General features: G+C 68.3%; 47 protein-coding genes and 1 pseudogene. 18 read left to right on the plus strand and 30 right to left on the minus strand.

What is annotated here, in order from left to right; translation table 11 throughout:
* Together NNI01S_RS36230 and NNI01S_RS30495 are read right to left on the minus strand one after the other, a co-directional pair.
* A partial coding sequence (locus NNI01S_RS36230) for a recombinase family protein (RefSeq protein WP_245676429.1) occupies positions 1 to 215 on the minus strand: 215 nt, incomplete at its 3' end.
* Positions 173 to 778 (minus strand): TetR/AcrR family transcriptional regulator, encoded by a 606-nt coding sequence (locus NNI01S_RS30495; protein WP_063024592.1) that lies wholly within the window; start codon positions 776 to 778, stop codon positions 173 to 175. The genes NNI01S_RS30495 and NNI01S_RS36230, both read right to left, overlap by 43 nt.
* A 42-nt stretch (positions 779 to 820) precedes the next feature.
* Here NNI01S_RS30495 and NNI01S_RS30500 point away from each other — a divergent pair, with 42 nt between their 5' ends.
* Complete coding sequence (locus NNI01S_RS30500) at positions 821 to 2230, plus strand: amidase (RefSeq protein ID WP_063024678.1); 1410 nt, start codon at positions 821 to 823, stop codon at positions 2228 to 2230.
* Between the two features lie 1091 nt (positions 2231 to 3321).
* Positions 3322 to 4440: a transaldolase gene (tal, locus tag NNI01S_RS30505; protein WP_063024594.1), complete on the plus strand. Its 1119-nt coding sequence runs from the start codon at positions 3322 to 3324 to the stop codon at positions 4438 to 4440.
* A gap of 106 nt (positions 4441 to 4546) precedes the next feature.
* Here the strand turns inward: tal and NNI01S_RS30510 are convergent, their stop codons facing one another.
* Both NNI01S_RS30510 and NNI01S_RS30515 read right to left on the minus strand, forming a co-directional pair.
* The gene (locus NNI01S_RS30510) at positions 4547 to 4858 is read right to left on the minus strand and encodes an EthD family reductase (protein ID WP_063024596.1); all 312 of its coding nucleotides are present in this window, start codon (positions 4856 to 4858) and stop codon (positions 4547 to 4549) included.
* A gap of 301 nt (positions 4859 to 5159) precedes the next feature.
* Positions 5160 to 5813 (minus strand): hypothetical protein, encoded by a 654-nt coding sequence (locus NNI01S_RS30515; protein ID WP_063024598.1) that lies wholly within the window; start codon positions 5811 to 5813, stop codon positions 5160 to 5162.
* 560 nt (positions 5814 to 6373) lie between these two features.
* On the opposite strand from NNI01S_RS30515, the gene NNI01S_RS30520 reads away from it, so the two are divergent.
* Positions 6374 to 7528, plus strand: coding sequence for a transcription termination factor Rho, short form (locus NNI01S_RS30520; RefSeq protein ID WP_063024600.1), 1155 nt, complete (start codon positions 6374 to 6376; stop codon positions 7526 to 7528).
* 105 nt (positions 7529 to 7633) lie between these two features.
* On the opposite strand, the gene NNI01S_RS30525 is transcribed toward NNI01S_RS30520, so the two are convergent.
* Genes NNI01S_RS30525 through NNI01S_RS30535 form a run of 3 tightly spaced genes read right to left on the minus strand, consistent with a single transcriptional unit; the run spans position 7634 to position 12472 of the window.
* The gene (locus NNI01S_RS30525; RefSeq protein WP_063024602.1) at positions 7634 to 9331 is read right to left on the minus strand and encodes a tetratricopeptide repeat protein; all 1698 of its coding nucleotides are present in this window, start codon (positions 9329 to 9331) and stop codon (positions 7634 to 7636) included.
* A 37-nt stretch (positions 9332 to 9368) separates the two neighbouring features.
* On the minus strand, positions 9369 to 11183 hold the full coding sequence (locus NNI01S_RS30530; RefSeq protein WP_063024604.1) for an ABC transporter permease family protein: 1815 nt from the start codon (positions 11181 to 11183) through the stop codon (positions 9369 to 9371).
* Positions 11180 to 12472, minus strand: coding sequence for an ABC transporter substrate-binding protein (locus NNI01S_RS30535; protein WP_063024606.1), 1293 nt, complete (start codon positions 12470 to 12472; stop codon positions 11180 to 11182). Before NNI01S_RS30535 ends, NNI01S_RS30530 begins: the two co-directional genes overlap by 4 nt.
* A gap of 198 nt (positions 12473 to 12670) precedes the next feature.
* On the opposite strand from NNI01S_RS30535, the gene NNI01S_RS30540 reads away from it, so the two are divergent.
* From NNI01S_RS30540 to NNI01S_RS30555, 4 genes are all read left to right on the plus strand, one after another.
* The gene (locus tag NNI01S_RS30540) at positions 12671 to 14014 is read left to right on the plus strand and encodes a cytochrome P450 (RefSeq protein ID WP_063024608.1); all 1344 of its coding nucleotides are present in this window, start codon (positions 12671 to 12673) and stop codon (positions 14012 to 14014) included.
* A gap of 48 nt (positions 14015 to 14062) precedes the next feature.
* A complete protein-coding gene (locus NNI01S_RS30545; protein ID WP_063024609.1) occupies positions 14063 to 14920 on the plus strand; it encodes an SDR family NAD(P)-dependent oxidoreductase in 858 nt (285 codons plus the stop codon).
* Positions 14917 to 16425 (plus strand): flavin-containing monooxygenase, encoded by a 1509-nt coding sequence (locus NNI01S_RS30550; RefSeq protein WP_063024611.1) that lies wholly within the window; start codon positions 14917 to 14919, stop codon positions 16423 to 16425. The genes NNI01S_RS30545 and NNI01S_RS30550 overlap by 4 nt, the downstream gene beginning before the upstream one ends.
* An 81-nt stretch (positions 16426 to 16506) precedes the next feature.
* Positions 16507 to 17124 carry a TetR/AcrR family transcriptional regulator gene (locus NNI01S_RS30555; protein WP_245676430.1) on the plus strand — a complete coding sequence of 206 codons (618 nt, stop codon included), beginning with the start codon at positions 16507 to 16509 and terminating at the stop codon, positions 17122 to 17124.
* 43 nt (positions 17125 to 17167) lie between these two features.
* Here the strand turns inward: NNI01S_RS30555 and NNI01S_RS30560 are convergent, their stop codons facing one another.
* The 12 genes from NNI01S_RS30560 to NNI01S_RS30615 form a co-directional block, all read right to left on the minus strand.
* Positions 17168 to 17509, minus strand: a complete 342-nt coding sequence (locus NNI01S_RS30560) for a hypothetical protein (RefSeq protein WP_063024613.1) — start codon at positions 17507 to 17509, stop codon at positions 17168 to 17170.
* Between the two features lie 69 nt (positions 17510 to 17578).
* A complete protein-coding gene (locus tag NNI01S_RS30565) occupies positions 17579 to 17920 on the minus strand; it encodes a 4Fe-4S dicluster domain-containing protein (RefSeq protein ID WP_063024682.1) in 342 nt (113 codons plus the stop codon).
* On the minus strand, positions 17920 to 19509 hold the full coding sequence (locus NNI01S_RS30570) for an FAD-dependent oxidoreductase (protein WP_063024615.1): 1590 nt from the start codon (positions 19507 to 19509) through the stop codon (positions 17920 to 17922). The genes NNI01S_RS30565 and NNI01S_RS30570 overlap by 1 nt, the downstream gene beginning before the upstream one ends.
* Positions 19506 to 19751, minus strand: a complete 246-nt coding sequence (locus tag NNI01S_RS30575) for a hypothetical protein (protein ID WP_063024617.1) — start codon at positions 19749 to 19751, stop codon at positions 19506 to 19508. The genes NNI01S_RS30570 and NNI01S_RS30575 overlap by 4 nt, the downstream gene beginning before the upstream one ends.
* Before the next feature lie 272 nt (positions 19752 to 20023).
* Positions 20024 to 20272 (minus strand): NAD(P)H-binding protein, encoded by a 249-nt coding sequence (locus NNI01S_RS30580; protein WP_063024619.1) that lies wholly within the window; start codon positions 20270 to 20272, stop codon positions 20024 to 20026.
* Positions 20273 to 20323: 51 nt separating this feature from the next.
* Positions 20324 to 21427, minus strand: coding sequence for a glutamate--cysteine ligase 2 (locus tag NNI01S_RS30585; RefSeq protein ID WP_063024621.1), 1104 nt, complete (start codon positions 21425 to 21427; stop codon positions 20324 to 20326).
* A 252-nt stretch (positions 21428 to 21679) separates the two neighbouring features.
* Positions 21680 to 22327 carry a VldE C-terminal domain-containing protein gene (locus tag NNI01S_RS36620; protein WP_063024623.1) on the minus strand — a complete coding sequence of 216 codons (648 nt, stop codon included), beginning with the start codon at positions 22325 to 22327 and terminating at the stop codon, positions 21680 to 21682.
* Between the two features lie 133 nt (positions 22328 to 22460).
* The gene (locus tag NNI01S_RS30595; RefSeq protein WP_063024625.1) at positions 22461 to 23324 is read right to left on the minus strand and encodes a Sir2 family NAD-dependent protein deacetylase; all 864 of its coding nucleotides are present in this window, start codon (positions 23322 to 23324) and stop codon (positions 22461 to 22463) included.
* Between the two features lie 72 nt (positions 23325 to 23396).
* Positions 23397 to 24059 carry a transcriptional repressor LexA gene (gene lexA / locus NNI01S_RS30600; protein WP_063024627.1) on the minus strand — a complete coding sequence of 221 codons (663 nt, stop codon included), beginning with the start codon at positions 24057 to 24059 and terminating at the stop codon, positions 23397 to 23399.
* A 29-nt stretch (positions 24060 to 24088) separates the two neighbouring features.
* Positions 24089 to 25060: a LysR family transcriptional regulator gene (locus NNI01S_RS30605; RefSeq protein ID WP_245676431.1), complete on the minus strand. Its 972-nt coding sequence runs from the start codon at positions 25058 to 25060 to the stop codon at positions 24089 to 24091.
* A 34-nt stretch (positions 25061 to 25094) separates the two neighbouring features.
* Complete coding sequence (locus NNI01S_RS30610; protein ID WP_063024631.1) at positions 25095 to 27389, minus strand: molybdopterin-dependent oxidoreductase; 2295 nt, start codon at positions 27387 to 27389, stop codon at positions 25095 to 25097.
* 52 nt (positions 27390 to 27441) lie between these two features.
* Positions 27442 to 27924, minus strand: coding sequence for a nitroreductase family deazaflavin-dependent oxidoreductase (locus tag NNI01S_RS30615; RefSeq protein ID WP_063024633.1), 483 nt, complete (start codon positions 27922 to 27924; stop codon positions 27442 to 27444).
* A 375-nt stretch (positions 27925 to 28299) separates the two neighbouring features.
* Here NNI01S_RS30615 and NNI01S_RS30620 point away from each other — a divergent pair, with 375 nt between their 5' ends.
* The gene (locus NNI01S_RS30620; protein WP_063024635.1) at positions 28300 to 29619 is read left to right on the plus strand and encodes a glycoside hydrolase family 1 protein; all 1320 of its coding nucleotides are present in this window, start codon (positions 28300 to 28302) and stop codon (positions 29617 to 29619) included.
* Between the two features lie 40 nt (positions 29620 to 29659).
* Complete coding sequence (locus tag NNI01S_RS30625; protein ID WP_063024637.1) at positions 29660 to 29854, plus strand: hypothetical protein; 195 nt, start codon at positions 29660 to 29662, stop codon at positions 29852 to 29854.
* 5 nt (positions 29855 to 29859) lie between these two features.
* Here the strand turns inward: NNI01S_RS30625 and NNI01S_RS30630 are convergent, their stop codons facing one another.
* Together NNI01S_RS30630 and NNI01S_RS30635 are read right to left on the minus strand one after the other, a co-directional pair.
* On the minus strand, positions 29860 to 30831 hold the full coding sequence (locus NNI01S_RS30630; protein ID WP_435825040.1) for an NAD(P)H-dependent flavin oxidoreductase: 972 nt from the start codon (positions 30829 to 30831) through the stop codon (positions 29860 to 29862).
* A gap of 58 nt (positions 30832 to 30889) precedes the next feature.
* Positions 30890 to 31588, minus strand: a complete 699-nt coding sequence (locus NNI01S_RS30635; protein WP_063024641.1) for a TetR/AcrR family transcriptional regulator — start codon at positions 31586 to 31588, stop codon at positions 30890 to 30892.
* 185 nt (positions 31589 to 31773) lie between these two features.
* On the opposite strand from NNI01S_RS30635, the gene NNI01S_RS30640 reads away from it, so the two are divergent.
* The 3 genes from NNI01S_RS30640 to NNI01S_RS30650 all read left to right on the plus strand — a co-directional run bounded on the left by NNI01S_RS30640 (position 31774) and on the right by NNI01S_RS30650 (position 35779).
* Positions 31774 to 33495, plus strand: coding sequence for an FAD-dependent oxidoreductase (locus NNI01S_RS30640; protein WP_063024643.1), 1722 nt, complete (start codon positions 31774 to 31776; stop codon positions 33493 to 33495).
* Between the two features lie 172 nt (positions 33496 to 33667).
* Positions 33668 to 35227 carry a serine hydrolase gene (locus NNI01S_RS30645; RefSeq protein ID WP_063024650.1) on the plus strand — a complete coding sequence of 520 codons (1560 nt, stop codon included), beginning with the start codon at positions 33668 to 33670 and terminating at the stop codon, positions 35225 to 35227.
* 114 nt (positions 35228 to 35341) lie between these two features.
* Complete coding sequence (locus NNI01S_RS30650; protein WP_063024652.1) at positions 35342 to 35779, plus strand: hypothetical protein; 438 nt, start codon at positions 35342 to 35344, stop codon at positions 35777 to 35779.
* A gap of 376 nt (positions 35780 to 36155) precedes the next feature.
* On the opposite strand, the gene NNI01S_RS30655 is transcribed toward NNI01S_RS30650, so the two are convergent.
* The 4 genes from NNI01S_RS30655 to NNI01S_RS30670 all read right to left on the minus strand — a co-directional run bounded on the left by NNI01S_RS30655 (position 36156) and on the right by NNI01S_RS30670 (position 41519).
* A complete protein-coding gene (locus NNI01S_RS30655) occupies positions 36156 to 37166 on the minus strand; it encodes a DUF4231 domain-containing protein (RefSeq protein ID WP_357803527.1) in 1011 nt (336 codons plus the stop codon).
* Positions 37163 to 38596, minus strand: a complete 1434-nt coding sequence (locus tag NNI01S_RS30660; RefSeq protein WP_063024655.1) for a hypothetical protein — start codon at positions 38594 to 38596, stop codon at positions 37163 to 37165. Before NNI01S_RS30660 ends, NNI01S_RS30655 begins: the two co-directional genes overlap by 4 nt.
* A gap of 175 nt (positions 38597 to 38771) precedes the next feature.
* Positions 38772 to 40043 carry a cytochrome P450 family protein gene (locus NNI01S_RS30665; RefSeq protein ID WP_063024657.1) on the minus strand — a complete coding sequence of 424 codons (1272 nt, stop codon included), beginning with the start codon at positions 40041 to 40043 and terminating at the stop codon, positions 38772 to 38774.
* 360 nt (positions 40044 to 40403) lie between these two features.
* Positions 40404 to 41519 (minus strand): hypothetical protein, encoded by a 1116-nt coding sequence (locus tag NNI01S_RS30670; RefSeq protein WP_063024659.1) that lies wholly within the window; start codon positions 41517 to 41519, stop codon positions 40404 to 40406.
* A gap of 602 nt (positions 41520 to 42121) precedes the next feature.
* On the opposite strand from NNI01S_RS30670, the gene NNI01S_RS30675 reads away from it, so the two are divergent.
* Both NNI01S_RS30675 and NNI01S_RS30680 read left to right on the plus strand, forming a co-directional pair.
* Entirely contained in the window at positions 42122 to 42883 is a 762-nt protein-coding gene (locus NNI01S_RS30675) for a bestrophin-like domain (protein ID WP_063024661.1), read from the plus strand.
* Between the two features lie 108 nt (positions 42884 to 42991).
* Positions 42992 to 43909 carry a hypothetical protein gene (locus NNI01S_RS30680; protein ID WP_157115107.1) on the plus strand — a complete coding sequence of 306 codons (918 nt, stop codon included), beginning with the start codon at positions 42992 to 42994 and terminating at the stop codon, positions 43907 to 43909.
* A 431-nt stretch (positions 43910 to 44340) separates the two neighbouring features.
* Here the strand turns inward: NNI01S_RS30680 and NNI01S_RS30685 are convergent, their stop codons facing one another.
* Entirely contained in the window at positions 44341 to 45102 is a 762-nt protein-coding gene (locus NNI01S_RS30685) for a 3-hydroxyacyl-CoA dehydrogenase (protein ID WP_063024664.1), read from the minus strand.
* Positions 45103 to 45340: 238 nt separating this feature from the next.
* Between NNI01S_RS30685 and NNI01S_RS30690 the strand changes: the two genes are divergently transcribed.
* Complete coding sequence (locus NNI01S_RS30690; protein WP_063024666.1) at positions 45341 to 46192, plus strand: crotonase/enoyl-CoA hydratase family protein; 852 nt, start codon at positions 45341 to 45343, stop codon at positions 46190 to 46192.
* A gap of 160 nt (positions 46193 to 46352) precedes the next feature.
* On the opposite strand, the gene NNI01S_RS30695 is transcribed toward NNI01S_RS30690, so the two are convergent.
* The gene (locus NNI01S_RS30695) at positions 46353 to 47027 is read right to left on the minus strand and encodes a cyclase family protein (protein WP_063024668.1); all 675 of its coding nucleotides are present in this window, start codon (positions 47025 to 47027) and stop codon (positions 46353 to 46355) included.
* Positions 47028 to 47159: 132 nt separating this feature from the next.
* On the opposite strand from NNI01S_RS30695, the gene NNI01S_RS30700 reads away from it, so the two are divergent.
* Positions 47160 to 47366 carry a hypothetical protein gene (locus NNI01S_RS30700; protein WP_063024670.1) on the plus strand — a complete coding sequence of 69 codons (207 nt, stop codon included), beginning with the start codon at positions 47160 to 47162 and terminating at the stop codon, positions 47364 to 47366.
* A gap of 13 nt (positions 47367 to 47379) precedes the next feature.
* On the opposite strand, the gene NNI01S_RS30705 is transcribed toward NNI01S_RS30700, so the two are convergent.
* Positions 47380 to 48264 carry an alpha/beta fold hydrolase gene (locus tag NNI01S_RS30705; protein WP_063024672.1) on the minus strand — a complete coding sequence of 295 codons (885 nt, stop codon included), beginning with the start codon at positions 48262 to 48264 and terminating at the stop codon, positions 47380 to 47382.
* A gap of 245 nt (positions 48265 to 48509) precedes the next feature.
* Complete coding sequence (locus NNI01S_RS30710; protein ID WP_063917740.1) at positions 48510 to 48746, minus strand: hypothetical protein; 237 nt, start codon at positions 48744 to 48746, stop codon at positions 48510 to 48512.
* A gap of 256 nt (positions 48747 to 49002) precedes the next feature.
* On the opposite strand from NNI01S_RS30710, the gene NNI01S_RS30715 reads away from it, so the two are divergent.
* Both NNI01S_RS30715 and NNI01S_RS30720 read left to right on the plus strand, forming a co-directional pair.
* The gene (locus NNI01S_RS30715) at positions 49003 to 50538 is read left to right on the plus strand and encodes a hypothetical protein (protein WP_157115108.1); all 1536 of its coding nucleotides are present in this window, start codon (positions 49003 to 49005) and stop codon (positions 50536 to 50538) included.
* Between the two features lie 321 nt (positions 50539 to 50859).
* Complete coding sequence (locus tag NNI01S_RS30720) at positions 50860 to 51345, plus strand: DUF2505 domain-containing protein (protein WP_063024676.1); 486 nt, start codon at positions 50860 to 50862, stop codon at positions 51343 to 51345.
* 28 nt (positions 51346 to 51373) lie between these two features.
* Here NNI01S_RS30720 and NNI01S_RS35535 read toward each other — a convergent pair.
* Positions 51374 to 51598: pseudogene (locus NNI01S_RS35535) on the minus strand (esterase family protein); the annotation flags it as partial.

Genomic DNA, 51598 nt, shown 5'->3' on the forward strand with positions numbered 1-51598 from the left:
GGTTCGAGCGCCGACGTGGGTGCGGGGTTCAGGCCTTCGAGGGTTCCTTCGCTGATGAGGTCGGCGGTCATCTCGTCCATGGCGACGATGACGTGGAACAGGAACCGCCCGGCGGGGGTGGTGGTGTCGATGCCTTGTTCGAGCACGATGAGGTCGGGTGCCGCGTTCGTCGCTATTGCGCCGCCCCCCGGTCCTTCTCGGCCAGTGCCGCCCATGCGGTGATCAACAAGTCGTAGGCGTCGACGACGATGTCGTCGGGGATCCCGTCGGGGGTCAGTAGCTTCTGAACCAGAAGGCCATCTTCGAGGGCGTGCACTATCAGCGCCAGGAAGGCGGGATCTGCTGGAGGATGCGGCAATTCGTGGGTGATTCCGGTGGCGATGGCGTTGCGGGCGGTGAGTTCGCGTTCGGCCAAGCGTGATCGCAGTTGGGGATTGCGCAGGATGTGGAGTACGAGTTCGAGCCGTAGCGCCAGCCATTCGTCGAGATGACGAGCACGGGCGCGATTGAACTCGCGCAACGGTTCTCGGTTGGCGTGGTCGAGTCCGGCGACTTCTACGAGTTCGCGCTGCGTTCGCCGGGTGAGCAGTTCGAGGGTGAGTTCATGCTTGTCCGCGAAGTTGCCGTAAAAGGCTCCTCTGGAGTATCCGGCGCGTTCGGCTATCTGCTCTACCGAGGTGCCGTTGACGCCGCGTTCGGCGAACAACTTCGCGGCGGAGTCGAGCAGCCGGTCGCGGGTCTGTCGTCGGCTTTCCTCGCGGCTGAGTCGCTGATTCATATTCGATAGTGTATCTAAATACAGCTATGTATATTGCGTCGCGTGGAGCATCTGTATGAGGCGAGTGCGGCGCAGGTCGCTGTGGCCGTGGCGGCGGGCGAGATCAGCGCAGTCGAGGTGGTCGAAGCGCATCTGGCGAGGATCGGTGCGGTCAACCCGGCAGTGAACGCGGTAACGAATGTGCTGGCCGACGGCGCCCTCGCCGCCGCACGCACGATCGACCGGCGGCGCGCGGCGGGCGAAGCGGTGGGTCCGCTGGCCGGAGTCCCGTTCACGGTGAAGGAGAACATCCATGTCAGGGGATCGGCCACGACGATGGGTGTGCCGGGCCTGAGGAACCTGGTGGCTACGGCCGATGCGCCACCGGTGCGTCGGCTGCGCGCGGCTGGGGCGATCCCGATCGGCCGAACCAACCTGCCTGATCTGACGATCGCCGGTCTGCACACAACAAGCACGCTGTACGGCGATACGCGCAACCCATGGGATCCGCATGCCCGGACACCTGGTGGGACCAGTGGCGGCGACGGTGTCGCGGTAGCCACCGGCATGGCGCCGCTGGGACTGGGCAACGATTCTGGTGGCTCCTTACGCAATCCGGCGACATTCAATGGGATCACCGCACTCAAACCCACCTACGGCCGATTCGCCGCGGACCATCGGATCAGCGGTCACGAACCGACACTGGCGTCACAACTGTTCCCGGTCGATGGTCCACTCGCCCGGTCGGTGGCGGATCTGCGGCTGGCTTTCGAAGTACTGGCCGGCACCGACGCGCAAGATCCCCGGGCCGTTCCCGCACCGCCGGACGGTCCGCCATTGAGCGGCCCCGTCACGGTCGGGCTGGTGACCGATCTCGATGGTGACCGAACGCATCCCGACGTGCGCGCCGGTTTGGCCGATGCGGCAGACGCGTTGGCCGACGCCGGCTACCGGATCGAAGAAGTGCAGGTACCCGCACTGGCCGAAGCGCTGGCAGTCTATTCCGGATTGATCAGCACCGAATTCTCTCTGGCCTGGCCCACACTGCGGCCACTGCTGAGCGAAACCAGTCGCCTGCACATGGAGTTGATGATGCGTCGGCACCCACCATCAGATCTGCCCGGCTATATCCAGCTGACCGCCGCCAGGCTGGGTGTGCAGCGCGCCTGGACGCAGTTCCTCGACCGGTATCCGCTCCTACTCGGCCCGGTATACACCGAATTGCCGCCACCACCAACTGTTCCGCGCGACGCGGACGAGCAGGAGCGGATGATGAGCCCACTGCGCTTGTGCACCGCCACCACCCTGGTGGGAGTCCCAGCGGTAGCCGTTCCGGCCGGTGTGATCGGCGGGCTGCCTCAGGGCGCTCAGGTCATCGGCCGGATGTATCGGGAAGACCTGTGCCTGACCGCGGCGGGCGCCATCGAGCAACGCTTGGGAGTGCTGACCCCGATCAACCCGATCGCGGCCTGACAGCGCAGCGCGCACATCGACACAGGATGCCTCAGACACGTAGATGATCAGAACAGCGTGTCGCGGACCCGTAGGGGCCGGTACCCGGTCGGGCCGAGTGCGGCAAGTGGTCGCCGAACGTAGACCAGCGGGGATAGGTTGTGGCCTGAAACGAGACTCGGGTCTCGGCACGTCTGCCTCGCAGCTGGAGTCGTCCCACAGCCCCGGGCATCGCGGTCCGCGCATATCGCCGCCGCAGCGCCCACCGCGCTGATAGGCCCGACTCGACCGCAAGTGTCGGTTGACCGCAATCGCCTTGCTGCTTCCACTGGTTTGCTGTCGACGGTGTGCCTCGAGGATACGAGTGGAGGAATCGGACAAATGGCGCACCCGCATTTGTCGCGGACGGACAAGCGCAGCCGTTACGGCGTGAACGATCCTGGGGTTGTCAGCCAATTTTTCGATTGCGTGGAGGTGGTCATACAGAGGGCATCGATGAAACCCTCACCCTTATCACCACCGGCCGGTACGGCCGGTGCCGCGGCTGCCGCACCGAGATTCCGCTCCGCCTACTGCAAACCATTCCCACTACGCAGTGGTGTCTGAAGTGCCGGCGGCATCTGCCCGCCTTCGACGGTTCCCGCCCGATGCGCGGACACCTTACTCGAACAGCTCTCCAAGGAAATCGACGTGACCTGCGGCGCACAGGAAACCCCTCGCATTGGCGTGAGCGTGCCTTCCGCGGCGACGACAGCCCCCATCTCGGCCGCCTACCGTGCCTCCGATACCGCTCGAGCGGATGGCTGGTCAGCCACTACGACCCGCTGGAGAACCCGGGATGCGACCAGGCGACCAGGCCATTGAGAGGCTGTGAGACTCGGAAGCCAGGCGATCTCCAGCCCATCGTCGACGGTCCCGCACCCTCGTCGTGCTCGGCAAACCGATTGCAACGGCCCGTATGGGGGCATCCCCACGACAACCAACTGTGACCGATGGTCATCCCGCTGGACACACCGTTACCACCGAGAACCCCGCCCCGAAAGGCGGCCCCGGCTCCGTTGTCGGAATTCGACCCGAGCCGGAATCCGCACCGAGTGGGAGGAGGACATGAGATGCCTAACCCGTTGACTGCGCTGACCCAGGCCGGGGTGTCGATCTGGCTCGACGACCTCAGCCGCGAACGCCTCACCGACGGCAGCCTCGCCGATCTGGTTCGGGACCGGCATGTGGTCGGTGTGACTACCAACCCGACCATCTTCGCCAAAGCAATCACCGGCAGCGACTGCTACGCCGAGCAAATCCGTGATCTCGCTCTGCGCCAGCTGGACACCGACACGGCCCTGCGGGAGCTGACCACCTACGACGTGCGCTGGGCCTGCGATGTGCTGCGCCCGGTATATGAGGATACCGGCCAGGTGGACGGGCGGGTCTCGATCGAGGTCGACCCGCGGATCGCCCACGACACCGACCGCACGGTGGCCGATGCTCGCGCCCTATGGTGGCTGGTCGACCGGCCCAACCTGTTCGTGAAGATCCCCGCCGCCAAACAAGGGCTGCCGGCGATCACCGCCTGCCTTGCCGACGGCATCGACATCAACGTCACCCTCATGTTCTCCCTGCACCGATACCGCGAGGTGATCGAAGCGTTCTGGTCCGGGCTCGAACAAGCCCACGCACGCGGGAAAGACATCACCGCCATCCACTCCGTGGCGTCTTTCTTCGTTTCCCGTGTCGACACCGAGGTCGACCAGCGTCTCGACGAACTCGGCACCGATCAGGCCGCCGCCCTGCGCGGTCAGGCCGCGATCGCCAACGCGCGGCTGGCCTATCAGCTCTATGAGCAGAGTCTCGACAGCGACCGGTGGCGGGCGCTGGCGCGGGCCGGTGCCCGTCCGCAGCGTCCGCTGTGGGCGTCGACCGGGGTGAAAGACCCCCGCTACGACGACACCCGCTACGTGGTCGAACTTGTCGGGCCCGGAGTGGTGAACACCATGCCGGAAGCGACCCTGCACGCTGTCGCCGACCACGGCCTGGTCCCCGCCGACAGCATCCACGGCAGCTACCCTCACGCTCGGCAGGTCCTCGACGAGCTCGCCGGGTTCGGCGTCGACTACGACGACGTCGTCGCCACCCTGGAAGCCAATGGTGTCGCCACATTCGACGCCAGCTGGGACCGGCTCGGCACCGACCTCGCCCACGCCCTCACCGGCACACCCTCCCGGCAGCGGTGACACCGATGACCGCACCCTCGGCGACCGCAATCGCCGGTGCCGGGCCGGGCGGGCTGAACGCCGCACAGGCATTGCGCGACAACAGATAGGTGCCTCGGGGCCGGGCTCAGCAGGTGCCGTCGTGCACCGGATAGTGGATGACGACCGCACCACCGGTGGCGTAGTTGGCGACATCGGCAGCCACCTGCCGGCCCTGCGGAGACGTCCTCGCCGCGGTCATTGCCGCAGCGTCAGCGAACTCGGCCTCGAAGACCGCGAAGTACGGCGTCTGTCCCTGCGTCGCTGCCACCTCGAAGCTGTAGCGCCACGCGAGCAGGCCGGGCATGCGCGTGACCAGCGGGAGGTGGTTGTTCACGTAGTAGGCGCGGAAGTGGTCGGGATCGGCGGGCTCGGGATACAGGACCATCAGCTTGTGCATAGCAACCTCCGTTCAGCGGCGAGCGACCACAACACCCGGAGATCTCGGGCCGTCGCCGTACCGGCACCACCCTAAAGAGACACGAGCAGCAGCACGAGCGAATATCCGCCTCCGGCTCGGCCCAGCTCTCGTGGTGATAGCGGGGCGAAGTCGGGGGTCGGGCCGATTCGACACGGAAAGTATGCCGCCGGGCGGCGGAATAATCGGGTTCTGGCGCACGTTCGGTGATCGCTGTGGTTGATGCCGCTTTCCCCAACGCCGGCACGTGAATCCCGAACCTGCACGGCATCGCTGGGAGGGCTCACCGATGATTCGTGCCGTCGCCGAACGCGGTCAGGAATTGTTCATCGACGCAGTTGTCCCAGTCGTCGAGCGACCACCAGCCCCAGGGTGCTTCGGGCTCCGTCACCAACCTTGTCGGCCGACCGGTCGCCATGTGTTCGATCCGCTCGGCGGCCGCTACCGGTCGACCCTTCCACGTCAGCTCCACTCCACTGAGCTGGGGCTCCGCGTCGGCGAGTGCGTCGATCAACCGGCTCGGCAACTTCGTGGTGGATCGCCAGTCGTCCAGCCACTCCTCGCTGGGGAGCCCCCAGTATGCGATTTCGGGAGTACTGGGGGTTTCGCGTGAGGCGGTGGTCTCGTCGGCGAACCACGATTTGCGCTCGTTCTGCCCATACCGCCAACCGGCGATCGGAGCCTGCCACCAACCATGGTGCACCTGCCACTTCAAATCCGTCAGCGCGTCGGGGATCCGGTCCGCTGTGCTGGGAAGCAGCCGGACGCGAATGCTGTCGTAGCCGAATCGGCACCAGCGCGGCTGCCCGAGATCCTCGGTCGCAGTCCTATGAGTGCGGTGCTCGATAACATCAGGGTCGTCACTGCCGTCTTCGCCGTGGCGCACCCATGCGGAGTCGAGCTGCTCCCCGAATGACTCCCAAACCAAGTCCAGCACGCGCGTTCCAGTCCAGCGTGTACCGAGCTGGACGTCCAACAGCGACCCTGTGCGGCGATGCCAGAAAGGAATGTTGTAGGTCCCTCTCCGCCATGTAGCGGCATCAAGGATGTCCTCCGCGGTAACCACAGTGCCCGACTGTTGGTCGACGCGGACGAACACGGTCGCGATATTGGCCACGACGCAGTGTGACGTGCAGGATCGGCCAGCGCAATTTCTTTGCGGTCAGAATCTCGCCCAATCCACTGTCTACCAGCACTATCGGTGAGCCCAAGAGCATCGAAAGTGCGCCAGAACCAATAATTGGGCGCCCTTGCATGTTGTGGGTGGTGCCGCTAACGTAGGAGCGGTCTTCATCTTGTGGATGTAGGTGACCACTCCCTCCCACAAGAGTCCACATTCACCGCCACGGTCTCGTATGCCGTGCAATCGGCATCCCGCAGGTCGAACGACTCTCTGCCACACGTCATCTCGGCGGGTGCGGCAGGCGTCGTCTCGCGTAGGCGGCATTCACGGCGGCCACCCGCCGGCATTCACTGACAATTCCGGGAGAAGAAACCATGCACAACAACGCTGTTCACAGACAAGACGGCGAACTCGAGGATGACCGGGCGACGGCGGTCACCGGCATCCTCGACCTCACCCACACCCACGCTCGGCTGCGTGTCGACGGCTATCTGCCCGGGCCACGCGACGCCCATGTGCCGGCGCGGCTGGTCCGCGAGCACGGACTCCGTCGCGGCGACACCGTCACCGGCGCCGTGGGCCCCAGACGTGCGGGCGCCGAGCGCGCACCGCTGATCCGAGTCGACCGCGTCAACGGCCTGCCACCCGCCAATGCCACGGCGCGTCCGCAGTTCGCCGACTTGGTTCCCCTCTATCCACAGGAGCGTTTGCGGCTCGAGACCGAGCCGCACGAGCTGATCACCCGCGCCACCGATCTGGTCATGCCGCTCGGCAAAGGACAGCGCGCTTTGGTGGTGGCCCCGCCCAAGGCGGGCAAAACCTCTGTGCTGCAATCCATTGCCCACGGCATCGCCAAGAACCATCCCGAATGCCAGCTGATTCTGGTACTGGTCGGGGAACGCCCGGAGGAGGTGACCGACCTGTCACGCGCCGTCCCGGCCGAGGTAGCTGCCGCGACCTTCGACCAGCCGGCCCACGAACACATCGCGCTCGCCGAGTTGGCCATCGAACGCGCCAAACGGCTCGTGGAAACGGGCCACGACGTCGTCGTACTGCTGGACTCGCTGACCCGCCTGGCCCGCGCCTACAACCTGGCGGCCGCCGGGTCCGGCCGCATCCTTTCCGGCGGCGTCGACGCGGGCGCACTCGCGCCGCCGAAGAAGTTTCTCGGCGCCGCGCGCAATATCGAGAACGGCGGCTCACTCACCATCATCGCCACAGCTCTGGTCGAGACCGGCTCGCTCGCCGACACCGTGATCTTCGAGGAGTACAAGGGCACCGGAAACGCCGAACTGAAGCTCGATCGCCACCTCGCCGACCGCCGCCTGTTCCCCGCGATCGACATCGACCGATCCAGCACACGCAAAGAGGAATTGCTGCTGTCCACCGACGAGCTCGCCGCCACTCGATCCTTGCGAAACACTTTGTCGGGCCGTCCCCCGCAGCAATCGCTGGAACTGCTGCTGACCGGCCTGCGGCAAACCGGAACCAACCAGGAATTCCTGACCCAGATCCGCACCGCGGGGTGAGAAAGTAACCCCGAACGTCGCCCGACGATGTGCTGTAGGAACCAGCGGATGAAAGGGGGTGCCCTGGCGGCATTCGGTCCGCACGAGCAGGGCGCGGGCAGTTGATCAGCGTGGCCGGTGGGCGTGGTCTTCGACGGAGGCGGGCCACTGATCGATGCGTGCGAGTGGGGCGCGGCGGCGGGACGACAGGAGGCCCCGCACACCGCGGTCCGCGCGCAAGGTCGAACGGGCCTGTGCCGCATAGTGTTCGGTGTGACGGGCGGCGGGGTGTCGGCGGCGGGCCTCGGCCAGCCATCCGGTGGCTTGGCGCAGGGCTTCGGTGCGGGTGAGGGGTGGATCGGCGGGCAGCAGCAGGGTGGCGTGGTCGGGGTCGGCGACGACCGCGGAGCCGAGGTGTTGCAGGCAGCGGCCGATGCCGGGGTCGTCGTCCAGGACACGGTAGGCGGTCAGGGCGAGCTGCCAGCAGCGCAGGGCTCGGCGGGCTTCGCCGCGGGCCCACCACAGTGCGCCCATCGTCTCGTGGGTCTGCGCGCGCCCGTCGGGATCGAGGCCGGTGCGGGTGAGGGATTCGGCGAGTTCGAGACGGTCTTGCGCGGCCTCGAGCCGTCCTTGGCGGATGTGGACGACGGCGAGGTTGATCAGGGCGCACACTTCACCGGCCACGTCCTCGCGCGGCAGTAGCCACCACGCGGTCTCCAGCTGGTCGGCGACCTTGTCCAGATTCACCGGGGCGGTGTCCAGCCGCCGCAACGCCGTCTGATGTTCCCAGCGGGCGGCCAAGCTCGTCGACAGCCGCCGCGGGCGGTAGCCGCGCGGCCGCTTGTCCAGCCGTCCCGCCCGCAGGAACACCAGGTTACGGTCCATCTCGTCTATCCCGGGAAGCGAGCGCAGATCATCGGCCACCCCGAGCACGTTCTCCCCCAGCCCGATTCGCGCGTACCACACGTCCAGAGCGTTGCCGAGGCGAATGAGGTGCGCGACCGCGGCCGGGGGGAACTCCCGGCCGGGATGCGCGCAGGCGGCCACCAGGGCCCGCAGGTAGGGCTCCTCGGTCTCGAACCAGCGGCGAGCTCCCACGGCGAAGCGCCGTGATTCCAGCGCGATCGCCCAGCGGCCCGCGCGGTCGGCGTAGTGGTGCAGCAGCGCGGTGAGCGCCGCGGCCCACTGCGGTCCGGCGGTCACCATGGCTCGGTCCGGCAGTATCGGCACCCGATGGACGCGGAATCGCTGGGCGCCGTCCTCGGCGAGAATCTCCCGGCGGTGAAGACCTTCCAGCAGTTTCGCCGCGGTGCGCGCGGAGGGTTCGCGTGCCAGCGGCAATCGCCCCGGTGTGTCGCGGATGGCGTTGAGCACGGCCAGCAGCGCGATGGTTTCGTAGTCGTGCACCGGCAGGTCCCGCAGCACCGCGGCGATGAGATGCCCGTCGAGCGCCGCGACCCTGCGTGGGGGCGGCGCGGCGGCGCGTGGCCTGCGGTCGGCCAGCGCGGGGCCCGGCTCGACCAGACCGGCGATCAGGTCCATTTCCCGGGCGGTGCGCACCTTGGTGCGATATCCGCGGGCGAACCGGGACAGCGCATACACCGCGGCCGCGACGATGAGAAGCACCGACAACCAGCGCAGCGGCCCGTTGAAGAACTGGACGACGGCGTTCTCACCGAAGGAGTTGACCACCAGGGTGCGCACCAGCTCGAACAGCACCGTGTAGGCGACCAGCGATGCGGTGCCGAGAAACCCGATCCAGATCGAGGATCGCGGCGTCGCGGTCTGCCCGACCGGTTCGGTGGGTTCGGTCGATGTACTCACCGGCCCCCTTCCTCGCCGTACCCCGACGCGGCGGGTCTCATCGCAGCACCCCACCGGTCAGGCCGGGCACCACCCAGCGACGCCAGGTGACCAGCAGCAACGCCACCGGCAGCACGGCCGACACCAGCGATCCGGCGGCCAGTTGCGCGGTGTTCTCACCGAATTGCCGTGCCTCGCCCCACAGCAGCAGCGACCACGGGCTCGCGCCCGCGCCGCTGACCACGAGCCCGAGGAAGAAGTCGTTCCACACCTGGACGAATTCCAGCACCGCCACCGCCCCCAGCGCGGGCCCGGACGAGGCCAGCACGCGCTGGGCGATGGTGCCCGGGCTGGCCAGGCCGTGCAGGGCGTCCGCCGCGGCACTGCCCGGCGGGGCGAGCATCGCACCGCGCAACACGAGAATGGCGATCGGCAATCCGGCGGCGGCGTGCACGAGGATCAGCGGGATCCGCGTGCCCGACAACTCGTGGGCATCGACGAGACCGTCGATCGGCCCGAGGTAGGTCTGCGCCGGGATCACCGCGAGCACGACCAGCGCCACCACGGCCAGCCGGGCGGCGGTGCCGTCAGGTCGCAGCGCCGCCAGCCGGTAGGCCACCGGCGCGGCCGCGGTCACCACGACCACGGTCACGATCCCCGCGACCCAGGCGGTGGTCTGCAGCGAGCGCCACAGTCCGTCGTCGCCCCACAGCAGACCGATGGCCGAGAATCCGAATCCGTCGTGCCCGTGCAACCCGGTGTAGGCCAGCACGCCGATCGGGTACAGCACCAGCACCGAGACCAGCACGATGCCCGCCGCGCGCACCGGACCGATGCGCCGCCGGCCCGCCACCGACATCGCGCGCACCGCCGACCAGCTGGCGCGGTGGCGGCGTACATCCACTTGCAGCAGCCAGGCGACCGCGCCAACGAGCACCGCAAGCGGCAGTGCGTAGGCGGCCGCGACACCGGGCTCGGCGTCGGCCGACAGCCGCCACCAATGCACGGTCGCGCTGTCGACCTGGTACTCGAGCGCCCCGGGCACCCCGATCAGCACCACGTCGAATACGCGCGCGGCCGCGACGCCGACGGCCAGCCCGGCGATCAGCAGCACCGGCCGCAGCAATTCGTACAGCCGGACTGCCAGCGGCCTGCCGTCGTCGCGGTAGAGGTATCCGGCGCGCGCCGGATCGGCTTCTATCGCATGGATTCCGGCACGGAACAGCGCGGTGAGGAAACCCAGCCAGGTCCACAGGAACGCCGAGCCGAGCATCGCCGCGAGCCACCATCGGTAGAGCCCGACGTCCTCGATGTCCAGCCAGCGCGCGCCGCTGCCGAAGATCACCCGGAACGCGACGCCCGACACGAATGCCGACACTCCGAACGGAACGATCAGCGGCAACCACAGCCAGCGCGCCGCGCGCCCCCACCAGGCGATCGCCAGCGCGAGGAGCAACAGCCCGATCGCGAACGCCACCCACAGCAGTGTGCGCAGGTAGGCGCCACGGCCGTCGGGGGTCATCGTCCCGCCCAGCAACCACAATCCGGTGATCGTGCCACCGATGGCCGACGGCCACACCAGGATTCGTATCCAGGGCACGCCCAGCCGCCGGCGTAGGACGGCGGGCAGTAGCGCACCGGCCGCGGTGAGGGCGCAGGCGAGCACGCCGAGCGGCTCGGCCCGGGTGGCGATGAGGACGGTCCACGCGGCGGGCAGGGCCAGGAGCGTGACCGTCAGCACCGTCGCGGGCAGGCCCGCCGCCCACCCCAGCCACCGCCGTGGCCTGCCGCCGGGCACCAGGGGTCCGCGCATGCGCCGGGTGGCCAGCTCGATGCGCAGACCGTTGACGTCGAAATCCGTCGGTGAGGTCATCGACGCCGCCGCTCGACGTCGTCCAGTGCCGCGATCGCGTGGTCGGTGGCCTCGTCAACCCGTCGCTGGGCGCCGTCGCCGATCGCGATGAGGAATTCCGTCAGCACCCGCCACAGTCCTTCCCGGCCGCCCACCGGCCCGATCCGGTCGGACAGATCGAAGGTGCTGCGCGCGGCGAGTTCACGCGCCGAGGGCGCGAGCAACGGCGAGTAGTCCACCTCGGTGCGCAGGTTCGGCGCCAGGAAGCCGCCGTAGCGCTCGATCCACGGCAGCGGGGCGCGCGCGCCGGCCAGTTTCCCGACCAGTTCGTCGGCGCGGGGGTTGGCTTGCTGCGTCACCACGATGACGTCGCCTCCGACGATCTTGGGCCGCCCCGAGGTGGTGGTCACCGGGGGGAAGGGCGCCACGCCGACGGCGTCCTCGACGGTGCGCCCGGAGGCGCGCACCGCGCTGCGCACGATCGGTTCCGCGAAATCGGGGGCGACCACCGCCGCGGCCCGGCGGTGCTGGAACACCTCGCGGACGGCGTCGGAGAACTGCCTGGTCAACGCGACCCCGACGCCGCCGGGGAACGCGTCGCGCTGTCCCCACAGCACGCCCAGATGCCCGAACGCGGCCCGCACCGCCGGGTTGTCCCACTCCCGGCGTTCTCTGGAGGCCAATTCGTCGTAGATCCGGGGGGATTCGGCGAGCAGAACGTTTTCGAAGAAGTCGGTCAGCGCCCATCCGTCGGCGGCGGCCAGCGCGAGCAGGCGGATCGGGGTCTGGGCGAGGACCTCCATCCGGTCGACCCAGTCGCCGAGCGTCCAGGCCGCCGGTTCACCCAGGCCATAGGTGTCGAAATGCTGCCGGTCGAACCACACCAGCGACTTGTCGGCGGCTTTGAACGGCACACCGTAGAGCCGCCCTTCGGAGCGCAGCAGCAGTTGCCATGGCTGGGCGTAGCGGGTGCCGAGTTCGTCGGTCCACACCGTCTCGGCGACGGGTCGCAGTTTGCGTTGTCCGGCGAGTTCACGGACCCGTCCCGCCTGTGGGAGCAGCACCACGTCCGGTGCGGACCGGCCGCCCGCGGTGAACGCGGTATCGGTGTTGTCGCCGAGGGGGATCACCTCGATCGCGAAGCCGAGGTCAAGGCCGTCCAGGACGGCGTGGAAGGCCGCCAGTTCCTGCCCGCTCCAGGAGACCCCGATGCGCACCGCATCCGAGCTGCCCAGCAGCAGGTCCGGTGCGCACGCGGCGGCCAGCGGGAGGACCGCTCCCGCTTGCAGCATCGCTCTGCGCGTCCCCATCGACCCCCGATGTCATTGCGTGCCAATCGAACCCGATTATGCGTCAAAGCCGCCGCGCCGGTGGGCGCTTCGCGATCTTCGCCCCACTCGCCGGAACTCCCGCGCCCGGAAACGGACCGGAGGTGACCCTTGTCACAGCTGGTACAGGCGCGTACCGTACGAGTGGTACATCGGAGTACCACGCGAGGAGGTGGGCGCATGCCCGCTGTGCGACTTCCCGACGGGCCAACCACGCCGCCGATCGTGCAGAACCTGCGGCTGCTGGCCGCGCGCACCCGGACCTGGCGCCACTTGCACGACCGTTACGGATCGGCCTTCAGCATCCACATGCCCCGATTCGGCCCCTGCGTCGTGCTCGCCGACCCGGCCGAGATCAAAGCCCTGTTCACCACGAGCACCGACCTCGTCGACAACATCGACGTCAACCTCGGACAATTCCTCGGACCGGGTTCGCTGTTCGCCCTGACCGGCGCCGAACACCGCACACAGCGCAAACTGCTCACCCCACCGTTCCACGGCCGCAGGCTGACCGTGTACGAATCGCTCATCGAAGAGGAAGCGGTCCGCGAGATGGCGACATGGCCCTCGGGCCGGGAGTTCGCCACGATGGACTCGATGATGCGGATCACGCTGAACGTGATCTTGCGTGCGGTCTTCGGCGCCGAGGGCGCGGAGTTCGAAGAACTGCGCCGACTGCTGCCCAAACTCGTCCTGGTCGCCTCGGCCCTCGCCGCGATCCCGGTTCCGCAGCGGGCGCTGGGCCGATTCGGCCCCTGGGCTCGCTTCAGGGCCTACCGCCACCGTTACGACGAACTCGTCGGCAGGCTCATCGACCGCGCCGCCGCCGACGGCATCGACGAGCGCGACGACGTGCTGGCGATGATGCTGCAGGCCCGCTACGACGACGGCACGGCCATGTCACGCGCCGAGATCGCCGACGAACTGCTGACCTTGCTCACCGCCGGGCACGAGACGACGGCGACGACGCTGTCGTGGACGATCGAGCGGCTGCGCAGGCACCCGGATGTCCTGCGCCGCTTGGTCGCCGAAGCCGACGCCGGCGGTGCGCAGCTGCGCGAGGCGACACTGCTGGAGGTGCAGCGCGTGCGGCCGGTCATCGACATCACCCTGCGCCAGGTCCGCGCCGACACCCTGCCGCTGGGCCGGTGGACCCTGCCCAAGGGCCAGAAGATCGTGGTCGCCATCCGGTTGATGCACGACAACGAGGACCTCTTCCCGAATGCCCGCACCTTCGACCCCGACCGGTTCGCCGGAGTCCGCCCGGGCACCTTCAGCTGGATCCCCTTCGGCGGTGGCAGCCGCCGCTGCATCGGCGCCGCGTTCGCCACGATGGAGATGAACGTCGTACTGCGCACCCTGCTGCGGGATTTCACGCTGGAACCCACCGGCGCCCGGGACGAGCGCACCCACTTCCGCGGCGTCGCGCTCGTCCCGGCCGGCAAGGGCCGCGCCGTGGTGCACCGGCGCACCCCGCGACCCAGCGGGCGACCACTCGACCGTGCCGTCGAGGCGACGGCATGAGCGCGCCCTCCGCCGCCCTCCTCCGCACCTCCCGAAGCAGGAGCACCGATGCCCCGCACACGTAGGCCACTGTCGGGCCGCCCGGTGATGATCACCGGCGCGGCCTCCGGGATCGGCCGCAGTCTCGCCCGACTGCTGTCGGCCACAGGCTCTCCCGTCGCGATCGCCGATATCGACCAGGCCGGTCTGAAGGAGACCGCGGCCGCGCTGACCGGACCGGTGCTCACCCGCGTCCTGGACGTGCGCGACGCCGCCGACCAGCTCGCTTTCGCCGACGAGGTCCGCGACTGGCTGACCGCGCCCCTGGCGGCGGTGTTCAACAACGCCGGTGTCGCGGTCTCCTCCTCGGTACTCGACGCCGTCGCCGAAGACGACGAATGGCTGCGTCGGATCAACTTCGACGGGGTGGTCAACGGCACCCGCGCCTTCCTGCCCATCCTCGTCGAGCAGGACCACGGCGTGATCGTCAACACCTCGAGCGTGTTCGGGTTGCTCGGCATGCCCAACCAAAGCGCTTACTGCGCAGCAAAATTCGCGGTGCGCGGATTCACCGACGCCCTGCGCCAGGAACTGCGCGGCACCGGTGTCGGCGCGGTGAACGTCCATCCCGGCGGCATCAGGACCAACATCGCGCGCAACGCCCGCGTCCGCACCGACCCCGAGGGCCGGGGCCGGACCCATGAGCAGATGGCGGCGGAATTCGAGACGCTGGCACTGACCACGCCGCAGAGGGCGGCCGAAACCATCTGCCGCGGAGTCGAACACGGCAAGTCCCGGATCCTCGTCGGTCCCGACGCCTACCTGTTCGACGCCTTGGCGCGGGTGACTCCCACCCACTACTACGGCGTGGTCGCGCTGCTCGAGCGCCTCCTGCGCACCCGCGACACGCAAGGAGCGCGGGCATGAGCGAACACCTCGACGTCCTGATCGTCGGCGCCGGCCTCTCCGGCATCGGCGCGGCCCACCACCTGCGGACGGCCTTCCCGCAGCGCACCTACGCGATCCTCGAGGCGCGCGACACCCTCGGCGGCACCTGGGATCTGTTCCGCTACCCCGGAGTGCGCTCGGACTCCGACATGCACACCCTCGGGTACCGATTCCGCCCGTGGACGCAAGCCCAAGCCATCGCCGACGGTCCCGCGATCCTGCGCTACATCCGCCAGACGGCCGCCGACGCAGGCATCGACCGGTTCATCCGGTACGGGCATCGGGTGATCGAAGCATCCTGGTCCAGCGCCGAATCACGCTGGAGCGTGCTGGCCGAACACGACGGCGGCACCCGCGAATTCACCTGCGACTTCCTGCTGGTGTGCAGCGGCTACTACCACTACGACCGGGGCTACACACCACAGTTCCCCGGAATCGGCGACTTCCGCGGACAGCTGGTGCATCCGCAGCACTGGCCCGAGAACCTCGACTACGCGGGCAAACGGGTGGTCGTCATCGGCAGCGGCGCCACCGCGGTGACCCTGGTTCCCGCGCTGACCGACACCGCCGCGCACGTGACGATGCTGCAACGCTCACCCACCTATATCCTGCCCGTGCCCGCGCGCGACGCCTTGGCCGACCGGCTACGCGGACTACTCGGGCCGAAACGGGCCTACACCGTGGTCCGGTGGAAGAACGTGCTGCTCAGCACACTCATCTACCAGATGAGCCGACGGCGTCCCCAGCAGATGCGAAAGTTCATCCGCAACCTGACCATCAAGCAACTACCACCCGGCTACGACGTCGACACCCACTTCAAGCCCGTCTATCAGCCGTGGGATCAGCGACTGTGCCTCGTGCCGGACGGAGACCTGTTCCACGCGATCCGCGACGGCCGCGCCTCGGTGGTCACCGATCGCATTGAACGATTCACCGCGACCGGGCTGCACCTTGCCTCCGGCCGCGACCTCGAGGCCGACGTGGTGGTGTCTGCCACCGGCCTGCGCCTGCTCGCGCTCGGCGGCATCCGGCTCACGGTGGACGGACAGCGGATCGCGCTGCCACAGACCATGGCCTACAAGGGAATGATGCTCAGCGGCGTGCCGAACTTCGCCTTCACCATCGGCTACACCAACGCGTCCTGGACGCTGAAAGCCGATCTGGTCAGCGAATTCGTCTGCCGGCTGCTGCGGCACATGGACGCGGGCGGCTACCGCCAGACCACCCCGCGGCCGGACTCCGCGGTAACGCCCGCGCCGCTGCTGGACTTCCAGGCCGGTTACGTGCTGCGCGACATCGACCGGTTCCCCAAAGCGGGTTCGCGGCCCCCGTGGCGGCTGGGCATGAGCTACGCCCACGACGTGCTCACCCTGCGCTACGGCCGCATAGACGACGGCACCATCCGCTTCACCCGTGGCGGCGCACCGTCCGACGACACCCACCCCGCGGCCGCGCAACCCGATCCCGGACACTCCACGGCATGACCGCGCGAGCAAGGGGCCGTTTCCCGGCTACGACCTCGGGCCGGGCACAGCGAACTGAAGGGAGTAACTAACCTGATTCTCGTGACCCGCGCTGCGCCCGTAATTCGTACCACCGCCGACAACGGCTCGGATTCGGGCTTCCGCCGCCGCCTGCTCGACGCCATGGCCGTCACGCTGGGCGAACGCGGTTACCAGGACTCGACCGTCGCCGACGTGGTCCGCCACGCCCGCACCTCGCGCCGCACCTTCTACGAGCACTTCACCAGCAAACAGGACTGCTTCATCGCCCTGCTGACCGAGCATCACAAGGAGATGATCCAGCGCATCGATGCCGCGGTCGACCCGCACATGCCCTGGCGCACCCAGGTGCGTCAGGCCATCGAAGCGTGGATACGCACCGCACGAGAAGAACCCTCCCTCACCCTCAGCTGGATCCGCGTCGTGCCCGCCCTCGGGGACGACACACGGCCGTTGCAGCGCGAAGTCGGCGAGGCGTTCGTGACGCTGATCCAGAAACTCGCCGACACACCGGAATTCGCGGCCGCGGGACTGCGACCACCGTCGCGCCAGGTGGCCACGATCCTCTTCGGCGGCTTCCGCGAACTCATCGCCACCACTGTGGAGGACGGCGACGACATCGCGGGCATCGTCGACGTGGCCGTCGAATCCGCGATCGCGCTGATCGGACCGCACCGCTAGCCCCCGCTGCGGGTCACCGGGCGGCGGCGAAGGCCCCCATAGATCAGCACCGGCACAACGCCGACAGCCGCGCCGTCGCCCGCACCACCGCTTCCGGTGACTTCGACCGGGCGACCTCGGGGTCGCCGCAGTCATCCCAATGCGCCTTCGCATACCGGTCGGCCTCGACGATCACCGACTGCCACGCGGCACCGAACTGCGGATGGCTGTCCAGGAAGTCCTGGCTGCCGACCGACACACCCAGCGGCTTCAGCGCGGGCAGCAAGGCGCCGCGCTGACGGGCGAAGCCGACCGGGCCGGTGAGCACGTTGCCGGTGCCGATGGCGCCGATACGGAGGGTCTTGAAATTCGGCGCGGGCGGCCGAGCCCGCGCCGTCGGTCCCACAGCCGACCAGCAGCCGAGATGACGGCGGGCACGATCGGCCGGAGAAGGCGCGTGATTCGCTTCCGTTGTTCAGAGTTCCGACAGCCGCGGCGGCGCAGCACCGTGCGGCAGACGCGGCCCCACCGCGACGAGACTGCCGGGCTTGCGCCCGCGGCCCCAACCGAGCTCCTTGCGGTAGCGGCCGATGTTCTCGTCGCGAACCGTCTCGTGATCGGCCAGCGGAGTCGCCTCGGGGTCGACGTACAACGCGTCCGCCGGGCAGTAGGCCTCGCACATGAAGCAGGTCTGGCAATCGGATTGCCGTGCGATGACCGGTATTCCGCTGTCGGTGCGGTCGAACACGTTCGTCGGGCACACGTCCACGCATTTGTCGCAAGCGATGCAGTCACCCGCGCGCAGGATCTCGATCATCACGCCACCGCCGAGCTGCCGGAGGTCACGGCCGTCGCCGTCCACACTTCGCCGAGACCGCCGGACAGGATGTGGTGGTGCTGCGCCGGGTCCAGATCCGGGTGGTCGGCGCGTTTACTCATCCCGCGCGTCTCCGTACGCGCCAGCGTCGACCGGTACATCAACCGCCCCACCGCGGTGATCGCGGCGGCCTGCCGGGCGCGCACCCGCTGCTCTCCGGTGTCCCCACCCAGACCGCGAGTGGCGTCCTCCCACAAGCTGTCCAGCTCGGCGAGCGCGGGCCGGATCCGGTCGCCGTGGCGCAGATAGTTCTTTTCGAACGGGATCAACTCCTGCCGCGCGGCCTCGACCACGTCCTCGGCTCGCACCGCCGCACCGTTCTCCGGGCGCAACCCCGTACGCCCGGCCCCCCGCAGATCGGCACTGCGAGCACGAGCCGAGCGCAACGCGAACACCGCCGCGCCACGACCTGCCCAGCTACCCGACGACATCGCCCACGCCGAGTTGTGGCTACCGCCGCCGGTGAATCCACCGCAGATCCGTTCCCGGGTCGCCGCGTCACCCGCCGCGTACAAACCCGCCACCGAGGTGGCGCAGTCGTCGTCGACGACATCGATACCGCCGGTGCCGCGGACGGTGCCCTCGGCGAGCAGGTCCACCTCGAACCGGTCGGTGAACGGGTCGATGCCGCGCCGGTCGAACTGCAGGAAGAAGTTCGGCTGCCCCAGCCGCATCTGCGCCTGAACCGTCGCATCGGCGCGATCGAGCTGCGCGAACACCTTCTCCCGCAACAACGTCCGCGCGATCACCGAACGACCCTTGGTCGAGCCCGCGCCCTCGAGCACCCGCCCGTCCTCGTGGAAGAAGGTCGCGTAACCGTAGTAGGCGGTCTTGGTGATCGTCGACCCCTTCGGCACGATCGCGTACGCGTTGGAGAACTCCATGCCCGAGAACCGAGCACCCGCCTCCGCCGCCATCAGCGCACCGTCACCAGTGTCGACGTTGGTTCCCAGCGCCCGCGACAGGAACGCGCAACCACCAGTCGCGAGCACCACCGCACCGGCGGCCACACGATAGTCACGGTCGGCTCGGCGCTGATAGCCCGCCGCACCGCGCACCACACCGTCATCGTCAACCAGCAATTCCAGCGCCGGCGAATGGTCCAGGACGCGCACCCCGAGCCGTTTCACCCACGCCCGCATCCGGCGCATGTATTCCGGACCCTGCACACCGGTGCGGATCTGCTCACCGGTAGCCGGATCCACCGGGAACGGATAGCGACCCTCCACCGCGAGCCGATTCATGTTCGCGTAGGTCTGATCGAGCACGCGATCCATCCAGTAGTGGTCGGCCAGATGCCCGCCCAACGCCTCCCGGCTTGCCTTCGCGTTCGCCCGCGCGGCCGCTTCCGGCGCCACATACCACACGCCGGTGCCCGACGGGGCGGTGGCGCCGCTGGTCCCGCAGTAACCCTTGTCCACCAACGTCACCTCCGCACCGGCCTCACGCGCGTGGATCGCGGCCCAGCACGCGGCTGGCCCACCACCGATCACCAGGACGTCCGTGCTGATCTGCAACGGTTCACTCATGCGTCTGCTCCTGTCGGCGTCTCGGGATTCATGCCGGCCTCGAGCACCTCGGCCGGCGCCGGGGTGCTCGTGCCGAGCCAGGAACGCGCGCCCGGCTGCCAGATGATCACCGCCAGAATCAATCCGGAGGATGCCCTGACCAGGCCGAGCAGCCTGCAGGGAAACCGGACCCGGCTCTCGACGGTCGCCTCGGCCGTAGCCGAAGGTGGCGCGGAGGTGGTCGGATTCAACTGCAACGTCATCTGCCACGGTCCTCACACGAGAAGTACTGTCCGGAACAGTAAGGCGCGTAACCGGTTCACAGAACGATTGCGATCACCGCGATCCTGAACTCGCGCGCGGCGCGACCACGAGGCCCGCCCAGGCCCTCAACAGCAAGGACATCGGGTCTACCCCGAGCCCCTGCGAATCCGTGCACCGGTCCGCTCGGGCACCACCCGGCCACCGCGCAGGGCGAAGCCGTGCTCCAACAGCATCCCGGCCATGGATGCGCGGGTGCCGCCGCCAGCGCGGGTCAGCCGTAGCGCAAGAACGGACCGACCGTCGTCACCAGCACGTCGCCCCGGCCCACCAGGGCCCGTACCGATCCCGGATCGGTCACGTCGGCGACCGCGGTCTCCGCGCCGCCGAGGTCGGCAGCCAGCTTCTGCAGCGCGGTCGCGTTGCGCGCAGCCAGCACAGGCGCGGCGCCCCGAGCGAACAAAGCCTCTGCGGTCAGGCGGCCGGTGTACCCGGTAGCGCCGAACAACACGATCTTCGGCATCGGCAGTCACCTACGTTTCTGTTCGGCATCTCTCGTCGAGCGGACAGAGACTCAGACACATCCTTCCAGGGTCGCGTGCGCCAGTTCCACGACCACATCGCCTACCTCATGGCGGCCGCGCATCGCTCGAAGCTGGCGTCGGGCGCCGTTACCACGCTTGTCCAGAGCGGCGATCGCTTCGGTGACGAAGCTCCGGTCGCCGAACTCCCGCAACGCCGGGTCGATATGACCGACGAGTCTGTCCAGCAATTCGCGGTGTGGCAGCACACGCCCCTCGACCGGATCGAGTCCCTCGCCGTCCAGACCCGACTGCGCGGCATTCCAGTACGCGGCGCGAAGCACTTCAGCGGGGACGGGCGGAGCGGGTTCACCTCGTTCGATCGATCGCAGGCCCATGGCGACCGTGGCTCTGATCAACGCGGCCAGCAGCGCGGCCTCCTCCGCGGTGGCCGGTACGTCGCTGACGCGTACCTCCACGGTGGGAAACGATTCCGACGGCCGGATATCCCAATACACCATCTTGTTGTCGAGAATGCTCCCGCTGGCGAGCATCGTCGCCACGATCGCGTCGTAGTCCTCGACCGAGGCGAAATACGGTGGCGGCCCCGCGCTGGGCCAGCGCCGCCACAGAATGCTGCGCCAACTCGCATACCCCGTCTCACTGCCGCGGTAGATCGCGGAATTCGCCGTCAGCGCGAGGAATACCGGCAACCACGGCCGGACGTGATTGCCCACCAGCACGGCGGTGTCACGATCGGGTACACCGACATGCACATGACATCCACACAGCCCTTGTTCATGAGCGATCATCCCGAAGGTCTCCGCGATCCGCCGATATCGAGGTGTCTCGGTGACCGGGAACCCTCCGGGCACGGTCGGGGGGACCGCGACGGCAAGCAGCCGAGTGTCCAGGCCGGCCGCGCATTCGGCCACAGTCCTTCGCAGCGTGCGCAATTCCGTGAGCAGGTCACCGATATCGGAGTGCACCCCGCTGCTGGTCTCCACCTGGCAGCTGGTCAGCTCCAACTGCAGATCGATGCCCGCCTTCTTCGCCGCTTCGGCAACTCGGATGTTCGCCGGTGTAGGAGCACCGGTTTCGGGGTCGGTCAGCAAGAATTCCTCTTCGACACCGACTGTCGGCACGTGATCGGGCATACCAGTCCTCCTCCACCACACCCTTCGAGCTCGGTGTCGAGCCCGCATCTCGACCGCACGTCACTGTGTTCCACGCGAGCCGTGAGAAGTTCACCGACTCGTCCTACCCGCGTGGTGACGGGCGAACGAACGTGTTGCGGCCGTACCCTCCGTCGGACGTACCCAAACAGTCGGACACCGGCTTCGGTGCGGCACTGCGGCAGCGCCGCCGAGGAAAGCCGCGGGCGCGCAGAGGTATCGGCGGTTCCGCGATCAGCAGGTCACATCCACTTGGGCAGACTTGTCGAACGACACATGAACATGGTCGTAGTGATTGGCGGTCGGGCTCCCGCGGTCTTCCAGATACGACCAGCCGCTGCCGTCGTTGTACCGCTGCCGCCAGATCACATAGGTCACGCCGAAACGGTGCTGATTGGCCAGAACGAAATCGGCGATCGCGTCACCCCGCGCGGAATCCGACGTCATGAGATCCAGCGCCAGACCCGCGCCGTGGTCGCCGTCGCCCCGGCCGATGGCGCCACCGACGTCGGTCAGAGCGAACGTCTTCTTCAGAAGGTTGCCCACCTGTGCCACGTGCGGCCGTGTGCCGGCGAGTTCCGTCGAACACGGGACCGGCGGAGGCGGCGGAGGCGGATGCTGCACGGCCTCCTTCGCCGACGGTGGAGGTTGCGCGGCGGCGGCCGCGCCCACGGCAGGCTGAGGCGCCGGCGGCACGGTGGTCGTGGCCGGGCCCGCCGCGACAGTGGTGGACGGCAGCGAGCCCGCCGCCGCGGCATGCTGGGCGGCCGGGCCCGGTCGCATCACAGCCCACAGCACGACCACAAGACTCGCCGCGATGGTGCAAACCGCCAGGAAAGCGAGCTTGCGGGCGTCGGTTCGTTTGCGATGTTGACCGGGCATGATGTCGGTTACCGATTACTGTCGAGAACAGGTCACCGATACATTACGAAATGGTCGCGGAAATGTCACGCCCGGCGATCCTCATGCGCTCGATAGGCAAGCCCCGCCCTTGTGCGATCCAGCCGCCAGCCGGTTACACCGGCTCCACTACCAAGCCCAACCGCTCGGCAAGCGCGGGCAGAACAGTCGAGCACCCAGCGTCCAGCGTCACCGCGGCCAAGTCGTCACCGCGCGTCCGTCCCCGATTGACGATCACGACCGGACAGCCCCGCCTGGCGACACGACGCACGAAACGCAGCCCCGACATCACCGACAGCGACGACCCCGCCACCAGCAGCGCGTCCGCGTCATCCACCAGCCCATACGCCGCGGCCACCCGCTCCTTCGGCACGTTCTCCCCGAAGTACACGATGTCCGGCTTGAGCATGCCGCCACAGCACGCACAGTCCACCATCCGGAAGCTCCCGGTCTCACCGACCACCGCGTCCGCGTCGGGCGCGACCTCCAGCCCATCGACACTCACGGCCTCCGCGAAACCCGGATTCGCCGCCTCCAATCGCTCGGCCAGCGACATCCGCGACACCAGCGACGCACAGCCCAGACAGCGCACCCGCGCATACGTGCCGTGCAAATCGATCACCCGACGATGCCCCGCCTTGGTATGCAGCAAATCCACATTCTGCGTGATCAGCCCGGTGACCACGCCCATCCGCTCCATCCGCTCCAGCGCCCGATGCCCCGGATTCGGCCGCGCCCCGTCCATCCGCCGCCAGCCGACGTGGTTGCGCGCCCAGTACCGCTGCCGGAACACCGGATCGCCCACGAACTGCTGGTAAGTCATCGGATTGCGCGGCGGCGACGACGGACCGCGATAGTCCGGGATCCCGCTGTCGGTCGAAATCCCCGCACCGGTCAACGCGACGACCCGGCGCCCGGCGAGCAAGCCCACCACCTGCTCGAACCCGCCGCCCCAGGACATCCCCGCGAAATCCGACATGCAATTCAGGGTACGGCGGCCAACGCCGTAAGAGCAGGCCCGCCATCCCGACGGACCGGAGTTCACCCGGGCTCAAACCCGCCGCATCACCGACACGACCTTGCCGAGCACGACCGCCTCGTCACCATCGATCACCGCGTAGGCCGGATTGCGCGGCTCCAAGTACACATGACCGTTGCGCCGCCGATACACCTTCACCGTCGCCTCCCCATCGATCATCGCCGCCACGATCTCACCGGAATGCGCCTCCTGCTGCCTGCGCACCACCACCATGTCCCCATCGCAGATCGCCGCATCGATCATCGAATCACCGCGCACCCGCAACCCGAACACCGTGCCCCGCCCGACGAGCTCACGCGGCAACGTCATCATCTCGTCGGCGTGCTCCTCGGCCAGAATCGGAGCGCCCGCCGCGATATCGCCGACCACCGGCACCATCACCGAATCCTCCGCGACCTCCCGCCGCGCCGGCGCCTGCAAGAACATCCGCACGTCGATCGGACGCGACACCGTCCTGCTGCGCCGCAGAAAACCCCGCTCCTCCAGACTCCGCAAATGCTTCGACACCGACGACGCCGACCGCAACCCCACCGCATCACCGATCTCGCGCGTATTCGGCGGATACCCGTGCCGAAGCACCCAATCCCGGATCGTGGCAAGAATCCGCTGCTGCCGCGGCGGCAACGTCGAAGTATCGAGATGCTCGAACGCATCGAGCGGGTCGTATCCGGTCACCCCGGGAATCGTAGAGGCACGGCCCGACACTACCGACCGGCCACCGCAGCGGGCACACCGAACAACGCCTCATCGGCCTCGGGAACCCAACAGGCCGCGGCGATATCACGGTTGTAGTTGTCCGCGACGTGCTCGACCAGATGACGCAGACGCGGATGCCGATTGCCCGCCGACCACAACAACGCCAGCGGATAGGCCGGAGTGGGATCGACGATCATCAGCCGCCGCACATTCGGATGCCACGGCGTCTGGCCCCCGTCACCGGAGAACGTCATCAACGACGGCGAATCCGCGATACGTTCGACGATCCCGGCCATACCCTCCAGCGGCCCCCTGGTGTCGACGGGAATCCCGCTGAACGCGCTCAGATCGCGATAGAAATCGGCCCACTCCGACGCCACCGCCGCCCCCGGCACCCACACCGGCCGCCCCGCGATCTCCCGCAACGCGATCGTCGACCGGCCCCCGAACGGATGATCCTTGCCCACAAGCAAATACAGGGGCTCCAGAAACGCCGGAGCGGCGACGATGTCGTCGGGCAACGCCACCGGGCCGCCATAGGCACGAGCCAGGGCCGCGTCCACCAGACCACTGCGCAGTGCCTCCCGCGAGGTCGTGATCATGTTCGAGATGACGATCTCGGTCTCGGCGTGCGGATGACGCGCCAGATAGAACTCCATCAACTCCGTCGCGGCCACACGCTTCCCCAGCACCGCCACCCGCAACGGCCGCACCTGTTCCCGCGCCGCACGCACCGCCGCCTCCGCCCCCGCCAGCAGCGACCGCGCGTGCGGCAACAGCCGGGCACCGGCACCGGTCGGCACACTGCCGCCGTGCCCACGATCCAAGAGTTCCACCCCCAGCTGCGATTCCAGCTTCGCGACACGCTTCGAAACCGCCTGCTGACTGATACCCAGCACCGCCGCGGCGTGACCGAACTGCTCCTCCTCCACCACCGCCACGAACGCCCGCAACGCGGCGAGATCCAGATCCACCGTCACCTCCAACCGATGTCCTCCGCCCCGCTCGGCGGCCTCAGAGCACTTCCGGACCCGATCCCTCCGGTGGGCGGAGAACCGCCACATCCGTGAGCCGCCCCGCAAAGCGCTCGATGTCCACCAGCGTGAGCTGTCCCGCGCACCCCTGACTGAGCGTGGACGAGGGGCGATCGGCGATGAGCACGTTCGGATTGCCGTGACGGCAGAACGCCGGATCCGCCGGGTCGGGGTCGTACCACGCCCCGGTGGACAGTTGCGCGACACCCGGACGCACCCCCTCATCGACCACCAACCCCGCCAGGCAGCTGCCCCGATCGTTGAACACCCGCACGATCTCACCGGCACGCAGGCCGCGAAGGTCGGCGTCCGAGGGATGCACCCGAATCGGTTCCCGCCCCGAAATCTTCACCGACCGGCTGTAAGCGCCCACATCGAGCTGGCTGTGCAACTTGGTCCGCGGCTGATTCGCCACCAACTGCAACGGAAACCGCGCCGCCGCCGCACCACCGAGCCACTCCTCCGGCTCCAGCCACACCGGATGCGGTGGGCAATCGGCGTACCCGAAACCCTCGATCGTCGCCGAGAAGATCTCGATCTTCCCGCTGGGTGTGCCCAGCGGATACCGGTCCGGGTCGGCACGAAAGTCCGCGGCCAGCACCTGCTCGGGATCCGGTACCGGAAGTTCGAGCGCTTCACCGGACCAGAACGCGTCGAAGTCCGGCAACTGGTGGCCCGCACGGGATTGCTCGACCCGCCAGCTCTCGTACAGATACCGCAGCCACTGCGCGGCCGAGCGCCCCTCGGTGAATTCCGCCCCGACACCGAGCCGATCGGCCGTCTCGGCGAAAATCGAATAATCATCCCGCGCCTCCGCCCGCGGGCGGGTGAGCGCCTTCATCGGAAAGAACGAGCGATCACCCTCGCCCACGCCGTAGTCGTCGCGCTCGATCGACATCGTCGACGGCAGCACGATATCCGCGTGCCGCGCGGTCGCCGTCCAGAAGGCGTCATGTACGACAACCGTGTCCGGACGCTCGAACGCCGTACGCAGCCGAGCCAGATCCTGGTGGTGATGGAACGGATTGCCGCCGGCCCAATACACCAACCGCACATCCGGATACACCAGATCCTGCCCGTTGTAGCGGAAGGAACCACCCGGATTCAGCAGCATGTCCGCGATCCGCGCGACCGGGATGAACGCGTGCACGCTGTTGCGCCCCTGCGGAAGTCGCGGCACAGCCACGCGCGCCGGCTCCCCCACACCGGCGACCGAACCGTAACCATGCCCGAATCCGCCTCCGGGAAGCCCGATCTGGCCCAACATCGCCGCGAGCGCCACAGCGGCCCACAGCGGCTGCTCGCCATGGCGCGCCCGCTGCAGCGACCAACTGACTGTCACCAGGGTGCGCGCCGCAGCCATCTCACGCGCCAGTCCACGGATACGCCGGGCCGGAACCCCGGTGATCGCCGAGGCCCACTCCGGATCCTTGACCACTCCGTCCACCGCGCCACGCAGGTACCGCGCGAAGCGGTCGTAGCCGACGGTGTACTCGCCCAGGAATTCCTCGTCCGCCAGCCCTTCCGCATCCAGCACCTGAGCCAGCGCCAACATCATCGCCACATCTGTGCCGGGCAGCGGGGCGATCCACTCGGCCTCGCCCTCCGGCGACATGTCGTCGCGCAGCGGACTGATCGACACGAACCGGCAGCCCCGCGCCCGTGCCGCCGCGATCCAGCCCCGCGCGTTGTGCCGCGAAACCCCACCCGGCGACACGGCCGCGTTCTTCGGCGACAAACCACCGAAAGCCACCACCAACTCGGAATGTTCGACGAGAACCGTCTTGGCCGTCGCACGCTGTGTCACCCAACCGATATCACCGAGAACGTGCGGTAGGAACACCGTCGAGGTGCCCAGGCTGTAGCTGTTCACGTGCCGGACATAGCCGCCGAGACAGTTCAGGAAGCGATGCAACTGGCTTTGCGCGTGATGAAAACGCCCCGCGCTGGCCCAGCCGTACGAGCCGCCGTATACCGCCTCCGCCCCGTGCTGCCGGTACACGCGTCCGAGTTCCGCGGCCAGCAGGTCCGATGCCCGTTCCCACGACACCGGAACGAAGGACTCCGAACCGCGCGGTCCCGGACCCGGACCGTGCTCCAACCAGCCCCGGCGGACATACGGTCGATCGATACGGGTCGGATGGTGTTGCGCCGAAGCGACGTTGCCGATCAGCGGCGTCGGCTCCGGGTCACCACGCCACGGCCGGACCTCCGTGAGCCGTTCACCGTCGCTGTCCGCCTCGAACGCGCCCCAGTGGGTCAGATGCGTGGTCACCGTCCCACCGTAACCGGCCCACCCGCACCCGGACGACGCCCGCCACAGCGCCTCAGTCGGCGAGGCGGCGCAACTCGAAGATCCGGAACAATCGCCCGCCGGAGCGCTCGTACTCCATGGCGTAGCCGGGCCAGAACTCGACCGCCAGATCCCAGTAAGGCTTTCGCTCCACGCCCGTGATCTCGCGTACCGTGACCAGGAACTGCTCGCCCTTGTGCCGGACCGAAGCGGTCTGCGCGGCACGCAGGTTCGCCGACCAGGCCGGATGACCGGGACTGCCCCAATTCGAGCCGAGGACGACGAAGTCCGCACCGTGCGGTACATACAGCAACGACGTGGTACGCGGGATACCGGTCTTCCGCCCCGGCACGGTCACCTCGACCGACGGGAGCCCTGCCAGATCGAGGACGCCCTTCCGCCCCCCGCTCACCCGCCGGATCAAGCGTTCGAGCCGCAACACGAGCGGCGCCGTCCGCATCACCCAGCGTTGCTCCGCGAGCCGTCGGGCCAGTGGCGGCAGCGGATTGAAGGACATAGAGGAATCCTGACATGGCCTCCGCCTCCGACCGGCCGAGCGCGCCGGGACCGAGGGCCATCTCACAGGAGGCTTTCAGAGGTCCCTCCCCTTCCTTGCTGGGTTGGGGTGGGCTTGAGGTTTAGTGGAGGGCGGAATGTATATATAGATGCGAATATCTACGTATCTAAATGTTAATGACGTGAACCGCAGTTGCATAGGCACTTCCATCACGACTCCCGCAGAAGCGGGGAGATTTCCCCGCACCTGGCCTTGCTCTCCGTCTCCGAGAAAACGGACAAGCGACCAGTTACCCTGTCCCCCGTGGTCCCCACATCCCCGGTCCGTGCGCCGAGGTCCACGAGCGCCCGTCACCCGTCTCGGAACAGGAGTTCGATGCGTTCATTCCCCCGCCACGTCTGGGCAGCGCTCGCGGCCGTCGCCGCGGTTTTCCTCGGAGGCATCGCTCCGGCGGCCGCCCGGCCCGAGCCGCCCGCCGTGCTCGCGCCGATGGGCCCGGACTTCCTCTGGGGCGTCGCCGCGTCGGGATATCAGTCGGAAGGCCACGCCCCGGACAGCAACTGGTCTCGCTACGTCGCGTCGGGGAAAACGTCGGACCCCTACCGGGATTCGATCGACTTCTATTCGCGCTACCGCTCGGACATCGCGCTGGCAGCCGGACTCGGCGTGCAGGTGTATCGCATCGGCGTCGAGTGGGCTCGTCTGCAGCCGGAGCCGGGCAAGTGGGACCCCGACGGGCTGAAGTTCTACGACAACGTCGTCGCCGCGATCACGGCAGCGGGCATGCGTCCGATGATCACCATCGATCACTGGGTCTATCCGGGCTGGGTGGTCGACCGCGGAGGCTGGAACAACCCGGGCGTCGTCGAGGACTGGCTGGCCAACGCGCAGACGGTCGTCGATCGCTACGCCCCGTATCAACCGTTGTGGGTCACGTTCAACGAGCCGACCATCTATCTGCTCAACGAGCTGCGCAACGGCGGACTGCCGCCGGCCGCCGCGCCCGCGATGCAGGAACGGATCGCGCAGGCGCACAACCGCATCTACGACTACATCCACCGGGTTCAGCCGGACGCCATGGTGACCAGCAATGTCGCCTATATCCCGGCCGCCGAGGACGTGGTGAACAAGCCTCTGGTGGACCGGATCGACACGAAGCTCGACTACATCGGCATCGATTACTACTACGGCCTCTCCCCTGACAGCCTCACCACCACGGGAAATCTCACAGAGTTGTGGAAGAACCCGCTACAGCCCGAAGGCATCTACTACGCGTTGCAGCACTACGCGCGCCGGTTCCCCGGCAAGCCGCTCTACATCGTCGAGAACGGGATGCCCACCGAGAACGGCTTGCCGCGCGCGGACGGATACGGCCGGGCCGACTCCCTGCGTGACACCGTCTACTGGCTCCAGCGCGCCAGAGCCGACGGCATCAATCTGATCGGCTACAACTATTGGAGCCTCACCGACAACTACGAGTGGGGTTCATACACACCGCGTTTCGGCCTGTACACGGTCGACGTCCTGAGCGATCCGGCGCTCACGCGCAAACCCACGGACGCGGTGGCCGCGTACACCGGCATCACACGCGCGGGCGGCGTCGCTCCCGAGTATCGGCCGACGCGGCCGCCGAAGGATTGCTCCTTCGTCGACGTGCCGGCCAGCTGCTCCGATCCGGTCACCGTGCCGCGGTGACACCGGAGTCCGGACCGGTTCGAGCGAGCGGAGACGACTGATGACCGACGATCCCATCGCGGTACTGCGACGCTGGGCCGATTCGGGCGGAATCTGGCGGGTCGCCGGACGCAGATCCGGTTCGGTCACCGTCGCGCTCTATCAGTGCACCGGTGGTGAGGAGGTCGATCGGCTGACCTCCTCCGATCCCGAACTGATCCGTTATATCGGCGAGCGCGTCAGCAGCGAGGACTGAACGGCTCAGCCCGTCATCCCTGACCACAGCCGCTCGAGCACGTGCGCAGCCGGTTCCACGGCGGTCACCAGGCCGACGCCCTCCCCCGCGTCGATCGGCGTCACCGCTGGATCGTTCGCGGCGAGCGCGGCGGCGAGTGCCTGTTTGGCCGCCGGATCCGCGGCGAGTTCGTCTTCGCGACCGGTCCAGCGGTCGGTGAATCCGGTCCGCAGCACCCGGGCGGGAAACCGAGCAGGCCACGGCAGCTCCATGCCCACGTCGTAGGCGCGGGTGAGCACGGTGTCCGCGCCACACGCGGCGAGCAGAGCTCGACGGCCGGCCTCCGGCAGCAGCGATTCCGAGCACGCCGCCAGACAGGTGCCGAGCCACGCGCCGCTCGCCCCTGCCCGGAGCACGGCGACCAGGTCTGCTGGTGCGCCGATGCCGCCCGCGGCCAGCACCGGGACCGACGCGACTGCCAGCACCTCGTCCAGGAGCGGCAGCAGCGGCGCGTTCACGGCTCCGTGTCCGCCGCCCTGCACGCCGCGGGCGACGAGGACGCCGATGCCCGCGTCTTGTGCACGCCGAGCGTCCTGCCAGCTGTAGACCTGGGTGGCCGGAACGATCCCGGCATCCGCGACACGGGCCGCCCAGCCCAGGTGATCGCCGAAGCTCACCGAGATCAGCGCGGGACGGGCCTCGATCGCCGCCTCCAGCAGTTCCGGCTGCCCGGCGACCACCCAATCGACCAGACCGATACCGAACGGACCGGCCACTCCGCGAATATGCGGCAACTCCTGCTCCAGCGCCCGCACCGATCCCGCGCTGCCCATTCCGATCATGCCCAGGCCACCGGCCGCGGTCACCGCCGCGGCGAGCCGACCGCCCGCCACGCCGCCCATCGGCGCGTTGACCAGCGGGATCCGCGCACCGATCCGCTGCGCCCACGCGATCGCGGCACGCGTGTCGGCGGGCGGCTGCTCATTGGAGGTCGTCACGAGCTCCATCGGAACACACGCGGCCGGGAGCACTCGCGGGCTCCCCCGTGCCACGAGATCACGCGCGGTGCCCGAGCATGTCCAGCAGCCCGTCCAGCTGAAGTTCGAACAACTCGTCGCGATCGGCGAAGGTGTCGGTGCCGTACATGTCGAAAACGTCCGCGCTCACCGCTCCGAACAGCCCGACCCAGAACGTCACGCCGCGCACGATCAGCCAGTCGGGCACGTCGAGCTGGAATTCGTCGCGGATGCGCGCGAAACTGCTTGCGAGCGCCGCCGATATCCGCGGCTGGGCGGCGGGCGCAACCAGTCGGCCTGCTCGGTGGGCCCCGGCGAACAGCGTCAGCATCGTGGCGATCACCCGGGTGCCGGGTGCGACGGTCTCGGTGGCGGGTGCGTCGTAGCCGGGGACGGGCGTGCCGAACAGCAGTCCGTAGCGGGCGGTTTCGGCCAGCGCCCACCGCCGCACCGTGCGACCGAGGATCCGTAGTCTCTCGATCGGATCGTCTCCGCCCTCGGCCAGCGCGCCGTCGACCGCGTCGCCGAGGGCGTTGTAGCCGTCGACGACGAGCAGGGTCAGCAATTCGTCGCGACTGCGGACATACCGATAGACGGCCGAGGAGACCACGCCGAGATCACGCGCGACCGCCCGCAGCGACAGGGCGGCGGCGCCTTCGGTCGCCAGGTGTTCGCGCCCGATCCGGACGATGTCGTTCATGGTCTGGGCCCTGGCTCGGGCGCGGGGTGTCGTCGGCATAGCAGAAACGATGCGCGCTTCAGAGAGCATTGTCAACTAACGAGAGCATTGCTCTAAACAGTCCGGCCAATGGCGGGCAAACTCGAATACCGGAGCGATCCGCTGATTCCAGGCGACTTGCGTACCGTTACTTACCCGGGAGTAGTGTTAGCCGAGTCACTGGCGACACGATCGAGGAGTTCCACATGGACCAGCGGACGACGGATTTCGACGTGCTGATCGTCGGTTCGGGGTTCGGCGGCAGCGTCACCGCGCTTCGGCTGGTGGAGAAGGGGTACAAGGTCGGCGTGCTGGAGGCGGGCAGGCGCTTCGCCGACGACGAGTTGCCCCAGACCAGCTGGCAGCTGAAGAAGTTCCTGTGGGCGCCCGCGCTCGGCTGCTACGGGATCCAGCGCATCCACCCGCTGCGCAATGTCCTCATCCTCGGCGGCGCCGGCGTCGGGGGCGGTTCGTTGAATTACGCGAACACGTTGTACGTGCCGCCGGAGCCGTTCTTCCGCGACGCCCAGTGGCGTGACATCACCGACTGGCGCGACGAGCTGACCCCGTACTACGAGCGGGCGCAGCAGATGCTCGGCGTGGTGCGCAATCCGCACATGACGCCCGCCGACGAGGTCTTCAAGGCCGTCGCCGACGACATGGGGGTCGGCGATACGTTCGTGCAGACACCCGTCGGGGTGTTCTTCGGCGAGCCGGGCAAGACCGTGCCGGACCCGTACTTCGGCGGCGTCGGCCCGGAACGCACCGGCTGCGTCGAATGCGGCGACTGCATGGTGGGCTGCAAGTACGGCGCGAAGAACACGCTCGTCAAGAACTACCTCTACCTGGCGGAAAAGGGCGGAGCCGAGGTCATTCCGATGACCACGGTCACCGAGCTGCGTCCCCACCCCGACGGCACCTGGGACGTCTCCACCGCCCGCACCGGCGCCTGGGTACGCAAACAGCCCCGAACGTTCACCGCCACGCATGTCGTACTCGCGGCGGGCACGCGGGGCACCCAGAAGCTGCTGTTCGCCATGCGTGACAAAGGCGTATTGCCCGACCTGTCCGATCGCCTCGGCATGCTGACGCGCACCAATTCGGAATCGATCGTCGGGGCGGCGACCAAGAAGGTGCGTCCCGGCACCGACTTCACCAAGGGTGTCGCGATCACCTCGTCCATCCATCCCACCCCCGACACGCACATCGAACCGGTCCGCTACGGCAAGGGTTCCAACTCGATGGGCCTGCTCCAGACGCTCATGGTCGACGGCGGCGGTCGCATTCCGCGCTGGCTGCGTTTCCTGGGTCTGGTGCTGCGGCATCCGATGAACCTGCTCAGCTTCCTGAGCACCAAGAATTGGAGCGAACGGACCATCATCTCGCTGGTCATGCAGCACCTGGACAACTCGATCACCACCTACACCAAGCGGGGGCTGTTCGGCCGCAAACTCACCAGCAGGCAAGGCCACGGCGAACCCAATCCCACGTGGATCCCGGTCGGCAACGAGGTGACCAGGCGCGTCGCGGAGAAGATCGGCGGCATCGCAGGCGGGAGCTGGGGTGAGATCTTCAACATCCCGCTCACGGCTCATTTCCTGGGCGGCGCGGTGATCGGGGCCGATGCCGAGCACGGCGTGATCGACGCCTACCACCGGGTGTACGGCTATCCCACGCTCAGCGTCGTGGACGGTGCGGCGGTCTCGGCCAATCTGGGCGTCAACCCCTCGCTGACGATCACCGCGCAGGCCGAGCGGGCCGCGGCGTACTGGCCGAACAAGGGCGAAGTGGACACCCGTCCACCGGTGGGCACCGGATACCGGCGCATCGCGCCGATCGCGCCGGTGAACCCGTCCGTTCCGGCGAGTTCGCCTGCCGCCCTGGTGCTCCCGATCGTGGAGATCAGGGAGACCCCCGCCGCCGGATAGGTCCGACGCAGCGGTCGACCGGGCGCAGTGGCGGGCGAGCACCTGCCGCGAAAGCCTGAACCTGCCGCACAGCAACCTCTACTGAACTAGCCTTTATCTGGTCTTTTGTCGCTACAAAGCCAGGAGGCGACCCTTGAGCACACTGCGTCGGACACTGCTCGCTCCCACGGCGATGGCGGCGGCCGCCATACTCGCCATGACCGGATGCGGCGGCGAGCGATCGGACTCCACGCAGACGGGAGCGCCTTCGAGTTCCGCGGCGATGCCCAATCAGGTCGCCGGGGTGCCGATACCGGAGGGCCGGATCGACGATGCCGTGGGGGAACTGGATCACCTCGCGGATGGCCTGCTCGCCTCGTCCGGCATCCCCGGCATGGCGGTCGCCGTCGTGCACGGCGGAAAGGTGGTGTACAGCAGGGGCTTCGGCGTCCGCAACGTCGTCACGCAGGAGAAGGTGGAGCCGGATACGGTCTTCCAGCTGGCGTCGCTGTCCAAGCCGGTCGGAGCGACGGTCGTCGCCCGCCGGATCGCCGCGGGGGGTGTCGAATGGGACACGCCGGTGCGCCGGCTGCTGCCGTCCTTCGCGCTCGCCGACCCTTACGTCACCGAGCACGTCACGGTGGGCGACCTGTACGCACACCGCTCCGGCCTGCCCGACCACGCGGGCGACCTGCTCGAGGACCTGGGCTTCGACCGTCAGCAGATTCTCGACCGGCTCCGACTGCTGCCGCTGGGCGCCTTCCGCGACTCCTACGAGTACACCAATTTCGGACTGACCGCCGCTGCCGTCGCCGTGGCCACGGCGGCGGGGACCGACTGGGAGACGTTGTCCGCGCAGATGCTCTACAGCCCGCTCGGCATGACATCGACCAGCTCGCGGTACGCCGACTTCGCATCTCGTACCAACCGCGCCGAGGGGCACGTCCTGATCGACGGGAAGTACGAGCCGGCGAACCCGCAGCGCCAACCGGACGCGCAGTCCCCCGCGGGAGGGGTCAGTTCCTCGGTGACCGACATGGCGAAATGGATGACGATGGTGCTCGCCGACGGCTCCGCAGGGGGCTCGGTCCTGGTGCCGCCGGAGGATCTCCTGCCCGCCATCTCCCCGCAAGTCGTCTCGGCGCCGCCGAAAACCCCCGACGCACGCGCCGGGTTCTACGGATTCGGCTTCAACGTGAGCGATTCCGCCTCCGGCCGGGTCGTACTCGGCCACTCCGGAGCGTTCGCCCTCGGCGCGGGCACCGCGTTCACCCTGATCCCCTCCGCCGACCTCGGCATCGTGACACTCACCAACGCGGCGCCGATCGGCGTGCCGGAGACACTGAACGCGGAATTCGCCGATCTGGTCCAGTTCGGGAAGATCCAGCAGGACTGGCGCTCGCTCTATCGCACGGCGTTCGAGCCGCTCGGCGCGCCGGCCGGGGCGCTGGCGGGCAAGCAGCCGCCCGGGCACCCGGCTCCCGCGCGTCCGCCGGCGTCCTACGCGGGCACCTACGACAACGCCTACTACGGCCCGGCGACGATCAGCGCCACCGGCAACTCCCTCACCCTCACCCTCGGCCCGAACAATATGACCTTCCCTTTGAAGCACTGGGACGGAGACACTTTCGTCTTCACGCCACCCGGCGAGAACGCCACCCACGGTTCGGTTTCCCAGGCGACCTTCGACGGCGCGAAGCTCACCTTGGAGTACTACGACACCGAACACCTCGGCGTCTTCACCCGTAGCTGACGCCGCTGCCGCCCAGCCGCGATCTCGGGCTCCGATCGCGGACGCTTCGCCCGTTTCCAGGGGTTTGCCGACGACGGTTGCGGGAAGTCGCTGAATGCAAGAGAGGAGGCAGCGATGACCGAACCGAACGAGACCTACGACCCGCCGCAGGACACGGGTGCGCCCGACTCGACCGAATCCGATCCGGCGGCGCTCAGCAGCGCCGAGGATCTCGACGAGGACCGACTGCGTTCCGACCCGCTCGAGGCCGGAATGGACCCGCCGGAGCACTGGAGCGGCGTCACCAAGTACGGCGTGACGCCGTGGGAGCAAGCCCATCCTCGACCGATCGAAGACCGGCTCGCGGAGGAGGAGCCCGACATCGATCCGAACCGAGTTCCGGAGACCGGGGAAACGGGGAGACTCGAGAGCGATCGCAGGCTCGAAGACATCAGCAGCGACAGCGACGAAGTGCGCGCCGAGCACCGCTACGAGGAGCAGATCGGTGTGTCCGCCGACGTCGCGGGCGGTTCGGTGGCCGACGACATCCGGCACCCCGCCCCGCCCGAGTAGACGGCAGCCGTCGTCGCGATCGGAGCGCCACCGCCCGGCCCGTCACCGATGAACGCCCTCTCCGCATGCCACGCGATCGCTTCGGGGTAGCGCGCCGGGCGGTGGCGCTCCGATCGCCTACCCGAACACGGCGGTGCGGAACTCACCCTCCGTCTCGGCGAGCGGCTGCGCGATGCGCGATACGACCGGTCGGCCTGGCCGAATGCAACGGCCCGCCCGGCGTCACGCGCGCGCCGGACGGGCCGCTTCCCCGTTCGCCATGCGACGCCGCCACGTCACACAGCTTGATCATGGTAAGCGCGGAATCGGGTCATCTCCGGCAGCCACGCCGGACCATCGGACGTCCGATCGTAAGGACCGCGCCGGGTGGTGCGTCTCATTCGCCGTGCGAGGCTCGCCAGAGAGTATGTTCGCGGCTGATCGCTTCCTCGGCGTCGGATACCGCGTCCGCCCAGGCTCCTTCGGTGTGGTTCTGGTCCAGAACTTCGGCGACGATGCTCAATTCGTTCGAGGCCAGGGCGTACGCGGCGGCCGCGGTGCTGTGCTGGCGCGCCGAGGACCACGCGGCCACACCCGCTACCGCAGCCGCGAAAATGCCTGCGAGGTCGAAGTTCACCGCGTTGAGCGCTTTCGCCAACGCCCCGGCGACACCTGCCACCTCGAAGACGAGCGACATCGTGCCGTATACCTGGGACCTGCGCTGATGGTAGCCGGATTTGGTGGCATACCACCGTTGTTGTTCCCGGATGCGGTCGTCCAGATAGACGCGGCGCCGTTCGTCGAAGGAGGCGGAACGCAGTTGCCGCATACGATCGCTGATCGCCGGGGCCGTGGTCGGCCGCAGCGCGAGCGCCGAAATGTCCTGACGCAGCAGGTTGATGCGGTCGATCAGCATCCGATCGGCTTCGGCCGGCGACAGCGTGCCGACGAACGGCGCACCCTGTACCGCGTACTTCCAAGTCAAAGTCTTCACCGATTCGGCGAGTGCGCGGCCTTCGTACCAGGACTTGCCGGGTCGGCTGCGCAGGACACCCACGTCGACGGCGAGGATTCCGACGAATGCCATCGCGGTCAGAATGGCCGCGATGTCGGTGCCCGACGAGCCGACACGGACGGTGAAGGCCGCGCAAGCCGCTGCCACCACTGCCAGCCATAGCCGGGCCCCGTAGGCACGGAGATAGAATTGCTGACCGTACATTGCCGCCGTGTCCGCGGACTGGAAGAGCCCGGGGTAATCGTCAGCGTGCTGCACGGGCCGAGCGCCGCTTTCCAACCGACATGGCGGAAGCGTAGCAGCCGACTTATCCGTGTCGAATCCATTTGCGCGGCTTTGCAATTGCGAATTTCTTCGCCGTGGTGTGTGGTTCCACCCGGTGCGCTGCGTCACCCGTGACGGACCTGCAGATCTGCCATGAGATACCGGGTCGTGGCCCGATGACCGCCGGTCACGGCGATCCGGGCGATCCGGGCGGTGGTACCGGAATTCGGTGAACGACTGTCCATTCGAGACCAGTGGTGCAGCACCTGCGCTTTCAGGAATGTCCTATCGCTCTGATCATCGCAGAGGAAGACGACCTTGGTGATGGGAAAGCGGTCGATCACGCGTTGCAGTTCGAATCGCGTTCCGGCGTTGGCCGGAACGTATCCCGCGAGGTCCAGCACGACATAGTCGACCCGGGACAGCAGCATGTCCACCGCCGTCTGCCAGAAACTGACGTGACACAGGATGGAACGAACCGGATAGCTGCCCGCAGGGTCGCGCACCTTCACCGCCAGATCCGTCACGCCCATCAGCCGCCTGCGCCCTGGCGGCAACGGCTCCACCGGCTGTTTCGCCAGCTCCTCGCGCAGCATGCGCGGTGACGCCACGAACAGGGAGCGGAAAGAGTTGTTCCGGCGCACTGCCCGGACTTCCTGGGGGCTAACCGACGCGGCGCTGCGCAACAAGTGCACATACCCGAATTCTCGCCACGCCCCGCGCAGGAACTCCCGGGCGCGCGCCCGGTTGTCGAACAGACGAAGGTAGGCGATCTGTACCGGCTTCGCGCCGATGACGTTCGATCGCAGCGAAACCCGCCGCAGATCCCCCCGCCCTCGGGGAGGAGTGGTGAACTGCACCGTGAGAGCCGGGATCTCCGTTGCGCGAGACCAGACCGGATCCGGGCCGATGGGACTGATCCTTGCGCTGTAGGAGGGGTCGGTGGACCACCTCTCGACTGATCGGCTCGCATGCCACCGCCGCCACCGCAGCGCTACCGACATCAACAGCACAGCCGCCAGCAATGACATGAGCCCGAGGATGGCCGGTTCCAGTTCCGGCGCGGGACGCCGTGTCCCGTCGGGCTCCTCCACCGACACCCCGCCGACCAGCACCCCGACCGACAGCGCGATCGGTACGGCCACCCAGAGCAAGCGCCGCACCGCGGCCGACCGATGACTCCGTACCGCCTGCACCGTGGCCATATGCGCTTCCCGCGGTGGCACCAGCAGCGCGATCTGGTCGGGATGGCGATCCACGCGACGCCGAATCGACCTCGCCCGCAATCCCTGCCACGCGTCGCTCACGGTCTCCGCACCGGCGGCGAAGGCCCCTACGCCGAGTACCGCCAGCGGGAACAGCACCAGATGCCGCCACGTCGACAGGTCCACCCCGGGCACCCACACCGCGAGCACCTGCGGCCCACGAGCCCAGACCACGACGACGGCAGCCACCGACGTCGTGAATCGGACGGCGTTGCCGACCGCGGAGCGCAACGACGCGGATTCCTCCTCGCGGACGCGCGCGTACAACTCGCCGTCGCCGATTCCGCTGACCATTCCTGGCGTACCGTCCCGCCCCGTGCCGACGAGTATCTACACCGACGTCCACCGGCCGCGCCGGCGCTTTCGTCGCCGACCACCAGTATGGCCCCAGGGCCGGCCCGGCACACCCGATATTCCCGCGCCCCGCCGTCGGTCCTCCGGTGGCGGGCCACTGCCCCGCTGCCGCGCTCTACACGATGCGCACCGGCGCGGACTGCGGAAAGACGACCGGCAAGGCCCCGAGAGCCCGGTGGAACGGACCGGGCCGCCACTGAAGTTCGTTCTTCGGCGTGGCCAACTGGATCTCCGGCAGCGCGTCGAGCAGTTGATCGATGGCGTTCTGCACGGTCATGTAGGCGACGGATTTGGCCGGGCAGGCGTGCGGCCCCGCACTCCACGCCAGGTGGGATCGATTGCCGATCCGGCTGCCGCCGGGTTCGTCGGTCCCGCGGATCTCGGGGTCGTTGTTGCAGCCGGCGAGACTGATGACGACCGGCTGGTCCGCCGGCAGCCAGACACCGTCGACCATGATCGGCTGCCTCGGGTACGTCGTGCAGAAGTTCGCCATCGGCGGGTCGTTGAACAGGACCTCGTCGAGAGCGTCGGTGGTGGACAAGTTCCGTCCGAGGACGTCGCCGAAGCGGAACCGGTCGTCGGTGATCATCAGCAGCAGGGCGTTCGTGATCAGATTGCGCTGCGCCTCGAACCCGGCCCCGTAGAAACTCATGAGCTGGGCGAAGATCTCGATGTCGTCCAGTTCGGTCGAGTGATGCGCCAGCCGCGAGGTGACGTCGTCGCCGGGCTGGTGGCGCTTGAGCCGGATGAGCTGCATCAGCGCCTCTTTGAGCATCTTCATGCCCTCGGGCCCCCGCACCGTGTCGAAGCGCGCGGCCATACCGGTCGCGACCCGCTCGCCGATCTCGGCCGGGCAGCCGACCATCTGGTTGAGGACCTCGAGGACGAGCGGAAACGCGTACTGGCTCACCAGATCGGCGGATCCGGCTTGGCAGAACGAATTGATCAGCGGGACCGCGATGTGTTCGACCGTGGTCGGCACGTCGAACAGATCGATTCCGTCGATGGCGTCGACGGAGGCGTGCCGATAGCGATCATGGGCGAGCCCGGTGTTGTACCGCGCGGCCGGGTACCACTCCATCATCGGCCGGACGGGCGAGTCGTCGGGGATGGTCTTCTGCCACGTGCGGGGATCGGCCGGGAAATGGTCGGGGTCACTGAGAATGCGCACCGCGGTCTGGTAGCCGATCACCAGGGTGGCCGGTACGCCGGGCGCCAGCTCGATCGGAACCAGCGAGCCGTGTTCGCGGCGCATCTCGCGGTATGCGCGGTGCGGGTCGGCGACGAACTCCTTCGTGTGCAGCTGAACGCGCGCGGCATCCGTCTCCGTCGGGAATCCGTGCTGGACGGGGCACGCTCCGGTTCCAGTGGTGTGCGGCGCGGCCATCGGGGACTGTGGTGTGGTCAAGAACGTGACTCCAGGTAATGGAACAGCAATTCGACGAATGTGATCGGTGAGCGGGTGCACGTGCCTTCCAAGACCTGTCGTCCAGAGCTTGGCGACCCGCTTACGCTAGCAACATAGCAACGCTCCGATGGTGGCGCTGACGAAGGAGGTACCGTCCGGTGCGCCAGAGCCGGTTCCGGACAACGTGATTCGCCGAATCGCACCACGGCGCGACGGCGAACGCGCTGGTCGGCGCCTGTACTGGCACGATCATCGCGAACCAGCTCGGCACCGTACCCGGCACGTGGCGTGCGTGACAACCCCCGTGCGACTGGTCGCCGTCGAATATCGCGGGGCAGATCACCGTTCGCGGTCGTCACCGGCGCCGGCCAGAGCGACCGTGTTCGCGGCCGCCTGTCGCGCGGCATCCACCGTGCAACGACCGAGACCGCAGGCGGTGGCGACGCCGTAGGCCGCGCGCCCGGCCGCTTCCTCGAACAGGGCGAGCGCGCGAGCGCTGTCCTCGCCGGAGTCCGGGGAGACCACACCGGCGATCACATCCCATTCGGGATCGAGCTTGCGCAACGGCGCGTAGAACCGTGGGTCCTGTGGAGCCGGCTCGGCACCGTAGGCGCACGGAATGTGCACGGGAGGAAGCGGAGTCCCCTGCTCGCGCAGCAACCGGGCTGTGCGGCCGAGCAACTTCACCGCCGGGGCCAGCGTGCGCGGGCTCAGCAGGCTCTTGTGCTGGTAGTCGCCGTAGCACAGGTGAACGATCACTTCCGCCCCGATCTCGTGCATGCGGCCGAGTACACCGGCGAGTTGCCGCGCGATCAGCGGGGCGAGTGCCCACTGCGACCACAACTGCTCGGCTTTGACCATGCTCAGCAGCGCGATGGGCGACTCGAGCTGCCAGACGACACGGTCGCCGTACCGGTCGACGACCTCGGTCATCTCCTGCACCACCGCTTCGGTGAACACCGGCAGCTGCCGCAGCGCACTCACCACGAGCCCGGAGCGCCGCACAGCGGGCCCGACCGGGAGCCCGCCGGAGACGGCGGCGCCTGCGAAGACGAACATCGCCAGATCCAGCGGATTCGGTTGACTTATCTGGACTTTCGTCGCGGCCAGTTCCGGCCGGTCGCCGCGCAGCGACTCGAACGCGTCCACGACCCGGCCGATTCGCTCGACCCGATCCATCGAGACGTGCCGGGGCTCCAGCGTGCACCCGGACCGCAGGCCGTAGCTGGGAAAATCTCCGTAGTCGGCGTACTCACCCGCGCGGACGATCTCGAAGACGTCGGCGTGCTGCTTGCGCGTGCGCAAGTAGTCCATGATCCAGTCCGGATCGAGGTCGCACGGCAGGGCGGTGACCGGCCGATCCGTACTGTGGTCGGCAAACCATTGCATGACGGCACGATCACCCGTCATCAGTTCGGCAGGCAGGCTGCCGACATAATGCGCGAATCTGGTCATCTGTGGCTCTTCTGTTGTCGGGACGCGGGATCCGCGACCCAGGGCAATTCCGGTAACGCCGATCGGTAGCTGTGCAAGCGTACACGGACGCGCTCCGATCCCGCATCCCCTGATGTCCGCCCGCTATGGAGAGCCGGAGGACCGGCGCGCGGATCCGCACCGCCGCAGCGGATCTCCGAAATTTCGCCACACGCAGATGGATTCGCGGTCTACCATCGGTCTCGTCCGGGCGGTTCGCCGGGTAGGACAATTCAACGGCGGCTGGTTCGCCCGGACGCCGTGCGTCGCGTACCGATTTGCTGTGCACCACTGATCAGATCCGAACAAGCGCAGACCCTCGACAGCGTCATCGTCGATCGTCTCGGTATCCATCCGGGGGTGAGGGCCAGGCATGACCATGGAAATGCTCGGGTCGAGGCAGTTGCGGCTATTCGCCGGTGAACTCTGCTTCCCCGCAACCTGATCGACGATCGAAGCAGTCTCGGCCGCGCGCGCCTGCGGTGCCCGAACGGCGCCGGTTCACCACCCGTCGGCGCATCAGGCCCTGCGGTACGTCACCGAGGCGACGGTCGCGCGAACCATCAGACAGAACGGAGTTCCGCATGGCCTTCGAATTTCTCGTGCCCGCTCTCACCGCGCTCGTCGCGGTCATCGTCTTCGTGGCCGGGGATCGCCTACATCCGAAGGCATGGCGGCACACCGACGACGACACGGTGGGCGCGCTGGTGCTCAACCTGATCAACACGATCTTCATGGCGGTGGTCGCGTTCATCGTGGTGATCGCGTGGCAGCAGTACGACAACTCGCGCAATCACACCATCGCCGAAGCCAAGGCGCTCATCGATACCTATTGGGCCGCGCACGGCCTGCCCGAGCCCGACCACGCGAAGATCCAGGGACTGGTCCGCGAGTACACCGAGCAGGTCCTCACCGAGGAATGGGCGGTCATGGCGGATGACGGTCGTCTCAGTCAATCGACCCAGGACACCCTCGACGACCTGCGCGACGCGGTGGCCGCGGTGAACTCGGCGGACGACGAGGTCGACGAACTCCGCACCAGCGCTCTGACCAGTCTCGACGCGGTGGCCCAGTCCCGCGCCGACCGTGCGCTCGACGCCGCCTACCGCGTTCCCGGCTTCCTCTATCTGGCCATGTGGATCTGCACGGTCCTGCTGCTGTTCAGCGTGATCCTCTCCGGTGTCCAGGTCACCAAGCGCAGCGTCGTGACCACCGCGCTGCTCGGCGCGATCGTCGGTGTGGTGATCCGGGCGATCTACAACCTGGACGAACCGTTCTCCGGCGGAAACGTGGTCCCGAGGGAAGCTTTCGAGCTCGCTCTGTCCCGCTATCAGCACACCACATGAACTTCCGGCCCGGTTTCGACTACGACGAGGCGACTGCACATGCGATGCAAACGAGACGCAACTCGAACCCCGAGACTGGCAAAGGGTTTGGCCACTGCGATGTTGCCCTTGACCATAGTGGTCTTCGCGGCTCGGCCGCTGCAAGCATCAGCGGAGGCCCCGCCGTGGTTGCCGCTGGGTGATACCGGGAGTTCGGGCGCCGCGGCGGGCCCGGGCTCGGCGAGCCCCTTCGGGAGCGACGATCCGAGCCCTGGCACCCTGTCCTCCGGCAGCGCGTCCGGGCTCGGCGCGGAGGGCATGACCAACGGCGGGTCTTTGGCTCTCGGCCCGATTCGGCTGCCGTCCGGCAGCGCGGGCAATGTCCCCACCGGCAGTGCCGGAGGCGCCGGCGCTCGCGGTGGCCTGCTCGCCACCGGGACTCCGGAATCCGGCACGGGCGCAGCCCCGCCGGCGGATGCCACACCCATCCCGACGGTCATGGCGGCAAGTCCGGCCGAGACATTGCAACTCGATACGGGCAGCGTCCAGCTGGCGTGTTCCGGCAGCGCCGCGACGGGCAGCGCGTTGCTGCTGCTCGGGCTCGCGACCGGCAGCGGCTTCGGCTCCCTCGGCTCCAGTTCCCTCGTCCCGGGCCTCATCGACCCCGGGTCCAGCGGTTCGAGTCTGGGCAGCGCCGCGGTCGGCAGCGCCTTCTCCGGCAGCGCGTTGCTGACCTGCTTGCTGCTACTTCCCACCGCCCCGCCGCCGCCCATGAGTCCCCTCCAACTCGGGCCGCCTCCGCCCGACGTTCGTATCGTTCCCGTTCCGGCCGTCATCCCCGTGCAGACGCCGCCTCGTGCGGAGCGCCCTTTCGTCGAGCCGCCCACGCCCCCGCAGAATCGCCCGCGTGGAAGAGACATACGAGCCGCCGAGCCACTCGGCGACCCCGAGACGTGGAACCTCATGAAGCTGATGACGGTGCTGGTGGTCACGGTCATCACCGTCGTCGGCATCCGCATATCACCCGGCCCGAGACGAACTCGCTGAGGCCCGTGCGCGGGGTGCAACGCGAACTCCGAAGGCAGGCAATTGGTCCCGGGCACATGAACACCCGCCCCGCCCGCTGGGGCGGGTGTTCATGCAAAGCAGCGGCCGGTCGCCCACTACGTGGGTGGCCTGCGCCTGATCGGCCTCGACACGGCCCGCCTGCGTCGCTCGGCCCGCAACCCCCGACCATGCCCCGGTGGCTTCCTCGACCGCAGCGATACGGTCACACGCGACTTGTCCGGCCTCGATCACGCACGGCCGCAGGAGTAATCGCGCCGCCCGGGCGCTGGTCCGGCGGGAACCACCACACCGTCGCCTTCCTAGCGGCCTGCACGCGCGATCCGGCCGAGAAGTGACACCGGTGTGCGTCGCGCCCGCGACCGACGGCAGCGGATGTCGGTCACCCCGACACCCGCGTCACCTCGACTACGTCAGCGCGGGGCCATCCGGATCGCGCCGTCGAGACGGATGGTCTCGCCGTTCAGCATCGGGTTCTCCACGATGTGGCGCGCGAGCGCGCCGTACTCGGTGGGGTCGCCGAGCCGCGAGGGGTGCGGCACCTGCGCGCCCAGGGAGGCGATGGCCTCGTCCGGCAGTGTGGCGAACAGCGGGGTGTGGAACAAACCCGGCGCGATGGTCACCACACGGATCTTGATCGCCGCGAGGTCACGCGCCACCGGCAAAGTCAGGCCGACGATCCCGCCCTTGGAGGCCGAGTACGCCGCTTGCCCGATCTGGCCGTCGAACGCCGCCACCGACGCGGTGTTGATGATGACACCGCGCTCCTCACCGACCGGATCGGTCTTCGCGATCCGTTCGGCGGCCAGCCGGATCACGTTGAAGGTGCCGATCAGGTTGACGTTGATCACCTTGGTGAAGTCCGCCAGCGGGAACGCCCCGCTCTTGCCCACGGTCTTGATGGCGTTGCCGATTCCCGCGCAGTTCACCGCGATCCGCAGGTCGCCCAGCTCCTGTGCGGCATCGAGGGCCGCCGTGACCTGCTCCTCGTTCGTGACGTCGGCCGCGGCGAAGACCACGCCGTCACCGAGCTCTTTGGCGACGGCTTCACCGGAGGACGACGGCAGGTCGATGATCACGACCTTCGCTCCCTTGCCGTGCAGTTCCCGCACGGTCGCCAAGCCCAGTCCCGACGCGCCACCGGTCACCGCGGCGACCGAGTTGCTGATCTCCATCCCACTCCTTTTCTCCGGGTCGTCGAACGACGGCGCGAACCGCCGGCCGACGGTTTTCCGCTGCCACCCCGGGGCGGGGAGCCAGGCGCCGTGTCCGTTCGAGACACGGCGACAGGCTAGCCGCAGCGAGTGCACTAAGTAAACAGCCATTCTCATGCGAAACGGCGCGGAAGGTGCCCGTGGCGACGCGAACCCCCTGCAGGAGCGGCCGGCTCGGCGTGATGGCAAGCTGTCCGTTATGGCCGATATTCGCCTGGACGTCTCCGACGCCATCGCCACCATCACCCTCGACCGTCCCGAGCAGCTGAACGCGTTCACCACAACCATGGGATCCGAGCTGATCGAGGCGTTCGACACCTGCGACCGCGACGATCGGATCCGCGCAGTCGTCATCACGGGCGCCGGACGCGCCTTCTGCGCGGGCGCGGACCTGTCGGCGGGGGCGGAGACGTTCGTGGCGGACGACCCGGATGCCGCCGAATCCTTCCGCGACAGTGGCGGCGAGCTCGTCCTGCGCATGTTCGAATGCCGTAAGCCGATAATCGCCGCCATCAACGGCCCGGCCGTCGGGGTCGGCATCACCATGACGCTCGCGGCGGACTTCCGGCTCGCCGTCGACAGTGCCCGGATCGGGTTCGTCTTCAATCGGCGCGGCATCGTTCCCGAGTCCTGCTCCAGTTGGTTCCTGCCCCGGCTGGTGCCGATGCAGACCGCGCTGGACTGGGTGTACTCGGGCCGTCTCGTGGACGCGGCCGAAGCGCTCGACGCGGGATTGTTCTACGCGCTGCATCCGGCGGAGACACTGCTCGACGAGGCCCGTTCGCTCGCCCGCCGCGTGACCGAGCATTCCGCACCCGTCTCGGTGGCGCTCTCCCGGCAGATGCTGTGGCGCAACCTCGGATCGGAGCATCCGATGATCGCCCACCGCATCGAATCCCGTGGCATCTACCACCGCGGCGCCGCCGCCGACGCCCGGGAAGGCGTCACGGCGTTCTTGGAGAAGCGGCCCGCCCGATTCCCGGACAGCGTCGAGCGCGACGTCCCGGACATCTTCGGCGGCGATCTCGCGATCCCGCCGTTCCTGCCCTAGTTTCCCGGCGAGAGAAGCGGATTCGAGGTCTCGGCCGCCGGTCGGGATCCGTCGACCGCGGCGAGGAACTCCAGCAACAGCGCGGTGATCACCGCCGGCTGTTCCGAGCTGCTGGTGTGACCGCACTTCGCGATGGAGTGCAGCCGGGGTCGAAAGACTGCTACCGCTGCCCCGCTCCCCGGTGCTCGGTCCACGCCACGGCGCGCAGCGGGAACGATCCCGTCCCACGCACCGGCGCAGGCAGTGCGACCAACTTGGCGCCGGTGTCGGGGACCGCGTCCAGATTCGTCAGCTGCTCGATGATCGGAATCCCGGCGCCGAGCAGCGTGTGGTGACACGGCCGCGTCGGCAAGGACGTGTCATCGATGTTCAGCGAGTCGATACCCACCAGTGCCACATTCGCGGCCACCAGCGCATCCGCCACCTCACCCACCAGGAACGGATGGCCGGGTTCCCGATACGCGGACGAACCCCACTTGTCCGACCAACCGGTGTGCACCAGCACCGCCTTGCCCCACAGGCGCGCGGGATCGCCGAGCACATCCGGCCCCACCGCGTGGAGTCCCGCGGCGCGGATCACCACGATCGGCACGTTGAACAGCCGTTCCACCGGCAGCTCGGCGACATCCGCTCCCTCCGCGTGGAAATGGAACGGCGCGTCGATATAGGTCCCGGTAGGACCCACCATATCCACGCGCGCGATGTCGTAGGTCATGTCGACCAGCGGCGACTGGTCACGTGCCACAGCCGTGGTGACCCGCGGTGCGGGCAAGCCCGGCTGGGTGAGCATGCCGTCCGAGATCGGATGCGACAGCTCCATGATGGCTCGGCTCATGCCAGGGACGCTACCCGCGCTCGCGTCCGGCGACGTTCGCCTCGGCGGTGGAGACGTACCGCGCCGTGCCGATCGAAATCGGTGCATGCGGATCGGCCCGAAGAAGCGCAGAATGGAAACCGAAAGGTCGTTATGAAATTGCTACAGGGTCTACTCGGTGTGGTGCTGGGGATTCTCACGGCCGTGCTCGGCACGGTCCTGGGGTTGCTGGCGGCCGTGGTGTGGCTGGTCGGCGCCATACTGTGCGTGACGATCCTCCTGCTTCCACTGGGCCTGCCGGTCGTGAAGCTCGCCCGCCGCCTGTTCACTCTCTCGCGGCGGCTGATGCGGCTGCCCTGAGATCCGCCGCGCGTCAGTCGATCAGCTTCCTGAGAACGTCGATGACGGCGCTGGGCATTTCCTCCGGGAGGAAGTGACCGCACCGCATGGTGTCGGCGCGAAGATCGCGCGCCCAGCCGGACCAGATCGAGCGGGGATCGAATGGAAGGACCACCTCGCCCGGGTCTTGCCAGAGCGCCGCGACCGGCATGTTCAGCCGCCGACCCGCACGGCGGTCGGCTTCGTCGTGGACATGGTCGATATAGGCGCTTGCCCGGTAGTCGGCGCAGATCGCACGGATGGCGTCGGGAGACCCGGACGCGGCGAGATACGCGGCGCGGACGTCGGCGGGGATCGCGCCGGGTATCCGGCACCAGCCGTCGAGGAAGTGCCCGAAGAACAGATCGGGGTCGGCGCGAATCATGTGCTCGGCCAGTTCGGACGGTTGTGCGAGCAGGTACAGATGGAAGGCGAAGATCCCGGAGGTGCCCCGCAGTGTCGACCACATGTCCGCTGCCGGTAGGACGTCGAGTATCGCGAGATGGCTGATCGAGTCCGGATGGTCCAGTCCCGCACGGAAAGCGACCAATCCGCCTCGATCGTGACCGGCGAGCGCGAACCGATCGTGGCCGAGCGACCGCATGAGCTCGATGATGTCGGCGGCCATCGTCCGTTTGGCGTACATCTCGCCGTCCGGCCCGCCGACGGGCTTGTCACTGTCGCCGTAGCCGCGCAGATCCGGGCAGATCACCAGATGATCCCGCGCGAGGTCGGTCGCCACGTGACGCCAGGCTAGATGGGTCTGCGGGAAGCCGTGCAGCAGCACGATCGGAGCACCGGATCCCGCCATGGCGACGTGCAGGCCGACGTCACCGACCGGCACCCGCTCGTAGGTGAAGCCGGCGATTCTGTTGCTCATCTCTCGGACGGTAGGCCACGGCACCGACAGTCTCGCGGCATCGCTCCCTGACCGAATCGGCTGGAGTGATCGCGAACCCGCCTGCACGGCATCACGATGCGGGTTCGCCGGGCAGCCGGTTCCGCTCGAACCGCGCCACCGACCGGACCATCGCCGACGTCGGCGGCGGCGCCCCCGATCTGCCCGCGCCCGCACCGGCGCCGCGATGAGCGGGCGCCGGACTTCCGCAGTGCGAAGTCGGCGGCTCATCGCGCCCGAGCAGTAAGCGGTGACCAACCCCCGCCCGGGTGCGGGAACAACAGTGGCGCCAGGAAACGCCGGGCGAACTCCTTCGCCGCGGCGGCATCGGCGAGCGGCAGCGCGCCCCGCGGATCGGAGATGAACGACATCGTCAGGCGGACGAACAGCTCGGCGACCACTTCCGCGTCGAAGACGCCCAGCTCGCCCCGTTTCTGCCAGTGCACGATGAAGCGTGCGACCAAGGCCCGGCCCTGCTCGATGAACCGGCCGCTTCGCCACGAACTTCGCCGATCGCGGCGTCCGTTCGGGCTTCTCGGCTCTGCTCGGCTGCCCGATCTGAGCGACCTCGCCAATGGCGGCCCGCTCGGACCATGATGATAGTTTTCGAAGGATCCGCTATCACCCGGAGCCTGGGCGCGCGTGGTTGCGTCCCGCCCGGCGAGCTGCCATCCTCGTGTTCATGATCATTCACGGAAAGGGCGTCCTGCGCCCGGCTCGATGAGCCCCCACTCGGCCACGTTCGTGGCCCACGCGCTCTCTCTCGCCGCTCTGCACGGTCCCGGCCCTTGGCCGCGTGAGGGGTACCCCCTACCGGACGAACAGCCCCGCGACGCGGGCGAGATCGTCTTTCCCAGTGTCGTATACGACGGCGTCAGCACCCATCACTTCGGCACGAATGCGCATCCGGTCGCCGAACTCACCGACCGCATTCTCGCCGACCTCGATGATCCGGCCCGCCTGCTCGAGCATTTCGCCGATCTACGGGCGGTGAACATCGCGGACGATCTCGTGACCGAGCTCCGCTCACGGCACTATCCACCCGGAAAGCTTCATCGCGCAGCTCGATTCGTGGCCGAGAACGCCACGCGGCGCGAGGTCGCCAAACTCGGCATCGTGCTGCTGGGCACGTGTGGCGACGAACGCGACCGCGAACTGCTCCAGTTGCTGGGTTCGCTCGAGGAACTCGCCTTGTTCGCCGTGGTCGCGCTCATGAAGACCCAGCCCGATCGGCACCGCGCGGTGTTCGAACTGGCGCAGCGCCTCGAAGGCTGGGGCCGGATCCACGCGGTGGAACGGCTGAAAGGCTCTGCCGATCCGGACATCAAAGCGTGGCTGCTGCGTGAAGGCTTCCGCAACGGCGTGATGAACGAGTACCTCGCGTGGATCGCAGCCACGACCGGCGGTTTGTACGAGGCTCTGCTCGATGACGACATCGACGACGCCCTGCTCGACGGCGCGGCGGACATCCTGCGAGCCCTCGCGAACGGCGGGCCTGCCGAGGACATGTCCGACTACGACGACGCGGTACCGGTCATGCACCGCTTCGCAGAACTGCTCACCCAGGCCGAACCCACCCTCGGGCGTCTCGACGCCGCGCTGGCCCTCGCACGCCTGGCGGCCGGTACCGGCTTCGAGTGGCCCGACGGCGAACCGGACCGGCTGCGATCCAGGTACACCTTCCTCACCGCTCAGCGGCGGTGGCGCGATCTGGTGACCCGCGAGCTCGCGTCCCACGCCGTCCCCACCGAACCGGAGACTCCCGGCACGCGCCGATCCAACGCATTCGCGGTCGCACTCTCCTGCGCGGCACGGCTGGGCATGGCCGTGTTGCCGAATGCGCTCGCGCGCTTGCGGATCGATCCGCACAACGCGTATGTCTGGCAGTGGGCGATGCAGCACGCCGGCCGCACCACGGTCGAGCACGTCCTCGCGCTGGCCGAACAGCTGCTTCCGCTCGACGAGTTGGCCACGGGCCCAACCGAAGCGCTGGGCCTTGGCCCCGGCTACGTGGGCGACAGGGTGATCGAAATCATCGCCTGGAATCTGCGCGACCATCCGGGCGCGGGGCACACGCTGCTGCGGGCCGCGCTCGGCAATCGGGTCATCGGGTGCCGCCGCGCGGCCCTCGCCGCGCTCGAAGCGTGGCTGCCGGACGCTCGGCCGCCCCACGCCCGCGAGTGGGTCGCGGCGGCCGCCGAACGGGAGATCGACCTCGATCTCCGCCGGGACATGCTGGCATTCCTGGAGACGTGAACCGTAACGCGGTGGGCGACCGACAGCGAAAGTCGCCCATCGCGGCCCGGCTACCCGAAACCGTGGCCTGCGCCGACTCAGGACGAGCCCGGTCGGCGCCCGGGTCTTACGGCGTGGGACTCCGCAGAGGTTCCCGGCCGACACCACCGCAGATCGGGGGCGGCGCCTTTCCTGCCGTGGCGAGGCGCCCACTCCCGGCGGCGACAACGGAAGGGACGCCGTGAAAGCCTCTGCCCAGCAGTAGAATTCAGCGGATTCCGGCGCGAGGACGGCGGCGATCCGTCGATTCGGGACGCGTCGCGGCAGGTAGCGTGTGTCGGTATGGCGACCCCCTTGGCGTATACGGCCACCTACTCCCATTCGGCCGACGCGCTGCGTGCGGCGCTGGCCGACGCGCAGTACTGGAAAGACCGCATCGAGGAGGTCGGCGGAGCCGACGCGCGGCTCGTCGAGTTCGACGCGGACGACGACAGGCTGCAGGTGCGGATGGTGCAGACCGTCCCGGCGGCGGAGTTGCCCGGCGTCATCACCGCGGTGCGACCCGAAGGCCTGGTCATCACCCGCGTCGAGACCTACACCCATGAGGGCGGCAGTTTCGACGCCCGCGTCGAGGGCGTGCCCGCCAAGGTGAGCGGCACCGTCCGGCTCACCGAGAGTGACGACGCGGCGGTGGCGGTCGTCGACGGCGCGGCCGAAGTCGGCATCCCCCTGTTCGGCAAGAAGATCGAAGCCGCGGTGGTGGCCCGCCTCCTAGAAATGCTCGCCGCGGAGGCGGAATACACGGACACCTGGATCGCCGACCACTGACCCCTGGTCCAAACGAGAGCGACGACGTTCACGGATGATCGGCCAGCGCACCCCCGATCGTGTCCCATGACTTGTGCAGGTCGTCCTGCCAGTACCCCCAGGAGTGGGTTCCGGTGGGACGCAGCTCGAATGTTGCCGGGACGCCCAGATCACGCAGCCGATCCCGGAGTTGTCGCGTGCACAGATTGGTGACGGCTTCCATCGGAGCGCCGATGATCAACTGGTAGGCCAGCTGTATCCCGGAGCCGTGCGC

It is taken from the genome of Nocardia niwae NBRC 108934 = DSM 45340 (genome assembly GCF_001613465.1).
GTDB lineage: Bacteria > Actinomycetota > Actinomycetes > Mycobacteriales > Mycobacteriaceae > Nocardia > Nocardia niwae.

Bases quoted from the DNA above. Each gene is read 5' to 3' on its own strand.
- NNI01S_RS30620 (WP_063024635.1), top strand. From the start codon at position 28,300: ATGCGTTCATTCCCCCGCCACGTCTGGGCAGCGCTCGCGGCCGTCGCC.
- NNI01S_RS30520 (WP_063024600.1), top strand. From the start codon at position 6,374: ATGCACAACAACGCTGTTCACAGACAAGACGGCGAACTCGAGGATGAC.
- NNI01S_RS30575 (WP_063024617.1), bottom strand. From the start codon at position 19,751: ATGACGTTGCAGTTGAATCCGACCACCTCCGCGCCACCTTCGGCTACG.
- NNI01S_RS30700 (WP_063024670.1), top strand. From the start codon at position 47,160: ATGAAATTGCTACAGGGTCTACTCGGTGTGGTGCTGGGGATTCTCACG.
- NNI01S_RS30540 (WP_063024608.1), top strand. From the start codon at position 12,671: ATGCCCGCTGTGCGACTTCCCGACGGGCCAACCACGCCGCCGATCGTG.
- NNI01S_RS30705 (WP_063024672.1), bottom strand. From the start codon at position 48,264: ATGAGCAACAGAATCGCCGGCTTCACCTACGAGCGGGTGCCGGTCGGT.
- NNI01S_RS30550 (WP_063024611.1), top strand. From the start codon at position 14,917: ATGAGCGAACACCTCGACGTCCTGATCGTCGGCGCCGGCCTCTCCGGC.
- NNI01S_RS30695 (WP_063024668.1), bottom strand. From the start codon at position 47,027: ATGAGCCGAGCCATCATGGAGCTGTCGCATCCGATCTCGGACGGCATG.
- NNI01S_RS30595 (WP_063024625.1), bottom strand. From the start codon at position 23,324: ATGTCGGATTTCGCGGGGATGTCCTGGGGCGGCGGGTTCGAGCAGGTG.
- NNI01S_RS30660 (WP_063024655.1), bottom strand. From the start codon at position 38,596: ATGGTCAGCGGAATCGGCGACGGCGAGTTGTACGCGCGCGTCCGCGAG.
- NNI01S_RS30665 (WP_063024657.1), bottom strand. From the start codon at position 40,043: ATGGCCGCGCCGCACACCACTGGAACCGGAGCGTGCCCCGTCCAGCAC.
- NNI01S_RS30570 (WP_063024615.1), bottom strand. From the start codon at position 19,509: ATGAGTGAACCGTTGCAGATCAGCACGGACGTCCTGGTGATCGGTGGT.
- NNI01S_RS30675 (WP_063024661.1), top strand. From the start codon at position 42,122: ATGGCCTTCGAATTTCTCGTGCCCGCTCTCACCGCGCTCGTCGCGGTC.
- NNI01S_RS30650 (WP_063024652.1), top strand. From the start codon at position 35,342: ATGACCGAACCGAACGAGACCTACGACCCGCCGCAGGACACGGGTGCG.
- NNI01S_RS30715 (WP_157115108.1), top strand. From the start codon at position 49,003: ATGAGCCCCCACTCGGCCACGTTCGTGGCCCACGCGCTCTCTCTCGCC.
- NNI01S_RS30530 (WP_063024604.1), bottom strand. From the start codon at position 11,183: ATGACCTCACCGACGGATTTCGACGTCAACGGTCTGCGCATCGAGCTG.
- NNI01S_RS30640 (WP_063024643.1), top strand. From the start codon at position 31,774: ATGGACCAGCGGACGACGGATTTCGACGTGCTGATCGTCGGTTCGGGG.
- NNI01S_RS36620 (WP_063024623.1), bottom strand. From the start codon at position 22,327: ATGCCCGGTCAACATCGCAAACGAACCGACGCCCGCAAGCTCGCTTTC.
- NNI01S_RS30635 (WP_063024641.1), bottom strand. From the start codon at position 31,588: ATGCCGACGACACCCCGCGCCCGAGCCAGGGCCCAGACCATGAACGAC.
- NNI01S_RS30565 (WP_063024682.1), bottom strand. From the start codon at position 17,920: ATGATCGAGATCCTGCGCGCGGGTGACTGCATCGCTTGCGACAAATGC.
- NNI01S_RS30615 (WP_063024633.1), bottom strand. From the start codon at position 27,924: ATGTCCTTCAATCCGCTGCCGCCACTGGCCCGACGGCTCGCGGAGCAA.
- NNI01S_RS30585 (WP_063024621.1), bottom strand. From the start codon at position 21,427: ATGCCCGATCACGTGCCGACAGTCGGTGTCGAAGAGGAATTCTTGCTG.
- NNI01S_RS30720 (WP_063024676.1), top strand. From the start codon at position 50,860: ATGGCGACCCCCTTGGCGTATACGGCCACCTACTCCCATTCGGCCGAC.
- NNI01S_RS30545 (WP_063024609.1), top strand. From the start codon at position 14,063: ATGCCCCGCACACGTAGGCCACTGTCGGGCCGCCCGGTGATGATCACC.
- NNI01S_RS30535 (WP_063024606.1), bottom strand. From the start codon at position 12,472: ATGGGGACGCGCAGAGCGATGCTGCAAGCGGGAGCGGTCCTCCCGCTG.
- NNI01S_RS30510 (WP_063024596.1), bottom strand. From the start codon at position 4,858: ATGCACAAGCTGATGGTCCTGTATCCCGAGCCCGCCGATCCCGACCAC.
- NNI01S_RS30625 (WP_063024637.1), top strand. From the start codon at position 29,660: ATGACCGACGATCCCATCGCGGTACTGCGACGCTGGGCCGATTCGGGC.
- NNI01S_RS30580 (WP_063024619.1), bottom strand. From the start codon at position 20,272: ATGCCGAAGATCGTGTTGTTCGGCGCTACCGGGTACACCGGCCGCCTG.
- tal (WP_063024594.1), top strand. From the start codon at position 3,322: ATGCCTAACCCGTTGACTGCGCTGACCCAGGCCGGGGTGTCGATCTGG.
- NNI01S_RS30645 (WP_063024650.1), top strand. From the start codon at position 33,668: ATGGCGGCGGCCGCCATACTCGCCATGACCGGATGCGGCGGCGAGCGA.
- NNI01S_RS30690 (WP_063024666.1), top strand. From the start codon at position 45,341: ATGGCCGATATTCGCCTGGACGTCTCCGACGCCATCGCCACCATCACC.
- NNI01S_RS30670 (WP_063024659.1), bottom strand. From the start codon at position 41,519: ATGACCAGATTCGCGCATTATGTCGGCAGCCTGCCTGCCGAACTGATG.
- NNI01S_RS30495 (WP_063024592.1), bottom strand. From the start codon at position 778: ATGAATCAGCGACTCAGCCGCGAGGAAAGCCGACGACAGACCCGCGAC.
- NNI01S_RS30685 (WP_063024664.1), bottom strand. From the start codon at position 45,102: ATGGAGATCAGCAACTCGGTCGCCGCGGTGACCGGTGGCGCGTCGGGA.